This is a genomic window from Bradyrhizobium sp. LHD-71, assembly GCF_031157255.1.
Lineage (GTDB): Bacteria > Pseudomonadota > Alphaproteobacteria > Rhizobiales > Xanthobacteraceae > P52-10.
This window is the reverse complement of sequence record NZ_JAVIFX010000006.1, coordinates 115,344-170,487: the sequence shown is the minus strand read 5'-3', so window position 1 is coordinate 170,487 and position 55,144 is coordinate 115,344. Positions and strand designations below refer to the sequence as shown.

Sequence of the window (55,144 nt, the reverse complement as noted above, 5' to 3'; positions counted from 1 at the left end):
AGCGGCCCGGATACGACCATTTGCCAGCTGATCGCAGCCCATCGTCAGGCCAGACGTCTGTGGAACGATGACGATCGAGACGGGCTGCGCCATGTCAGCCGGCCGCGGCCCGCCGATCCGCAAACGACGCAGTGTCCGGTCAATGCTTTCATCGGCACGGGGAGCACCCGTTGAGCCTATCCGCTCATACTGGTTCACGTCGCCTGCGGCGTCGATCCACAGCCGCACGGCAACCCGATAGCCGCCCGGCCGTGCTTCGCTGTCTGCACACAGTGTCTTCTGCAGACTCGCCTGTATTCGACCGAAGTATTGCGTGACCGTGTACGATTGGACGGCGGCCACAGGAGCTGCCGCAGGCAGCAGCACGAACGAATCGTGCGTCACATGACCCGCGGTCAGTCCGCTTCCCTCCAGCAGGATTGCAAGCGCATCACCGGATGAAAGCTGACCGCTTACCGTCCGCGAGCGACGACCGACAGTGAGGTTGCTGTTGTAGAGAGCGTTACGGCCGGTGACCTCGCCGTACAGTTCCAGCGCATTCGCCAGCGGTTGTGCAGGGATATCGAAGTCGAACCGCCGCTCCTGGGCGAGCGCAACCTGCGCGAGGCAGGCCAACGCAAGTCCGAATGTCAGCGCAAGTCCAACTATCAATGCGCGGCACTGCTGGCCGCAGCGGGCTTGCGCGGCCAACGGCGCATCCCACGTTAACATGCGCATCTCACATTTACAAAACTGTCACGTCCCGGCTGACCGTAGGCGGCATATGTTACACTCGCATGTCAGATGGCTGGCATCGCTGGCGGAAGGCCTATAGAGTCGCGCCGCTTGATTGGATTTGGCGGAAGCGCGGATGCGTCTCAGAATAATCTTGCTTGCGACCGCGAGCCTGGTGATCTCGTTCTTTGGCAGTTTGTGGATCATGGACCGGATCTCGCCGCGCGAAGGCGCAGCGGGCGACGTGCCGAAGCCCCCGCTTGCGCAATTGCCGCCGCTACCGCCTGCTTCGCGCGTTTCGAAGGTGATGGCGCCGGTGGCTATCACGCTGGCCTCGATCCGCGACGCCGCCGATCGCGCCGCGCCCCGCAACTTCAACGGCAAGGCCAACAACCCCGCCCCGCAACTGATTCAGAACGCGGACATCAACTGGACCGCGGCCCGCGGCCCGATTTCGGCGACCGGCGCCAACGACACCATTTCGCTGGCGACCGTGGTAACAGGCACCGTCAACGCCAAGGGGTCACTGTCGCAGCAGGCGGGCGGCGCGATCTCGGGTCTCGTGGGCCAGATGTTCGGCGGCAAGGCCGGCGAGCAGGTCGGCCGGATCGCCATTCGCGAACTGAACGCCAACGCCGACATCCTCGCCAATGTCGCCGTGCAGGCACGACCGCAGCTCAGCCCCAACTGGCGCGTCGATCCGAATCTTGCGGCACAGATCAGCCTCGCCGACACCAACCTCAATGCATCCGGCGTCCGCCTCAACGTCAATGATCAGATCCGTCCGCTTATGGACAAGATGCTGGAGGAGCAGCTTGCGAAATTGCGCGAGCAGGCGCGCAATGATCAGACGCTGGAGCAGACCGCTCGCCGCGAATGGACGAAGATGTGCCGTTCGATTCCGCTACCGGCTGCAGCCCCGGGGCTACCGAGTCTCTATCTCGAGATGAAGCCGACCAAGGCGGTCGCAGCACAGCCGCGCATCGACGCCACCAACGTCAACCTGATGCTCGGCATCGAGGCACAGACCGCCGTCACCACGTCGCAGACGAAACCGGACTGCCCTTTCCCGACCGCACTTCAGATCGTGCCGCCGCTCGACAAGGGTACGGTGAATGTCGGCGTGCCGATCGACATGTCGTTCACGGATGTGAACAAGATCATTAGCGCGCAACTGAAGGACCGCACCTTTCCCGAGGACAATAGCGGGCCTGTGGCCGTCACGGTGAAGTCCGCGACGGTCTCGCCGTCGGGCGAGCGCCTTTTGATTTCGCTGCTGGTCAACGCCAAGGAAAAGACGAGCTGGTTCGGCCTCGGCGCCGACGCTACAGTGCACGTCTGGGGCCGACCCGTGCTCAATTCCGAGCAGCAGACACTCAATCTTGCCGACGTCGAGCTTGCGGTGGAATCCGAAGCTGCGTTCGGGCTGCTCGGCGCCGCGGCGCGTCAGGCGATGCCTTACATGCAGAAGGCGCTCGCCGAGCGTGCGACGATCGACCTGAAGCCATTCCTTGCCGAAGCCCGGGTGAAGATCTCCGAAGCGATGGCTGAGTTGCGCAAGAACGATCAAGGCGTGAAGGTCGACGCCGCGGTCACCGGCGTCCGCCTGGTCGACATCGCCTATGACTCAAAGACGCTGCGTATCGTCGCTGAAGCCGATGGCTCCATCAATGTGGCCGTGACGCAGCTTCCAAATTTCTGATGGGCATAGTCATGCCCGCCCCCCGGGTCCGCGCGAAACGCGGCCCGAGGACAGGCTCCGGCGGGCATCCAGTACGCCGCAGCATCTGGCAAACGCGGCAGTGCCGCGGTCGAATCGTGGCGCCATCGCCTTAATCGCGGACTGAGCTCGCCATAATCGACCGCAAAATTCCGTACATTACGGCGATGAAATGGTCTTTTGAGGCCTATGACCGGTTGACGGTTGAAGCATGCGCGCAGCGCGTTGCATGTTGCGCGCAACCTGATCGCGGGGCTGGCAATCAGGGCAACAAGATCAACGCCGGGGGTCTTCATGAAGGTCGTCCTGATCGCAGCGGTTGCTGCGACCGTATCCATCTCGTCTGCTTCTCCCACATTCGCACAAAGCCCTGCGTCGCAAGCGCGGCCGTATGACTCGCTGATCGCAAGCCACGCGGCGTCCAACGGCGTTCCCGCCGAACTCGTGCATCGCGTGATCGTGCGCGAGAGCCGCTATCGCGCCAACGCGATCGGCCGCGGCGGAGCAACCGGGCTGATGCAGATCAAGCTCGCGACCGCGCGCGGCATGGGTTACACAGGAACGGCTGCGGGCCTGCTCGATCCCGAGACCAATCTGAGATACGGAGTGCGCTATCTCGCCGGCGCCTATCGCGCCGCGAACGGCCATCACGGCCGCTCCGTCGGCTATTATGCAAGCGGTTACTATTACGCCGCGAAGCGACAGCGCATGCAGGCGGCAAGCGCCTATGCGAAAACGCCCGCGGCCTCAGCATTCGCCACGCCTGGATTCGTCTCAGCCGATACCGCCACCGACGCCACGCAGCATGGGGGCCGAGCCCGACGGCAGTAGCAGATCTTAGAGCTGCGGACCGATGCCCGCTTTTCGCGGGCATCACAGCGGAAACACTGTCTTAACGCGTCGCTTAAACTCGTCGGTCTTGGAACTTCGGGCGATTGCCGCACGAAGACCGACCGTTGACGTCCGCCTCTTTAGGCCTATTATAAGTCTCGTTCCGAGGGGGGCTCCGGCAGGAGCTGAGATTCCACATCGGTTCGCCGATCGAGACTTCAGATCGCGATATCACCGTGGTGACCCTTCGAACCTGATCCGGGTTATGCCGGCGAAGGGACGGGAATGTTGCACGACATATCGGCGAAGCGCTATCCGGCGCATATCAGCATCATCGGAGCGGGTGTTGCAGGAACCTGGCAGGCGCTGCTGCTGTCGCGCGCAGGCTTCGACGTCACCCTGTTCGAGCGCGACGATCCAGCGCTGAAAAGCTCGACCGGCCACTGGGCGGGCGGCATGCTTGCGCCTTATTGCGAAGGCGAAGCGACCGAGCCCGCAATCACGCGCCTCGGCCTGCGATCGCTGGATCTCTGGGACCAAGAACTCGCAAGCGGACCGCGCAGTGGCACGCTGGTCGTTGCGCATCGCCGCGACCGCACAGATTTCGACCGCTTCGCACGGCGCACGGCCGGACACGACCTCGTCGACGCCGAACGTCTCGCAATCCTCGAACCTGCGCTTGCAGGCCAGTTCGACCGCGGGCTGTTCTATGCCGATGAGCACCATGTCGAGCCGCGCAAGGTCCTGCCGCATCTGCACGCGCGGCTGAATGACCATGGTGTGGCGATTCACTACGGCGAAGCGCCCGCATCCGCTAAGGGTGGCCTGACGATCGATTGCCGTGGCATCGCTGCGCGCGATCAAGTCGCGGACCTTCGTGCGGTGAAGGGCGAGATGATCGTGGTCGAGACGAAGGACGTTCAGCTCAACCGCCCGGTCCGCCTGATCCATCCGCGCTGGCCGCTCTACATCGTGCCCCGCGCCGATCATCATTTCATGATCGGGGCCACCACGATCGAAACCGACGATGACGGCGTCAGCGTGCGCTCGGCGCTGGAGCTCCTGAGCGCCGCCTACGCTGTGCATCCCGCCTTCGCCGAGGCGCGCATCGTCGAGATCGGCGCGGGCCTTCGCCCGGCCTTCCCTGACAACCTGCCGCGTGTCCGCATCGACGGCGACCGCATCAGCGTCAACGGACTGTACCGGCATGGATTTCTGCTGGCGCCCGCGCTCGCCGAACTGACGGCGACCTATCTGACGCGCGACGCGATCGACAACGAGGTGATGCAATGCGTGTGACGGTCAATGGCGAGCCTAAGGACGTCGCAGCCACGCGCGTCGATACACTGCTTGGCGAGCTCGAGTTCGAGGGCACGCACTTCGCCATCGCGATCAACTACGACGTCGTGCCGCGCGCACGCTGGTCGGAAACGGAGATTGCGGAAGGCGACATGGTCGAGATCCTCACCCCGCGACAGGGAGGCTGACGTCAATGGTCGCTTTTTACAACGAGCAATTCTCCTCGCGGCTCTTGATCGGCACGGCGCTCTACCCCTCGCCGGCGGTCATGCAACAGGCGATCCGCGCGTCGGCCGCCGAGCTCGTCACCGTTTCGGTACGGCGCGAGACCGCCGGCGGCAAGACCGGCGATGCGTTCTGGTCGCTGATCCGTGAACTCGGCGTCGCCGTGCTGCCCAACACCGCGGGCTGCCACAGCGTGCGCGAGGCGGTGACGACGGCAAAGCTTGCGCGCGAGCTCTTTGGAACATCGCGCATCAAGCTGGAAGTGATCGCCGACCAGGAGACGCTGCAGCCCGACGTGATCGGTCTGGTCGAGGCGGCGCAGATCTTGATCAAGGACGGCTTCGACGTCTATCCCTACTGCACCGAAGATCTCGGCGTCGCGCAGCGCCTCGTCGATGCCGGCTGTCGCGTCATCATGCCTTGGGCGGCGCCCATCGGCAGCGCGCGCGGCATCGTCAATCGCGACGCGCTGAAGCTGCTGCGGCAGCGGCTGCCGGACATCACGCTGGTGGTCGATGCCGGCATCGGCGCGCCGAGCCACGCGGCCGAAGCGCTTGAACTCGGCTATGACGCCGTGCTGCTCAACACGGCCGTGGCCAAGGCCGATGATCCGGTGGCAATGGCGAACGCCTTTCGTCTTGCCGTCGACGCCGGACGCGCTGCGTTCGAGGCCGGACTGATGACGCCGCGCGATTTCGCCTCTCCCTCCACTCCAGTGATCGGGACTCCGTTCTGGCATGCAGCATCCTGACCGTTTCTATCCCGTCGTTGACAACGTCGCCTGGGTCAAGCGCCTGACAGCGCTCGGCGTCGGCACCGTGCAACTGCGCGCGAAGGATCTCGATCACGCCGACGCGGTGGCGTTGATGCGCAAGGCGCTTGCCGTCACCGCTGGCACCGGCACGCAGCTCGTCGTCAACGATTACTGGCAGGCGGCAATCGAGGTCGGCGCCAGGCACCTGCATCTCGGTCAGGAAGACCTCGCAGACGCGGACGTCAAAGCGATCCGCCGCGCCAACCTGACGCTCGGCCTGTCGACCCACGACGAGGAAGAGCTCGAAAACGCGCTGAAGCACGCGCCAGACTATGTTGCGCTGGGGCCCATCTTCCCGACCACGCTGAAGGTCATGCGGTTCGGTCCGCAAGGGATTGCGCGCATCACCGAATGGAAGCGCAAGGTGGGGACGATCCCGCTCGTTGCGATCGGCGGCATCAAGTTCGAACAGGCAAAGGAAATCTTCGAGGCCGGGGCGGATTCCATCGCCGTGGTCAGCGATGTGACGCAGGCGAAGGACCCGGAGGCCCGGGTGAATCAGTGGCTGCATGCCTTCAAGCATGCGGCGTGAGGAGAATGATGAGCATCCCTTCGTCATTGCGAGCGTAGCGAAGCAATCCAGTCTGAGCTTGTGGCATATGCCGCGCTGGATTGCTTCGTCGCTTCGCTTCTCGCAATGACGGCGAGACTCGAGCTTCGACGAGACACAAAAAATCAAGGAGAGCGCCATGAACATCCACTCCAAGCCGACCCGCCCTGAGATCACCACCGGGCCGCTGCCCGCCTCGCGCAAGATCTACGTTACGCCGGAGGCTGCGCCCGACCTGCGCGTGCCGCTGCGCGAGGTCATTCTGAGCGAAGGCGCGGGCGAGCCTAACCTGCCGGTCTACGATACGTCGGGTCCCTACACCGACAACGATGTCGCGATCGACGTCAACAAGGGTCTGCCGCGCACACGGCAAGCCTGGGTGCGCGAGCGCGGCGGCGTCGAGGAATATGAGGGCCGCGTCATCAAGGCTGAAGACAATGGCAATGTGGGCACGGCGCACGCCGCTGCAGCCTTCAGCGCCTACCACAAGCCGCTGCGCGGCATCGGCGATGCGCCGATCACCCAGCTCGAGTTCGCCCGCGCCGGCATCATTACCAAGGAGATGATCTACGTCGCCGAGCGCGAGAACCTCGGCCGCAAGAAGATGCTGGAGCGTGCGGAGGCCGCGCTTGCCGATGGCGAAAGCTTCGGCGCCAGCGTGCCGGCCTTCATCACGCCGGAATTCGTGCGTGACGAGATCGCGCGCGGCCGCGCCATCATCCCGAGCAACATTAACCATGCCGAGCTCGAGCCGATGATCATCGGCCGCAACTTCCTGGTGAAGATCAACGCCAACATCGGCAACTCGGCAGTGACGTCATCGGTCGAGGAAGAAGTCGACAAGATGGTGTGGGCGATCCGCTGGGGCGCCGACACGGTGATGGACCTCTCCACGGGGCGCAACATCCACACCACACGCGAATGGATCCTGCGCAACGCGCCGGTGCCGATCGGAACGGTGCCGATCTACCAGGCGCTGGAGAAGTGCAACGGCGATCCGGTGAAGCTGACCTGGGAGCTCTACAAGGACACGCTGATCGAGCAGTGCGAACAGGGTGTCGACTACTTCACCATCCACGCCGGCGTGCGCCTGCCCTACATCCACCTCACGGCCAATCGCGTCACAGGCATCGTCTCGCGCGGCGGCTCGATCATGGCGAAGTGGTGCCTCGCGCATCACAAGGAGAGCTTTCTCTATACCCACTTCGAGGAAATCTGCGACCTGATGCGGAAGTATGACGTGTCGTTCTCGCTCGGCGACGGCCTGCGGCCCGGCTCGATCGCCGACGCCAACGACCGGGCTCAGTTCGCCGAACTCGAAACGCTCGGTGAACTGACGCAGATCGCCTGGAAGAAGGGTTGCCAGGTGATGATCGAGGGCCCCGGCCACGTGCCGATGCACAAGATCAAGATCAACATGGACAAGCAGCTCAAGGAGTGCGGCGAAGCGCCGTTCTACACCCTTGGCCCGCTGACAACGGACATCGCGCCGGGCTATGACCACATCACCAGCGGCATTGGTGCCGCGATGATCGGCTGGTTCGGCTGCGCGATGCTCTGCTACGTGACGCCGAAGGAGCACCTCGGTCTGCCGAACCGCGACGACGTGAAGGTCGGCGTGATCACCTACAAGATCGCCGCGCACGCGGCCGATCTGGCGAAGGGCCATCCGGCGTCGCAGTTGCGCGACGACGCCTTGTCGCGCGCGCGGTTCGAGTTCCGGTGGGCCGACCAGTTCAACCTGTCGCTCGATCCCGATACGGCGCTCGCCTTCCATGACGAGACGCTGCCGAAGGAAGCCCACAAGGTCGCGCACTTCTGCTCGATGTGCGGACCAAAGTTCTGCTCGATGAAGATCACCCAGGACGTGCGCGACTACGCAGCAACGCTGAACGACCCGGAGAAGCGCGCGGTTGCCGGCGTGACGATCAAGGGCCAGATCGAAGACGGCATGGCGCAGATGAGCGCCAAGTTCAAGGAGATGGGCGGAAACGTGTATCTCGATGCGGAAAAAGTGAAGGAGAGCAATCGGGTGCTGTGATTTGTCATTGCGGGCCATAGCCGTTCGAAGAACGGCGTCGCTTCGCTCGCCTATGGCGAAGCAATCCAGCCGCGCGAAGCGCGCAACCAAGACGCAGCATTTGCGTCAAGCTCACACTGGATTGCTTCGTCGCTTTGCTCCTCGCAATGACGAAGACCGCATACTCAATTGCCGAGCGAGATCCCGGCTGACTTCACCACCGGCTCCCATTTTCTGATTTCGGCGCGCATACGCTCTTTCAGCTTTTCCGGCGTGCCGCCGATGGCGTGCAGGGTTTGCGCCTGAAGCGCTTTCTTGGAAGCGTCTTCCTGCAGCCACGCGTTTGCGACCGCGTTGAGCTTCTGCACGATTTCTTGCGGCATGTTGGCCGGACCGAGCAGCGCGACGAACGACGACGCTTCGAAGTTCTTGAACCCCTGCTCCATCACGGTCGGCACGTCAGCAAGCTCGGGCATCCTCTGCGAGGTTGCCACCGCGATAGCGCGCACCGTGCCCGCTTGAATGAACGGCATGTAGCTCGGAACAAGGTCGAATGCGACATCGATGACGCCGGCCACGAGGTCTCGCGTCACGGCCGGCGACCCTTGATAAACAATGCTCGTGAACTTGCGTCCCGCCGTTTCGGCGAACAGCTCACTCGCCATGTGGCCCATGCTACCCGTTCCTGCGTGACCAAAATTCAGCTTGCCCGGATTGGCTTTGTCGTAGTCGAGCAGCTCCTTGAGGTTATGAATCGGAAGCTTGGCATTGACGACGACGAACAGCGGGACCTCCGCGATCAAGGCGATCGGCGCCAGATCGGTCAGAGGATTCGCCTGAAGGGTCTTGAACAGCAGCACGTTCGTGGCGACCGGGCCTGAGGTGGAGAACAGCAGCGTGTGACCATCCGGCGCGGCTTTCGCTGCAGCGACGGCGCCGATGTTTCCAGTCGCTCCCGGCCGATTCTCAATGACGAATGCGCTGTTGAATTCGGCCCGAAATCGCTCCGCCATCAGTCTGGCCACGATGTCCGTGCTGCCGCCGGCGACAAACGGTACGATGATGGTCACCGGGCGCGAGGGCCAGTCCTTCGATTGGGCCGGTGTGGCGCCCACCATGACCAGCGCAACGACGATCAATGCATGCTTGATGCAGAACATCGGGGCTTCCTCCGGATATTTCTTTGGCGCAGGCAGGCGCCGGCGCCTTGTGGCGGCCGAGCTTGAGCCGGCCGCCGGCCGCCAGCCACATTTCGTTTCTGAAATTTCGCCAAATGAAATTTGGTCGTCCGAGGAAAGGGCCCCGCGCGTCAGGTCGAGAGAGGACCAGATCGCGCAATGCGGGCGCCGTTCGACCACCCTCGATCGGCTTCGGATGTGGGCTTCGGGCGGGTCAGCCGCTTCGAGATCTCGAGACCGATCTGCTTCACCTGACCAAGGTGGTTGCCCACCGCTCCTTCCAACGTCAGCGCGGATGAAATGAACGTCAGGCCAACGGTCGCGACCACCCGCGTGTCCTCGAAGACCGGAACGGCTATCGTGTTCGAGACCGGGCGAACCCGCGGATCGCGCGTCGCGTAACCCTGCGCGCGGGTCTCCGCCAGAATCCGGCGGACGGCAACGGGATTTTGCGCAAACGCATCCTCCGGCTCGGAAGAGATATTGACGGCCTTCAGAATGATTTCCCGCTCATCGTCCTCGCAAAATGCCAGGAACGCGCGCCCGAGCGCCCGCGTGACGAAGCTGAGCCGCATATTGATCGATGAATGCAGCAGCGCCAGCGGCGAGCGCGGCACCGTGCTGTAACGGATCACGACGGCGTTGCCGTCCGGGACGGAAACAGCCATCGGCCATTTCACCTGACTGGTCATCGCATCGAGCAGTGGCGCGGCCGCTTCGACGATCTTGGGCACGCTGTGATACCCGACCGACAGCGACTGCACTTGCGACGTCAGGTAGTATGCGCCGTGCTTCGGCGCGTGACACACCAGCCCCTTCGCTACAAAGGTGCGCAACAGCCGCACGATGGAAGGCTTCGGTATCCCGGTCTGTCCATGCAGTTCGTCGATGGTGGAAATCGGCCGCCTGTTCAAGGCCTGGAGGAGATCGATCGCGCGGGTGACTGCACGAATTGGAGATGATCCCATGGGGCCCCGCCAAGAGCGCTGCTTCGATTTTCAGATGGTCTTCCATCGCACTTGATGGAGTGCACGGGCAGGTTAACGCGGCGGGGCGCGCATGACCAGCGCGGGTTACCCGCCGCCGGACCGCCCCGGCGGCAACTTCTCGTCGGCATCTGCGTTCTAGATCCAGGCCGCCGTTCCTTTGGAGGCGCCCCACAGCGATTGTTCAAGGGAGACGATCGATGCGTCGTGTTTCGATTCTTGCTGTTGCCGGTCTCGTGGTGACCGCGGTCGCCGCGGCCAGTCCTGCGCAAGCCAACTACTCGCTGATCCGCTGGGAAGGCACCGGATTCTGCCAGATCTGGGACGACAACATTCCGACCCGTCCGTTCCCGTCCAACTACACGCGGATCGTAGCCTCGCTGCCGACGTTCTTCGACGCGCTCAGCGTCAAAGAAGGCATGATGCGCACCGGCACCTGCAATTTCTGACGCGGGCAGAGAGCGCGCCACCCGGACATCGTTCGTTTTGTCCGGACGATATTCACTGCGACATCTCGACATCCTTTGCCGCGGCGAAGCAAAGGAACGATCGTCCGAACACCCGCGTTGATGGCCGGCTCATCAACACGCGAGGCTTCCAATGAAGACGATTGTTGCAGCGATCGCGATAGGCGTCAGCACCTCAGTCGTTCCGGCGGCGTTCGCCGGCAACACATCGTCAAACTCGAGTTCGAACACCTCATCGGATTCCGGTTCGCATGGCTCGTCCTATCGGCACACCCACAACTGGAGTGTGGACTCCGATGACGGACGCCGCCGGCGCGTGATCCGCGGCTCGACCATTATCGATCGCTACACGCCGAACTATCGCAATGACCGGCCGCGCCGCTTCCGGATCGAGCGCGATGACGACGACTGACGCTGCCAGTTCGCAGAAGTTCGAAAGCGTCTTCCTGCTGCTGACGCCTTTTGACAGCTGGCCGCTACATAAAGGTGACGTCTCCGCCGGCTAGATGGTCCCTTGCTTGACCTCTTGCAGGTTTTATGTTCCCTTTATGTTCTCAATCGTCAGTGCAGGGAGTAGCGCCATGAACACCGCAGACATCGCCAAGGAATTCACTGCCGCGCTCAAGGCCGGCAAGTTCGAGGAAGCTGAGAAATTCTGGTCCGATGACGTCGTCAGCATCGAGGCGATGGAGGGTCCCATGAAGGAGGCCCGCGGCCGGCCCGCCGTCCACGCCAAGGGCGAATGGTGGACGGCCAACCACGACGTCCACAGCTTTGAGGCATCAGGCCCGTATGTGAACGACGACCAGTTCGCGCTGTTCTTCTCGATCGACGTCACGCCAAAGGCGACCGGCCAGCGGACCAAGATGGATGAGGTCGGCCTCTACACCGTGCGCGACGGCAAGATCGTGGAAGAACGATTCCTGTATTGATGGTTCTTACGACCTTGGTCGTTTGAAAAACGCATCGTTTCGCCCGGCCGTGGCGAAGCAATCCAGTTTGCATACGCCGCTCTGGATTGCTTCGCCGCTGAAGCTCTTCGTACGCGCTTCCTAACCCACCAGGTATCGCACAAAGTTCGCCCAGGCTTCCGTTGACGATAGCAACAGCCGCAGCGCCTGCGAAACGATGATTGCGAGGCCGCCCCAGATCCACACCGGATGCACGCGGGCGCGCGCCGCGAGATCATAGAGAATGCCGGCCACGATGAAGGCATCGGCCGCGGCAAAAAAGGCCAACGGGCCCGCATCGAACATGCCTGGCATCCGCGCGGTCGCCGCATCAAGAATGGCGATGGTCGACAGCAACATCAATCGCTTGTGCGCCTGTGCGTTGTTTCGCTGCCAGATGCCGAGGCCGACGAAGCCGGCGAACATGATCACGCCCGCCATCGGCAACACCAGGAATTGTTCGGCCGTCAGCCCGGGAGGTACGGCGCCGCGCTTGATCGTGGCAATGCCGAGCTGCGGCCCCGTCACGACGATTGCGACCGCGACCAAGGCAAACAGCCAGCCGAACGCGCGATGCGCGCTGATCGATCGCGCAGCGATCAATGAGGCTTGCAGCACGCAGCCGAGCATCCAGGCAGTCATCATTGCGGCGTGGACGAGAATAAATGGCGTGAGCGGAGGGCCGTTGAAGCCGGCCTTGCGGAGATAGAAGCTCGGGGCGAACCCCGCGAACACCGTCATGGTCATCGCAACGGTCATGCCGACGTAGAACCAACGATCGCGGTTGATACCGATCGGAGGTGCGGTCATCGTTGTCATGAAGAGTCTCTCGGTTGAAGAAGGAAATGGCTCTCAACCGGCGGCAACGTCACAACGCCTGCCCCATCGCGACTTCAGGTGTTTTGCGCGGGAAGTGCGATAGCTCATGGCTGTCAAATCCGTGCCGTACGGTTGCACCAGTACCGGCGGACTCTGCAGAAGCTTGAGCACGCGATCCGTGACATCTCTCACATTGGCGAGGGCCGCGTTGTCCGTTCACGACGCTTGCGCGCTCGCTACTCGGGTTCGCGAAGCGCCAGAGGACCTTTCGGCCAGGCCGGAACCCAAAAAAAGCGGCCCGGACGATGAGGTCCGGGCCGCTTTAACGTGTGGGATGTCGAAAGGCTTATGCCGCCGCCTTCTTCGCGGCCGTCGGGACTTCCGAGATTGTCTTCAGGATCTGCGAGGCAATCTGGTATGGGTCGCCTTGCGAGTTCGGTCGGCGGTCTTCGAGATAACCCTTGTAGCCGTTGTTGATGAAGCTGTGCGGCACGCGGATCGACGCGCCGCGATCAGCCACGCCGTAGCTGAACGTATCGATCGACGCGGTCTCGTGCTTGCCGGTCAACCGCATGTGGTTGTCGGGACCGTAGACCGCGATGTGATCGGCACGGTTCTTCTCGAACGCCTTCATCAGCGCCTCGAAATACTCCTTGCCGCCGACTTCGCGCATGTACTTGGTCGAGAAGTTCGCGTGCATTCCGGAGCCGTTCCAGTCGGTATCGCCGAGCGGCTTGCAATGAAACTCGATGTCGATGCCGTATTTCTCGGTGAGACGGAGCAGCAGGTAGCGCGCCATCCAGATCTCGTCGGCGGCCTTCCTGGAGCCCTTGCCGAAGATCTGGAATTCCCACTGGCCCTTCGCGACTTCTGCGTTGATGCCTTCGTGGTTGATGCCAGCCGCAAGACACTGGTCGAGATGCTCCTCGACGATCTCGCGGGCGACGTCGCCGACGTTACGGAAGCCGACGCCCGTGTAATACGGCCCCTGCGGCGCAGGATATCCGCTTTCCGGAAAGCCGAGCGGCCGGCCGTTCTTGTAAAAGAAATATTCCTGCTCGAAACCGAACCAGGTGTCAGGATCGTCGAGAATGGTCCCGCGGCTGTTGGACGCGTGCGGCGTGACGCCGTCCGGCATCATCACCTCGCACATGACCAGAGCGCCGTTGGTGCGCGCCGGGTCCGGATAGACCGCGACCGGCTTCAACACGCAATCCGAGCTGCGACCTTCCGCCTGCATGGTCGACGAGCCGTCGAACCCCCACAGCGGAAGCTGCTCGAGGGTCGGGAAGCTCTCGAATTCCTTGATCTGCGTCTTGCCGCGAAGGTTGGGTGTCGGCGTGTACCCGTCGAGCCAGATGTACTCGAGCTTGTACTTGGTCATTATCGGTCTCTCTCACTCCATGAGTTGGTGATGCGAGGGTGAGCAACCCTCTCCGAAGCCTCCTCTGATCACCCGGCATGTCTTGGGTCACCAAAAGCGCCTCTTAATAAGCATTTAACGTGCCAATCGGCGGCTGGCCGGCGGGCTGCCTACGCACACCGGCAGCAAAGCCGGCGACTTGGCCAATCGGGGATGCGGCGGCGGAAAGCTGACCGATTTCATCGCAGCACGACTGGGCCGGAGGCCATGTGCCGTGAAATTCATCAGATGGAAACATGCTCCGCCGACGCGCAGCGCGGGTAAATGCACATAATTTTCGCATTTCCTGCCTTTTGCAGTGCATTTTGCGAACTGGACGTGCATCGCCTGTTACAATCACTATGTGACTCGTCCGTTCGACGGGGCGGACGAAGATTTTCCGCTCACAGACAAGGAGATGGACAATGAGCACCAGCTCTGTCCGAAGTACGGCCCAGATCATCCAGTTTCCGACCGGCGGCCGCAGGGTGCCGGCGCAGGAAAAGCAGGTTACATCCCTGACGGATCTGGAATTGCAGGCGGCAGCGGCGATCGCTGTCGGCGACGCGTGGTATCACGACGCGGCGGTTCAGGACGCTCGACGCATGAGCGAGCGCTGATGCGGTATCGAAACCACGTATCCGGTAAGCGAGAGGGCCGACACGAAAGTGGATCGGCCCTCTCCTTTTTTGAGGCGACGCAACCTGAACCGTGCACAGAGTTGATTGCGGACGTCGCTCTCTTCCTGTCAGCGTTTGCTGGTCATCCGAACCGCGCTCGGCTTCGCTCGCGCGCCTTCTCCGCTTCGACCTCGCGATCGCGTGGCGGCGCGTTGGACTGAAGATCTTCCAACAATCGCCGCGCGACGTCGGACACATCGAGCACCGCGCGATTGAACGCGGCGGCATTGGCCGCCGACGGTCGGTTGAAGCCCGAGAGCTTGCGTACGAATTGCAGCGCCGAGGCGTGAATTTCCTCACGCGTCGCGGGCGGATCGAAATTGAAGAGCGTTTTGATGTTGCGGCACATGACGAACTCCCGGTGGCCACGAACTCCCAATGGCATCCGACTAAGATGGGACAACGAGGCCGGCTATGCCATTAAGATTTTGTTAACCAAACCGGGCCACGCTCCTACTTGGGTAGGGGGCCAATCTCTGTGATTCTGTTCCATGTCGTTTGGGACAGGCGTTGGGGGGTAAACATGGCCCATCAGGTTCTTACGCACGCATCCGACGCGCCGCATTCAAGCGCGCCCGTTCCACTGCCGGTCGGCGCCACCGTCGCCGACGTCGAACGCGAATTGGTGTTACAAACGCTTGCCAGTTGCAACGGCAACCGCACCCATGCCGCGCGCGTACTCGGCGTCTCCGTGCGAACGCTGCGCAACCGCATCAGGCTATATACGGCCCGCGGCATCGAGGTGCCGGCGCACAGCTAGCGTCCACGATTCTAGCGTTCGCATGACGACGATCTCGTCTGCGAACGATAGAATCAGGAGAGACGCTGGCAACTTCATGACATGAGTTCCGCTCCTGGATTTGAGGCGCGTACGCATGTCTCGCGGCAATGGGAGCCGCGAACGTCCATCCAGCGTACTGGCGCCGCCGCGGACCGCATGTCACGGACGATCGCAAACGCCTGCAGTCACCCCACTTTGCGGAAATCCGGCTGACGTTTTTCTGCGAACGCCTTGAATGCCTCCCCTGCCTCCTTCGAAAGCAGCCGCTCCTCGAAGATTCCGCGTTCGCGTTCGGCCGCAGCCTTCACCTGCTCGGGCTCGCGCATCAGCCGCTTGGTCGCGCACAGCGAGCCGAGCGGCTTGTCGGCGAGCTTCTTAGCCAACGCCAGTGCTGTGTCGCGCAAGGCTGCGCGCGGCACACAAACATGCGCGAGGCCCCACTCCACGCAAGTCTTCGCCGGGATCGGCTCGCCAAGCGTGAACATCGCATAGGCGCGCGACCAGCCGATGCGTTTCGGGATGAGGTAGCTGGAGGACGCTTCCGGCACCAGCGCGAGGTTCACGAAAGGCGTGCGCAGGCTTGCCTCTTCAGCCATGCAGATCAGATCGCAATGCATCAACATCGTCGTGCCGATACCGACCGCGGCCCCCTGCACCGCGACGATCACCGGCTTTTCGATGCGGCCGAGGCCGCCGATCCAGCGGGTGGAATTGCGCGGCCCGCGCGGCGCGCCGCCCTTGTTGGCGGCGGCGAAGTCGCCGATGTCGGCGCCGGCGCAAAATACATCACCTTCCGACTGCAAGAGCACGACGCGGACGGCATCATCCTTCTCCGCGCGCTCGATCGCATCGGCAAGCCCGCCGTAGGCCTCGTTCGACAGCGCGTTCTTTCGTTCCGGCCGATTGAGCGTGATCGTCATCACACCCTCGGTCACCTCCACCAGCACCACTTGCGACATGTTCGATTTCCTTCCCTGTTCCCTATGCGCCGTCTTCACGCATACTTCGCGTCGCGCTCGAGCAGCTCGATCGAGATCCCTTGCGGGCTGCGGATGAAGCAAATGCGAAGTCCGGGGCGGGCCGTGACAGGTTCACGCGTGAACTCGACTCCCTTTGCTTTCAGCTCGGCAGCAACCTTGTCGAGGTCGCGCACGCCGAGGCCGAAATGCTCGAAGCCTGCGTAAGGAATGGCCGGCGTCGGGTTGATGCCGTCGCCCTCTTTCACCTGCGTGACGATCACCTTCGTTCCGCCAAGCAACAGGTCGGCACGCGCCTCGCTCACCTTTGTGCCTTCGACGTTGCTCGCGCCGAGCTTGTCCTGGAGCCAGGCGGCCGTGCCGGGAACGTCATAGGTGCGGATGTGGGTATGGTCCCAGGTGTATTCGGGCATGCGTGCCTCCTCGATTGTTCTCGTTGGAGTCCCTCCTGCTTCCAACGTTCGCAAGACGACGTCGTCGCAAAGTCGTGCGAACGTTAGAAGCGGGACAATGGAGGTAACATAACGCGGAATTTCTGCCGCGCGAAGGCGCGCGACAGCGGATCAGTCGTGCTCCATTTCACCCATGTGCTTCTGCGAATAGAGCTCGACGCCAATTCTCTTGACGAGGTCGATCTGGGTCTCGAGGAAGTCGATGTGCTCCTCTTCGTCATGCATCAGCTTCTCGAACAAGTCGCGGGTGACGTAATCCTTGACCGAATGACAGTGCGTCGCCGCCTTCTCATAGAGCGCGCGGGCGGAGTATTCCGCCTTCAGGTCGCAGTCGAGGACTTCCTTGACGTTCTGGCCGATGTGCAGGGGATCGAGCACCTGCATGTTCGGAAAACCGTCGAAAAAAATGATGCGCTCGACCAGTTTGTCGGCGTGCTCCATCTCCTCGATGGACTCCTTGCGCCACTTTTTGGCGAGATCCTTCAGGCCCCAGTTGTCGAGCAGACGGTAATGCAGCCAGTACTGGTTAATGGCGGTGAGTTCGTGCCGCAGCGCCTTGTTGAGGAAATCGATGACTTTGGTATCGCCCTTCATGGCAGCGCTCCTGTTCCGGCTTTGCCCCTGCTCAAGCCAATTTAGAACGCTTCTAAATCAGATTGACGCCACGGGCAAGCACTCTCCAGGAAAGAGCGTGCGCTTATTGATTTTGCAATTAATACAAGGTGTTAGGCTGCGGATATCTGCGTGACCTGCAGACTGACCGAGACTTCGGCCTCAGGGTGGTGCGCTGCGTGGGGGCATCCCGCGGCGCACTCCCGGGCACAGGCGCCCAGCGCGTCCTTGATGATCTTGTTGATGGTCCGGGCACAGCGTCCGCATTCTGCGCTGCAACCGAGGCAGCCATAAACCTGCCGTGCCGTGCGCGGCTGGCCAGCCGCGGCGCTGACTGCGCTGCGGACGTCCTCATCGCTCAAAACATTGCAGGAACAGACGATCAAGGCGGCTTCCAAGGGTGATGCGACTTCTTCGATAGTGAAGCCTCCGACAGTGCGCAAAGCAAAAAGGTTCAGTTTCAAGGTATTCCAAACTGTCGCGAGCCCGTTCGAGAAATCTGGAATGAGTCTAAACAGGCCTTTGGGGCAGACCCGCCCTGGGCCGTCGCCTGCGGGATCGCAGCCGCGGAATGGATTTAGCCACAAGCCTGGACATCACCTCAGCACACTCACCGTCCTGCGTTCGCGCCAGATGTTCGCGCGCGTTCGACAACATCGGCGCGATTGACTGTGACAGTTCGCGACGCCGATCGAGATCATCAGTGTTGTGATGATCATGGACGTCCAGGCATTCGCCGCGGCGACGACTTGCGGCGTTTGTCGCTCGTCACACTCCATCGTTTGCCGTTCTTGCTCATTCACGCGTGTAAGCGTCGGCCACGTTTCGCGAGAAATTTAAGCATAGTCGGCCAGCACGCGACGTGAGCTTGCGCGCAGCGTACGCGAGCCATCGTGACTTAACTGACTGCGCTAATCGTTGATCGGCGTGCAGCGAATCACTACATCTGAGCGTTCGAGAGTCTCAAACCTTGGAGATCAGTACGCAGATGGCGGAGCAGCCGATCCTTGCAGCTGGAGGCATCGTCGTCCGCGGCAACACGCGGCCGACGATCGCCGTAGTGCAGCTGCGCAAGGGTGACTGGGTGCTGCCGAAGGGCAAGCTCAACCGCGGTGAGGACGCGCTCGCCGCTGCTCAACGCGAAGTCCACGAGGAGACCGGCCAAACGGTAACCGTGAAGGAATTCCTCGGCACGCTCTGCTATGAGGTCAACGGCCGTCAGAAGATCGTTCAGTTCTGGCGGATGCATCCGAACGGCGGACCGGCGCGCGAACTGATGCGCGACATCAGGCAGGTCGCCTGGCTGCCGCTCGAGAAAGCGATTCGCAAGCTGGCACGACCGCACGAGAAGGCGTTTCTTGCGAGCGCGGGCCCGGTGGCCATCAAATCGCACCGCGAGACGACGGCGATCCGGATGCTGCCCCCAGCCGCTCCGCCCGAACCCGCGGCAATCGCTGCTGCGGTATCGCTCGCGGCGATTGCCGCCGATCGTACGGTGACCTCACAACGCAACGTTGTCGCCCGTGCGCTGCGCTGGCTTCGGCGGAACAAGGTCTGACGCAGCGCCGATCGCACAAGCCGAATTCTTGCCGGATTTTGCAGGTTTACAATGTGGCGGGAATCCGGCCCGCATATTCATCGTGCGTTAAAACGCCGTGTGCGTATAATGGCGCGACGTTGGCCCTGTAACGCTCATCTCCGGTCGATTTGCAAGGTAAGGGGAAGATCATGACGAAGACAATGTTGGCTCTTGCGACGGCTGCGACGCTCGCCGTCACCGCTGTAGCAGCTCCGGCCCCTGCCGAAGCACGTGGCGGACGTGTTGCTGCCGGCGTGATTGGCGGTCTGGCCGCCGGCGCCCTCATTGGCGGCGCGATCGCTTCAAGCCGGCCCGCCTATGGCTACCCGCCGCCGGCCTACTACGCTCCGGCTCCCGCCTACTACGGACCGTCGTGCTATTGGAGCCGCGAGCGGTTCTGGGACGGCTATGGGTGGCGCATGCGTCGCGTCCGCGTCTGCTGACGGCAAGGCTCGAATGCCGATCTCGAGGAAAGCGCCCTGCGGGGCGCTTTTTTCGTGACGGAAAGCGCCATAACGTTTCGCGTCGCGACCACGTTTCCGCCCGAATACCTGCACCTTGATCCTGTTTGTTGATATCGGAACCGCTATACTGCGGACTTGAAAACTGCCGGGACGCTCCCGTCGCACACCTGAAAGGCGGACTGTATGAAAAAGGTTGTCATCGCCCTTGCCGTAACGCTGCTCGCCGGCGCCGGCACGCTCGCGGCCACCAGCGAGGCATCGGCGCAGTACCGTCACCGGCACCACCATCATCATCATCGCGGCCCGGGCATCGCTCCCCTGATCGGCGGCCTCGCCGCCGGCGCCATCATCGGCGGCGCGATCGCCTCCAGCCGCCCGGCCTACGCCGAGCCGCCGCCGGCCTATTACGCGCCACGTTATGCGCCGGCGCCGGTCGAGTACTACGAAGAGCCCGCGTGCGCGATCGAGTCGCAGCGGTACTGGGACGGCTTCAACTGGCGCGTCCGCAACGTTCGGGTCTGCGACTGATCCCTGACGCGCTGACGGCTGAAGCTCGCGACAGCCCGGCGGACCACCGCCGGGCTTTTGCTTGTCATTCACTGCCCGCCATCCACTGCCCGTCATCGCGCCGTCATGGCGCGCAGGCTTTCGGCGTTCGGCCAGCAGTCAACCTTGAGCCTCGCCTGCTTCTGAAAGGCGCCCAGCGCAGCACGGGTCTGCATGCCGGCCTTGCCATCGATCTTGTCGTTGTAGAGGCCGATGCGCGCGAGATACTTCTGCATCGTCTCGACGTCAGCAGTGCGCATCTGCTGCGTCGCTGACCATGGCGTTACGAATCTGCCGCGACCAGCGATTCGGTCGGCAAGGTGGCCAACGAACAGAACGTAGAGATCTGAGAAATTGTAGTCCTTGATGACGAAGTAATTCTTCGTGGTCAGGAACGCCGGACCGTAGATGCCTTCCGGCTGCAGCAGCGAGGCTGACTGCGCCTGCTCGCTCCCCGTGAGCCGCGCGCCGTCCGCGGGAACAAAGCCGGTGCCAATCCATTCGCCGATCGGACGGCTGACTTCCGGCACGCCCAGTGTGCAGTCGGCGCCCTGCGGGGCGCGCACCTCATAGGCCCAGCGCAACCCCGGCTGCCAGCCCTTGCTCCTGAGCTGCTTCGCGGTGATGGCGAGCGCATCCGGCACGGAGTTGAAGATGTCGATGCGCCCGTCGCCATCGAAGTCGACAGCGTTCTTGTAGAATTCCGACGGGATGAGCTGCGTCAGTCCGATCGCGCCCGCCCATGACGAGCGCATCTGCGGCGAGCCGTAGCCGTCCTGCATCATCTTCAGCGCCAGCACGAACTCATTGCGAAACTGCTCCTTACGCCGGCCGACATAGGCCTGTGTCGCCAACGTGCGGATCGCGTTGTAGGTCGGTTTGAAGCGGCCGTAGTCGGTCTCGCGGGCCCAGATCGCAAGCACGATCGCACCTGGCACGCCGAAGTCGCGCTCGATGCGATCGAGCGTGGCACGATGCTTCTGCCGGACCTCGCGGCCGGCAGCCGCGAGCCGCGCGATGCTCCCCTCGTTCAGGTAATCGGCCGGCACCTGCACGAACTCGGCCTGGGGCGCCAGTTGCGGCTTGCGACCGGGCAGTTCGAGGTCGGGCAGCTTGTCGTCCGGCTCAAGGCCGCGCGTGGCCGCTTCAAACGTCGCACGCGACACGCCGGCGCGTTCCGCATCGCTTCGGAGCGAAGCGATAAACCGGGTGAACGCCGGATCCACGGCATGGGCCGGATGCGCGCGCACGAAAGCGGCAAGCGCAAGGATGGCAAAGGCGCAGGCGCGTAGGCGCCTCAGGGGTGCGCGGGCGCGCGTCAATGCTTGGCAGACTTATGCGCTGCCTGTTCAGCAGCGCTGGAGATACGTTCGACATAGGCGATGCCGATCGCCGATATGATGAAGACCGTATGGATGATGGTCTGCCACATCACGCCGGTTTCGGTGTAGTTCGTCACCCTGCCGCCGCCGCCGCCGAGATTGCCCGCCTCGATGAAGGTGCGCAGCAGATGGATCGACGAGATACCGATAATCGCCATCGCCAGCTTGATCTTCAGCACGCTGGCGTTGACGTGACTGAGCCATTCCGGCTCGTCCGGATGGCCTTCAAGGTTGAGCCGCGAAACGAAGGTCTCGTAGCCGCCGACGATCACCATCACCAGCAGGTTCGAGATCATCACCACGTCGATCAGACCGAGCACGGCGAGCATGACCTGCTGCTCGGTGAAACTGAACGCGTGCGACGACAGGTGCCAGAGTTCCTTCAGGAACAGCACGACATAGACAATCTGCGCGATGATCAGGCCGACATAGAGCGGCAGCTGCAACCAGCGCGAGCCGAAGATCAGCATGGGCAACGGGCGCAGCTGGGTGCCTGGCGGCGGCAGCGGGGTCTCGGGAGCCATGGACATGAACGGATCTCGGATGGTGCTGAGGTGACGCTGGAATCGCGGTGAGGCCCGTTTCTAGCCGATCATTTGTGACGGCGTCGAGGCCGTGGGACAACGCGCGGCAAAAGGCCCACCAGGAAAGGCTTCGCATCGGCGCAATGCGCGCGTGGACGCAGATGCGCTTCCTCGCTAGTGTCCCGAATCCGAAGTTCGCCGTACTTTGCAGCGAGCTCAGAGCGGCCCTCGGATTCGATCAGGACACTAGCAAGTTTATGATTCTAGTGTCGTTTATGGATCAGAAATTCGCAGGTTGGACTCGCGGCAACGATGGCGCGAATTTCTGATCCACGACACTAGCGTAGTGTCCGGCCGACTCGGCGCAAGCGGCGGGAGCCTTCGTCATGATGGTCGCGGTGTTCGCAACGATGTTGCTGGCGCTTCTCGCCGGCCGCTACGGGCCGGGATGGCTCGCCATTCTATCGCTGGTGGCATGCTTCGGTCTGTCGGTCGGGCTGTTCCTTTTCGAAATCTACAGCCCGGACTATGGCTTCCGCATGCCCTGGCTGCAGACCCGGCTCGACAGCAACCTGCCGGGAGCCTGAGATGAGCGCCGCGAGCTTGAGCCGACAGCTGCCGGCGCTGCTGAACGACCTCGCATTGCTGGCGATGATGCTGGTTCTTGCCGCCATCCTGACGGCGGCGATGACGCTGCAGTACGCCTACGGCGAACTGCCGTGCCCGCTGTGCCTGCTGCAGCGGGTGGCGATGTTCGGCGTCTGCTTCGGCATCATGCTGCACTTCCGCCGCGGCTACTCGGTCCGCAACACCGGCGTGAGCCTGCTGTTCGCGCTGTTTCTTCTGATCGTCTCGGTGCGCCAGACGCTGCTCGATATCTATCCGCGCCCCGGTCACAGCTACATTGGCAGCACGGTGCTCGGCCTGCACATGCCGGTCTGGTCGATCCTCATTGCGCTGGCGATCCTGCTCGCCTTCGCGATCAAGCTCATCGTGCTTGGCGGCGGCGAGCATCTGCGCGACGCGCGGCCGTTGCCCGTGTTCCACGCGCTTGCTGGATTGCTGAGCCTTTACGTGATCGCGCTTTGCGCTATCAATTTCGTTTCAGTCATCCTGCAGTGCGGATTGGGCGAATGCCACACGTTCGGCTACAGGCTGCTGTGAAGGCACTCACCTCGTCAGCTTCTTGTACTTCACCCGGTGCGGGATGATGCTGTCCTGACCGAGCCGTCGCATCTTGTCCTTCTCGTAATCCTGGAAGTTGCCTTCGAACCATTCGACATGGCTGTCGTCCTCGAAGGCGAGGATGTGGGTGGCGATGCGATCGAGGAACCAGCGATCGTGGCTGATGATGACGGCGCAGCCGGCAAAATCCTCGAGCGCCTCTTCAAGCGCCCGCAAGGTATCGACGTCGAGATCGTTGGTCGGCTCGTCGAGCAGAAGCACGTTGGCGCCGGACCTCAGCATCTTGGCCAGATGCACGCGGTTGCGCTCGCCGCCCGAAAGCTGGCCGACTTTCTTCTGCTGATCCGCGCCCTTGAAGTTGAATGCCGAACAGTAGCCGCGCGAATTCACCTCGCGCTTGCCGAGCAGGATCTGGTCGTTACCGCCGGAGATCTCCTCCCACACCGTCTTCTTGCCGTCGAGTGCGTCGCGTGACTGGTCGACATAGCCAAGATGCACGCTCTCGCCGACCGTGATCGTGCCCTGGTCCGGCTGCTCCTGCTTGGTGATCATTCGGAACAGCGTGGTCTTGCCGGCGCCGTTCGGACCGATCACGCCGACGATGCCGCCCGGCGGCAGCTTGAAGGTGAGATTGTCGATCAACAGACGATCGCCAAACCCCTTCGACAGCCCTTCGAAGTCGACGACGTTGTTGCCGAGCCGCTCGGCCACCGGAATGACGATCTGCGCGGTCTGAGTCTGCTTCTCGTTCGCCTGCTTGATCAGATCCTCATAGCGCTGGTAGCGCGCCTTGGACTTCGCCTGCCGCGCGCGCGGCGAGGACGCGATCCACTCCTGCTCGCGGGCCAGCGTGCGCTGATGCGCCGCCTCCTCGCGGCCCTCCTGCTCCAGCCGCTTCTGCTTCTGCACCAGCCACGAGGAGTAGTTGCCCTCGTAAGGGATGCCGCGACCGCGATCGAGTTCGAGGATCCAGCCCGTGACGTTGTCGAGGAAGTAGCGGTCGTGGGTGACGATCAGGATCGCGCCGGGATAGTTGCGCAGATGCCCCTCGAGCCATGACACGGATTCGGCATCGAGATGGTTGGTCGGCTCGTCGAGCAGGAGCAGTTCCGGCTGATTCAGCAGCAGCCGGCACAGCGCGACGCGGCGACGCTCGCCGCCCGAGAGCTTGGACACATCGGCGTCGTCCGGCGGACAGCGCAGCGCATCCATCGCCTGGTCGACCTTGCTGTCGAGATCCCACAGGCCCTGGGCCTCGATCTCGTCTTGCAACTTCGTCATCTCGTCGGCGGTCTCGTCGGAATAGTTCGAGGCCAGCTCGTTGTAGCGGTCGAGGATCGCCTTCTGCTTGGCAACGCCTTCCATGACGTTTTCGCGAACCGACTTCGACGGGTCGAGTTGCGGCTCCTGCTCGAGGTACCCGACGCGCGCACCTTCGGCGACCCAGGCCTCGCCGTTATATTCCTTGTCGATGCCGGCCATGATCCGCAGCAGCGTGGACTTGCCCGAGCCGTTGACGCCGAGCACGCCGATCTTCGCGTCCGGATAGAAGGAGAGATGGATGTTATCGAGAACTTTGCGGTTGCCCGGATAGGTCTTCGAAAGCCCCTGCATGAAGTAAATGAACTGCCGCGCCATTCCCGGTTCCCGCTTGTTCGCGCATGGTCCGCCAAATGCGTAAGAGGTTTGGCGACTGGCTCATGCGCAGCTTTAAGGGTTTAGGGCGCGATCGGAGGCAAAGCCGGCGGGCCTGTTGCTGGTCGCGCTCTGTGTTCTGTAAATGTGCCGCTGATTTAGCGGCGCGATGCCCAAAGAGCAAGGTGTGGAACCGAATCCTGCAGCTTTTTGGCGACAACGGTAACAATTCATCAACCTTACCCACCGAAGTTCGCGCCTTTCATCAAATCTGTAACGCATTTTAATCATTTCCGACCGACGTTGACCGCTTAAACGCCAGAACGGCGGAGCGGATCATGGCAGTCGCCCACACATCGCTGAAGCAGGCCTCGCTGGCAAAGCCGGCGCGGCGCAACGCGAGCTGGCTCCGCGGCGTCGCCGAGTTCTTCGCCGATTTCCAGCGCACCGTCCTCGACACCTACCATCCCGAGCGGCACTACATGCGCGGCCCTGGGCCGGCCTGCGCGGCAAAACAGCTCGCGCTTGGCGAGCATGATCGAACCGCCGCTGAGATGCCGGCCCTCGTCAATCACATCAAGCGGCGCCGGCAAGTCTGTCGATAAGTCGATCGATGATTTGACGGCTTGCTCCCGACCGTAATGCAAGCCACGATGATCTCGTGAAAGAAGACGGCGCGGAAATGCCGCGAACGGGAGAAGATCAATGACGCTGCGCTGCGCGATCCTCGACGATTATCAGAACGTCGCCCTCAAGATGGCCGACTGGTCGCCCCTCAAGGGCAAGGTCGACATCACCGTCTTCAACGACCATCTCGGCGATGCGTCGAACGTGATCAAGGCGCTGCAGGATTTCGACGTCATCTGCGCGATGCGCGAGCGCACGCCGTTTCGTCGCGAGACGGTGGAGGCGCTGCCCAAGCTCAAGCTGCTCCTGACCTCGGGCGCGCGCAACGCCTCGTTCGACATGGACGCACTGAAGGAGCGCGGCGTGACCGTCTGCGGAACGGGCGGTTTCGGCAATCCGACCGCGGCGATTGCGATCGGGCTGATGCTGGAACTGACACGAAAGATCGGCTTCGAAAACGCGCGGATGAAGGCCGGCGAAAAGTGGCAGGTGACGCTCGGGCAGGATGTGGAGGGACGGACGATGGGTATCGTCGGCCTCGGCAAGCTCGGCTCGCGCGTCGCCGCGATCGCCAAGGCACTCGGCATGAAGGTCAATGCCTGGAGCCAGAACCTGACAAAAGAGAAATGTGAGGAAGTTGGCGTCGGCTACCTTCCCAAGGAACAGCTGATGGCGACCTCGGACGTCATCAGCATCCACGTCATCCTGAGCAAGCGCACCCGTGGTCTGATCACACGCGACGATCTCGCGCGGATGAAGCCGTCGAGCTATCTGATCAACACCGCACGCGGACCGATCGTCGACGAAGACGCCCTGCTCGACATGCTGCGCGAGAAGAAGATCGCGGGCGCGGGCCTCGACACCTATTCTGTCGAACCGCTGCCGGTCGATCATCCATTTCGCAAGCTCGACAACGTCATCATCACGCCGCATCTCGGCTACGTGACCGAGGAAGGCTATCGCAAGTACTACAGCGGCATGGTCGAGGACATTCTTGCCTGGATGGACGGCAAGCCAGTCCGCGTGATCGGATAAGCCCGGTGCCCAGTGTCCCGTGCTTTTCTTTGAAAGGCCGCAGGAGAGCAGGCGGTGAGGCTGCGCGTCCCCCGCTTTCGCGGGGGCACGCATGTCGTGCTGAAAACTACCGGATCGTCAGCGGCGGCGGCAGCGGCTGGACCGTTGTCGCGTCCGAGCGCGCGTCGCCGCGATAGACTTGCGGCTGGCCGGAAGCGGGCTGCGCGCCTGCAGGCGGCACGTAGCTGGTCGGCGGATAGCTCTGCTGGCCGCCCGGAGGGGCAAGGTTGGTCGGAACCTGGGCGGCGGCAACCGGTGTCGACTTGTTACCCGGCAGCACCACGACGCGGGTTCCCACCTTCACGCGATCGAACAGATCGGTGACATCCTCATTGAGCATGCCGACACAGCCGGACGAGACGAACTGGCCGATGGTCGAGGGCTGATTGGTGCCGTGAATGCGGTAGACCGTGTTGCCGAGGTACATGGCGCGCGCGCCGAGCGGGTTGCCGTCGCCGCCAGCCATGAAGCGCGGCAGATACGGCTGCCGTTCGATCATCTCCGTCGGCGGATGCCAATCCGGCCACTCGGCCTTGCGGGTGATCTTCTGCACGCCCTCCCAGGTGAAGCCGTCGCGACCCACGCGCACGCCGTAGCGAATGGCGCGGTTGCCGCCGAGCACGAGATAGAGATGCGTGTTCGCGGTATCGACAACGATCGTGCCGGCCGGTTCCTTGGTCGCGTAGTATACTTCCTGCCGCTTCAGATGCGGGGGAAGCTCCTTCGGTGCGCCGACCTCCGGCTGATCTTCCGGAGGCAGCGCTGCAAGCGTCGTCGCCGGGCGCGACGGATCGCGCGCGGCGCCGGGAGCCGCGCCCTGCCCGCTGACACCTGCGGGCGGCCGCATCGCATCCTGAACGGCAGATCCGGCCGGCGGACCGCGGTCGGAATAGAGCGGCGGCGGACCGGACGGCCGGTCCGAGTAGATCACGGGCGGCGGGCCCATCGGGCGGCCGTAGCGGGGATCATTAGGCGATAGCACGGGACCAGGCGCCGGCGTCGCAATGGAACCGATATCGTCATCGTCTTCGTCACCGAACGCATCGAAGTTCGGCGGCGGCGCGCTCTGCCCGCGATAAGGTTCGGTGGCAGAATAGTGCTGCGGCGGTGCGTAGACCTGGGCGTGCGATACGGAACTCGCCGTCATACCTGCGGCGGCAAGAACCGCCAGAACCACAAACTTACGCTGAGCCATCGTCGTCCCTTCGATGAAACGTCAGATATAGCTGCACATGGCAACTAAGCGGTTAACGGGCCAATCGCCCATGATCGCGGCGCATTCAAGACGTCGGGCAGGAAAAAGCCCTTCGTGACCGCATGAACTTGGCGTGCGTGGCCCAAATACCGCACGTTTGCGGCCAAAAGCCGCCAAGTCCTTTGGCGAACACAACTTTTTTGCGGCGTTTTCGACAGCTTGCGCTATCGTGATCACATCTGATTCGCGTGCGCCTCGCGCCACCGTCAGGGCGGTACAGAAGCGGTTGCGTTGCGTATCAGCAAAGAGCCGCGCCGGATCTGCGGCGCCTCCTGAAACGTGGCTGCCGGAGCGGCCTCACCAACGATCAAGGGCAAGAGCGACGGCATGCTTCCCGGATTCCGCATCCTGTTTGCCATTACATGTCTTTCGGTGTCGGTCCTGATCTTCGGTCTCGGCGCGGCCGCCTTCCTCCGTTCAGCGCACGAAAACATCGCCAGCGCGCGCTGGCAGCCGATCGAAACATCGGAGCGAGTCGATCTCGCGCCGCCGACGCTCGCCATGCTGCGCGTGGAGCCTGAGCCCACTTTTCCTGCGCCCGCGCCGATCGAGCTGCCCGCAGCGGCCGCCGTACCCCTCGGCGACGAAGCCGCCGCAGAAAGGCCAGCCGCCCAACCCGCCGCTTCCTCGCCGGCGCACACAGGGCAGGCCGAACAGCCTGCGCCGGCGGAGCCGGTCGCCACGTCAGCAACGCCTGCGCCGCAGCCTGCCGACGAGCCGCCGATCGCAGCACCGCCGCTTCCGCAGGAAGCCGCACAAGATGCGTCCGTTGTGCCGGCAGCCGCCGAGCCAAAGATGGCGGCGCCGACAACCGAGGATACGGCAGCCGTTGAAAAGAACGAGCCGCCGTCAGCAGCACCGACCGTGGCGGCGCTGAGTGAAAACCAGGCCGTACCTCTAGAGAATCCCGACGCCGCTGCAGCCACGCCGGTCGTACCGACCCGGGATGCGACGGCGGAAACATCGGCAAGCGCGGCGAGTGCAAGGCCGGCGGTCGCCGGCGCCGACACATTGAAAGATGACGACAAGGCAATCGAAGCCGCACCACCGGCAAAGATCGCAGCGTTGGCCGAACCAGCCCTCGCCAACGTCGCGCCATTGCCGCAGAAGGAGGTAAGGATCCCCGTTCCCCGCATCGATCCGGCTGAGATTGAAGCGCAACGGCAGCGCGCACTTGCGCAACAGCGCTCTCGCACCCGGGCCCTGCAGGCCAGACGCATCGCCGCCGCGCGCGCCCGCGCTGCAGCGCAGGCGGCCACCGCGGCAAACTATCCGTTTGGCATGCCGGCCACGACAAGCGCGAGTTCGCGCTGAAGGCAGGCGCTGCACATTGAGGGACGTCAGGGACGCGCAGGTCCAGTCGAGACCTCCGGCCCGTCCGGCAATCCCCACTCCGACCAGGAGCCGTCGTAGAGCGCCGGATTTTCGATCCCGAGGCGATAGAGCGCAAGTGTGAGGACTGCGGCCGACACGCCCGAACCGCAACTCGTCGCGATCGGCTTTCGCAGATCGATGCCGATTTCGGAGAACGCCGCGCGCAGTTCATCGAGCGGCTTCATTGTGCCTGTCGTCGCATCGAAGAGAATGTTGTACGGCAGGTTGCGGCTGCCGGGAATGTGCCCTGGACGCAAGCCCGGGCGCGGCTCCTGAACGCTGCCCTCATAGCGTTCGCGCGACCGCGCATCGATGACCTGCTCGGCCTTGCTGGCAAGATTTGCGATCATCTGCTCGATGCTGCGGACGCGCCGCGCATCAAACGTCGCCTTGAAGGTCGCCGGCTTGATCATGACGTTGCCGCCTTGCACCGGATGGCCCTCGGCGATCCACTTCTTCAGTCCGCCGTCCAGCACACGTACCTTCTTCTCGTGGCCGAAGGTGACGAACATCCACCACGCGCGCGGCGCGGCGACCCAGCCGCCGGAGTCGTAGAGCACCACCGTGTCGGCGTTGCCGATGCCGAGCGTGCCGATGTCGCGGCCGAATTGCTCGGCGTCGGGAAACATGTGCGGCAGCGAGTTCGCATGATCGGAGATCGCATCGACGTCGAAGAACACCGCGTGCGGAATGTGCGCGCGCTCGTAGTCCTCTTTCGGCAGCGGTGTCACGCCCGGCATCTTGAACGACGCATCGAGAACCTTGAGGTTCTTGTCGTGCAGATGATCAGCAAGCCATTTCGTGGAGACGAGAGGATCAGTGGTCATGGACGCGCTCCGGTAGCGTCGTGGTTCAGAAATTCGCTCCATCGCTCGCCGCGACTCCGAGGAGCGAATTTGTGAACCCATAAACGACACTACAATTATGATCTTGCTAGTGTCCTTGTCGAATCCGAAGTTCGCTCTGAGGGTGCCGCGAAGTGTTGCGAACTTCGGATTCGGGACACTAGCCTCAGCGCGATGACGTCAAACTACTTCTTCGTCTCCGGCGACTTATCGCCGGCCGCCTTCTTCGGCTCGACTTTCTCGACCGCACCGCCCGCCTCGCGCCATGCCGTGAAGCCACCGCCAAGGTGCGCGACCGGATTCAGGCCCATTTCCTGGGCGACCTTTGCGGCAAGTGCCGAGCGCCAGCCGCTCGCACAGTGGAAGACGAACTTCTTGTCTTCCTGAAAGATCGGCTTCGCGTAGGGACTAGCCGGATCGATCCAGAATTCCAGCATGCCGCGCGGACATGAAAACGCGCCGGGAATACGTCCCTCGCGTTCGATCTCGCGCGGATCACGCAGGTCGATGATCACGGTGTCCTTCAGATTTGAACCGCCTTGCGGAAATTGCTTGACCGCATCGGCAGCCGGGATCGTCTCGACGACGGCGTTCGCCTCATCGAGCATGGCCTTGTATCCACGCTTGATGGTTTGCGGCATGGCGACTTCTCCCTCACGGCATTTGGGTCCCCGCTTTCGCGAGGGACGACGACAACTACCGCACCAGCTCGCGCATTGCGGCGTCGAGACCTTCGATCGTCAGCGGGAACATGCGATCGTTCATCGCTTTCTTGATCACGCTGATCGATTCCGAATAGCTCCAGTGCTTCTGCGCCACCGGGTTGAGCCAGACCACGTGCGGATAGAGCCGCGTGATACGCTCGAGCCAGACGGAGCCGGCCTCCTCATTCACGTGTTCGACCGAGCCGCCCGGCATGACGATCTCGTACGGCGACATCGACGCATCGCCGACGAAGATGATTTTGTAATCGTGCGCGTATTTGTGCATCACGTTCCACGTCGGCGTGCGATCGGTGAAGCGTCGCCGATTATCCTTCCACACGCTCTCGTAGAGGCAATTGTGGAAGTAGAAATACTCCATGTGCTTGAACTCGGTCTTTGCCGCCGAGAACAACTCCTCGCAGGTGGCGATGTGCGAATCCATCGAGCCGCCGATGTCGAAGAAGATCAGCACCTTCACGGCATTGCGCCGCTCGGGGCGCATGTGCAGGTCGAGATAGCCCTGGTTGGCGGTCTTCTTGATCGTGGTGTCCAGATCCAGCTCATCCGGCGCGCCGGTGCGCGCGAATTTTCGCAAACGACGCAGTGCGATCTTGATGTTGCGGATGCCGAGCTCGATGTTGCCGTCGAGGTCCTTGAACTCGCGCTTGTCCCAGACCTTCACGGCCGAGAAGTTGCGGTTCTTCTTCTGGCCGATGCGGACGCCGGCCGGGTTGTAGCCCTCGGCGCCGAACGGCGAGGTGCCGGCTGTGCCGATCCACTTGTTGCCGCCCTGATGGCGACCCTTCTGCTCCTCGAGGCGCTTGCGCAGCGTTTCCATGAGCTTATCCCAGCCCATGGCCTCGATCTGCTTCTTCTCTTCCTCGGTGAGATACTTGTCGACCAGCTTTTTCAGCCACTCTTCCGGGATGTCGGCCTTGTCGAGTGCGTCGAGCAGGCTTTCCAGCCCTTTGAAGGTCACTCCGAACACGCGGTCGAATTTGTCGAGGTTGCGCTCGTCCTTCACCAGCGCCGAGCGCGACAGATAGTAGAAGTTCTCGACCGACTGCTCGGCGAGATCCTTGTCGAGCGCCTCCATCAGCGTGAGATACTCACGCAGGGTGACGGGAATCTGCGCCTCGCGCAGCGAAGAGAAGAATTGCAGGAACATGGCTGCAGAGTGTGACGGGACCGTGCGCCCGTCAAGTCAGCCAAGCTCCTGCGCCACCGCCCGTCACCCCCGCGCCACGCAAACCCTTACGCGGCGGAAGCAGAGCTTGTGGCGGGCGTGTGCTGGACCGGGCCGCCAATTCCTCTACACTGACGGTTCCGGCGGCCGGAATGCGAGGCTCCCCGGACATTGAAAGCGGCCAAGACCACCTGGTCGTGGCTCGTTCATTAGAGTTCGGGGAGTTTGATGGTTGAATCTGTAGTTGCCTGGCTGATCGTCGGAGCGATTGCGGGCTGGCTTGCCGGCCTGATCGTCCAGGGCGGCGGGTTCGGCCTGATCGGCAATATCGTCGTCGGTATCGTCGGCGCGGTGGTAGCCGGCTGGCTGCTGCCGCAACTCGGCCTCAACCTCGGCACGGGCATTGTGCGAGCGATCATCAACGCTGCGATCGGCGCCATCATCGTGCTCGTCATCATCTCCCTCATCAGACGGGCATGAAGAAGGAATTGTAAAACGCTGATCGGCTGCCCGATCGCCCCGAGGGACGCTCAGGCAGCCGATCGCATGTCAGGCAGGCAACGTCAGGCGCGACCGCCAAAAACAAACAGGGCGGCGGCCGAAACCGAAGGAAGAAGCAAGGCACTCCAATGAAATTTACCGGAACCAAGAATTACGTCGCGACCGATGATCTGAAGATCGCCGTTAACGCGTCCATCGTGCTGGAGCGACCCTTGCTCATCAAAGGCGAACCGGGCACCGGCAAGACCGTGCTCGCCGAGGAAGTCGCCAAGGCGCTCGATGCGCCGCTGATCACCTGGCACATCAAGTCGACCACGAAGGCACAGCAGGGCCTTTATGAGTACGACGCGGTCTCGCGCCTGCGCGACAGCCAGCTCGGTGACAAGCGCGTCTCGGACATTTCCAACTACATCAAGCGCGGCAAGCTGTGGGAGGCCTTTACTTCGGAGAAGCGGCCGGTGCTGCTGATCGACGAGGTGGACAAGGCGGATATCGAGTTTCCGAACGATCTCCTGCTCGAGCTCGATCGCATGGAATTCTTCGTCTACGAGACCGGCGAGAACATCAAGGCGGCGAAGCGACCGATCGTGATGATCACGTCAAACAACGAGAAGGAGCTGCCGGACGCCTTTCTGCGTCGCTGTTTCTTCCATTACATCAAATTCCCCGACTCCGAGACGATGAGCCAGATCGTCGAAGTGCACTTCCCGGGGATCAAGCAGCGACTGGTCGAAGAGGCGCTGCGCATCTTCTTCGAAGTGCGCGAGGTGCCGGGGCTGAAGAAGAAGCCTTCCACATCCGAATTGCTCGACTGGCTGAAGCTTCTGCTCAACGAGGACATGACACCGGAAATGCTGCGCGAGCGCGACCCGCGCAAGCTGATCCCGCCGCTGCACGGCGCGCTGCTGAAGAACGAGCAGGATGTCCACTTGTTCGAGCGGCTGGCGTTCCTGAGCCGCCGCGAAGTCTAACGGCCTTTACGCCGTCACTGACCTGATGCGATCGCCGGGCATGCCCGGCGATTTCGTTTGCGGGCTGGGTGCCGACCGGTCCGAGCGATCACCGGGGCATCCGGCCCTCGCGTCCGCGCTCCAGCTGATAGGTCAGATGCGTCTTCACCGTCGGCCATTCCGACGCGATGATCGAGAACACCACCGTATCGCGCAAGGTGCCGTTCGGCGCCACCTGGTGGTTGCGCAGGATGCCGTCCTGCTTCGCTCCCAGCCGCGCAATCGCGGCGCGGCTCTGCTGGTTGAAGAAGTGGGTCCGGAATTCCACCGCGATGCAATTCAGCTTCTCGAAGGCATGTTGCAGCAGCAGCAGCTTGCACTGGGTGTTCAGCGGTGTGCGCTGAACCGCCTTGCGATACCAGGTCGAGCCGATTTCGACGCGCTTGTGGGCGGCATCGACGTTCATATACGTCGTCATGCCGGCGATGGCACCGTCCGGCTGTTTGACCGTGAATGGCAGCATCGAGCCTGCGGCCTGCAAGCCGAGGCGACGGTCGATCTCGGCCGTCATTTTCTCCGGCTCCGGCACGGAAGTGTACCAAAGGTCCCAAAGATCGCCGTCCTTCACCGCCTCGACGAGACCGTCATAATGGGTATGGGCCAGCGGCTCGAGCCGCCCGTGGGGGCCTTCAAGAGTGACGGGTTCGAGCCAGACCATGCTTTCAGTCCCTGTTTGCTGCTACACTCGACGCTCAGGCCTCCAGCCATAGTCAGGAGCCGCCATGACCGCAAGACTCATTCCCGAGCTCGAGGTCGAGAACCTCGACAAGTCTCTTGCATTCTACACCGCCATCATCGGCTGCAGCGTGCTTTACGAGCGGCCTGAGGAGCGTTTCGCGTTTCTCGAACTCGAAGGCGCAAACCTGATGCTTGAAGAAGCCGCAGGTCCGGGTCGGCGGTTCACCACCGCGCCCCTCGAACATCCTTTTGGTCGCGGCGTCAATTTTCAGATCCGGATCGGCGACGTCGACGAGCTCTATGCGCGTGTGCTCGGCGCAGCGGCGCACGTGATCGTTCCGATCGAGGAAAAGTGGTATCGCCGCCACGACGACGAGGTCCGCAATCGTCAGTTTGTGGTCGCGGACCCCGATGGTTATCTGTTGCGCTTCGTCACCAACGTTGCACGCCGGCCGACATGATCCGCGCTAGAGCATTTTCCGGAAAAGTGGACACCGGTTTTCCGCAGAAAATGCGACCAACAAACGAATCTGGAGCGCTTTCCGATTCAAACTAATCGGAAAGCGCTCCAGTGTCGTCGATCAGAAATTCGCACCATCCTTGCCGCGAGTCCATCGTGCGAATTTCTGATCCATAAACGACACTAGAATCATAAGCTTGCTAGTGTCCTGATCGTATCCGAAGTTCGCTCTGAGCTCGCTGCAAAGTATAGCGAACTTCGGATTCGGGACACTAGGTGTTGAGGAAGTTCAACGGCAGTCCGGGTCGCGGCCAGTCCATCGCCACGAGCTGCCCCTTGCCGGACAGTGTGATGTAGGCCGTCTTCAATTCAGGCCCTCCGAAGCAGATGTTGGTGGTCGCCACGTCACCGGTCGGGATCTGTTCGACTAGCTTGCCGTCCGGCGCGATTACCGAGATGCAGCCCGAGGCGAGCGTCGCCACACAGATGTTGCCGTTGGCCTCCAGGGCGAGTGAATCGAACATCTGATAGCCGCCGAGACCGGCGAGCGGCTTGCCTTTTTCGCCACGATAGATCACGTCCACTGGCGCGATCTGGCCGGGTCCCGCGATCGCAAACGACCAGACCCGAGCGGTCGGTGTCTCGGCGACGTAGACCGTCTTTTCGTCGGGCGACAGACCGATGCCGTTCGCGGGCAAAAGCGGCGAGACGACCTCGACGATCTCCTTTAATCCGGGCTTCACATAGTAGACCGCGCCGAGATCCATCTCGCGCGGTCGGCGCTTGCCGAGATCGGAAAACCAGAGACCGCCCCCCTTGTCGAACACGAGGTCGTTCGGGCCGTTCAATCTGAACTCACCGCACTTGTCGAAAAGAGTTTCGATCTTGCCGCTCTGCAGGTCGACGCGCTGCAGCGAACCGCCCTTGTAATCCGAAGCAGGGCCACCGGAGACGTTGCGGCCGTTGACCTGCGCCCACGAGAAGCCGCCGTTGTTGCAGATATACATCTTGCCGTCGGGGCCGAGCGCAGCGCCGTTGGGTCCGCCCGGGATCTGGGCCACGGTTTCCTTCCGCCCGTCGGGATGAACCCGTGTCAGCCGCTGGCCGCGGATTTCGACCAGGATGACCGAGCCGTCAGGCATCGCCACCGGCCCCTCGGGAAATTCCAGATCTGATGCAAGCACGCGCATGTTCGGCATTGTCGCCTCCCCGTTTCCGTTGTCGTAGCCACTATAGGCGATGCCCCGGCTGTTGCCAGCACGCGACCACCGCCGCAGAAATCCAGTGTCCCTGACGTTCGTACCAAAGATGCGCGGCAACGCTGGTACGAACGCCAAACCCCGTGCGCTCGAGCATTTTCCGGAAAAGTGGACACCGGTTTTCCGCAGAAAATGCGACCAAACAACGAATCTAGATTGTCACCACCACTTTGCCGAGCGCTTCGCGCGCGGCAAGAGCGGCGATCGCATCGCCGCCTTTCTCCAGCGGATAGGTCTTCGATACCAGCGGCCGGATAACGCCCTTTTTGTAAAGCTCGATAATCGCCTTGGTGTTCTCCCGGCTCTTCTGCGGATGCTCCTTCTTGAAGCCGCCGGAATAGACTCCGACGATCTGGCAGGTCTTCAGGAGCGGCAGGTTGAGCGGAATCTTCGGGATACCCGCCGGAAAACCGACGACGAGAAAGCGCCCGCCCCACGCCATCGACCGCAGGGCCGCTTCGGCGTAATCACCGCCGACGGGATCGTAGACGACGTCAAAGCCCTTCTCACCGGCGACGCTCTTGAACAAATCCGCGAGGGCCTTTTGGCCCGCGCGATCGAACGGGCCGCGCGGATAGACAACTCCCTCGTCGGCGCCGGCCTTCTTTGCGGCATCGACCTTCTGCTGCGACGACGCCGCAGCAATCACATGCGCGCCGAACGCCTTGCCAAGCTCGACCGCGGCGATGCCGACGCCGCCGGCCGCGCCGAGCACGAGCAGCCGCTCGCCCGGCTTGATCTCGGCGCGATCCTTCAGCGCCATGTATGACGTGTTGTACATGGACGAGAACGCCGAGGCATCCTCGAACGACATCCCATCAGGGATCGGCGACAGCCGATCGGCCGGCACGGCGACCTTCTCGGCCATGCCGCCGTGACCGATCGAGCCGAACACCTTGTCGCCGACCTTGAACGCCGCGACGCCGGCGCCGGTCTTTTCGACGACGCCGGCAATTTCCGTCCCCGGTGCAAACGGACGCGGCGGCTTCGTCTGATAAAGGTCCTGGATCGTCAGCACGTCGGGATAGTTGACGCCGCACGCCTTGGTGGCGACGAGCACTTCGCCCGCCTTGGGTTCAGGATCGGGAATGGATTCCAGCACCAGCGTTTCCGGCCCGCCGGGATTGTGGCTGATCAGTGCCTTCATCGTGTCTCGCTCCCGCCAACATTGATTGGCGCGCAAACTGGAACACCACGCACGCCGGTACAAGCAGCATGCGAGCGCGCCCCACATTCCCAACACGCAAGTCTTGAGCGGACAGCAGCTCCGGTATCTACTCGTCAGGCGGAGGAGCGACGTAGCCGCGTCCACCTCCTCGCCATGAAGGTTGGGAGGCCGCTATGCCGAGTTGGACGTTCACGAAGGGGCTGCACGACCTCGGCAACGGCTGCTTTGCATATCTGCAGCCAACTGGAGGCTGGGGCTGGAGCAACGCCGGACTGATCGCCGATAGCGGCCAGACGCTGCTTGTCGACACACTCTACGATCTGAAGCTCACAGGCGAAATGCTGGAGCGGATGCGCGCGGCCGTCCCTTCCGCCTCGCACATCGGCACATTGGTGAACACCCATTCCAACGCCGACCATACCTTCGGCAACCAACTCGTCGGCGGTGCGCAGATCATCGCCTCGCAGAAATGCTACGACGAGATGAAGGAGCTCGACGTCGAGGCACGGCGGCAGGAACTGAAGAACTGGCAGGCCCTGGGCGACGCCGGGCTATTCCAGCACGAAAATCTCGACGGCAACTTCGATTTCGAAGGCATCGTGTTGACGATGCCGACGAAGACCTTCGACCGCGAGCTCGACCTGCAGGTGGGCGATAAGCTGGTGAAGCTGATCGAAGTCGGCCCGGCCCACACACGCGGCGACGTCCTCATTCATGTACCGCAGGACAAAACTGTGTTCACCGGCGATATCGTGTTTTCGAACGGCCATCCGCCCGCCTGGGCAGGGCCGATCTCGAACTGGATCAAGGCGTGCGACCTCATCATGAGCTGGGACGTCGAGACGATCGTGCCCGGTCATGGACCAATCGTGCAGAAGCACGCGCTGAAAGATTTCAAAGCCTACTTCGAGTATCTCACACGCGAGGTGCGAAAGCGTTACGACGCCGGCATGAGTGTCTCGGACGCGGCGTACGACATCGACCTCTCGCCGTTCAAGGGCTGGCTTGACCCCGAACGCATCATCGTCAACGTCAACACGCTCTACCAGGATTTCGGCGCAAGCGGTGGGCTCTCACAATTCGAGTTGCGCACCTGGATGGGGCGCTATCGTCGCGAGCAGCGGCAGAAGGCGCACGATCAGGCCCATGCCGGACACGGCTATCCGCATAGCCATTGACGCGGTTCCTTAAGGTGCCGCCGCCGTGAACAGCTCAGCGGCGGAATGCCGCTGGAACGAGGGGGGCGACATCCCATATATCACCGGCACCCACTGGAAGCCGATGGGCCATCGCAGGAGATGTTTTGAGCAACGCCGCCGCGAAAGCTGAACTCGACCGCTATTTCGAATGGATTGAGCAACATCTGCCTGACTGGCTCGGGCGTTTTCTGCACTGGCTTCGGCAACCGCCGATGCTGATCGCACGCGTTTTCGTGTGTACCCTGCTGATCGTCGGTGGGCTGCTCTCGTTTCTGCCGATCCTCGGCTTCTGGATGCTGCCGCTTGGACTGATGATCATCGCCCAAGATCTGCCCTTCCTGCAGCCGCCGCTCGTGCGCGTCTTCCAGTGGATCGAGCGACGATGGGGAACCTGGCGCAAGCGCTCCTGATCCGGCTGTACAGCGCTCCTTTGACGCAAAACACCTGAAACAACACACCTAAAAAAGGCAGAGCGGCGGCTGGCGCTGGCGAGCTGCAGACGTGCGTGCAATAATAATCCCTGCATCAGGGCCGACGGCCCCAAGAAGCTCTCGAAGAACGGTGGCCGCCAGTGCCTAAAGTGTCAGGGAGGACGATCGATGCACCACGCCTCAAGAAAACTTGCCTTAAGAACGCTCGCTTCAAGAACGCTTGTTTCAAGAACACTGAAGGCGCTCGCGGCGACCGCATTGCTCCTCACGCTGGGAAGCGAAGTGGCGACGGCGCAGAAGAAGAATGACACTGGCGCGACCGATACCGAGATCAAGATCGGCAACATCGCGCCCTATAGCGGACCAGCATCGGCCTATGCAACGATCGCCAAGACCCAGGCCGCCTACTTCAAGATGGTCAATGAGGCCGGAGGCATCAACGGCCGCAAGATCAACTTCATTTCCTATGACGACGGCTACAGCCCGCCAAAGACCGTCGAACAGGTGCGCAAACTGGTCGAAAGCGACGAGGTTTTCGCGATCTACCAGGTGATCGGAACGCCCGGAAACTCGGCAATCCAAAAATATCTGAACCAAAAGAAAGTGCCACATACGTTCATCGGCAGCGGCGCGACCAAATGGGCGGACCCGAAGAACTTTCCCTGGAGCATGGGCTGGCAGCCAAACTACCAGAGCGAGGCCCGAATCTACGCCCGCTACATCCAGAAGAACTATCCGGGCAAGACTGTCGGCGTTCTCTACCAGAACGATGATTTCGGAAAGGACTACTTGACCGGCCTTCACGAAGCGTTTGGCAAGGACAAAGCCCAGATCATCGTCGCCGAAGTGCCCTATGAAGTCAGCTCGCCGAGCGTCGATTCACAAGTCGTCCAGATCAGGTCAGCCAATCCTGACATCTTCATAAATATCGCCACGCCGAAGTTTGCCGCACAGGCGATCAAGAAGGTCGCCGAAATGAAATGGACGCCGGTCCAGTTTGTCACCAACGTCTCGGTCTCGGTATCGGCTGTCATGAAACCGGCCGGCATCGAAGCTTCACAGAACGTCATCAGTGCGGCCTATCTGAAAGATCCGAACGATCCGCAATGGAAGAACGATCCCGGCATGAACGAGTGGCGCGCTTTCATGAGCAAGTGGTATCCGGAAGGCGATCAGGCCGACGCTTCCACTGTCTTCGGCTATGGTGTCGCCCAAGGCCTGGTTCAGGCACTCAAGCAGTGCGGTGACGAGATGACCCGCGCGAACCTGATGAAGCAGCTTGCCTCGATGGACACCGAGATCGGCATCTATCTGCCCGGCATTCGCATCAAAACATCGCCGACAGACTTTGCGCCGATGGAGCAACTGCGACTCATGCAATTCAAAGGCGAAGGCTGGGAGCTGTTTGGTCCGCTGATGGACGGCGGCGGGCTGCCACCAAGCTAACGACAGCTCCAGCGGCTTGAAACGATCGGCGCGGCCCGAAAGGGGCGCGCCGATCCGCTTTGAAGCGTCACAGCGCGGACAATTCGCGTTGCGGAGCGACCGCAAGCGACTCAAATCACAGCGAAAATGACCGCCGCACGGCCCGCGCCGCAGTTTGTCTTGCGCAATCGTTTGGGGAAAAGATCATGCGGCGAATTGACTCGCTTAAGCCGAGCATGCGGCAGATTTGCAACGTTTATGAAGCAACCTGCGGTTCCAATAGATATTTTTGCTTTCGCGAATCAATATTTTGATTCAGCGTCGCGAGGCATACAACTGGAGGCTACACCCGTGAATGTAATCGTCTTTGCGTCGCGCAAGGGCGGCTCTGGGAAAAGCACCCTCGCCGCTCATCTTGCTGCCCATGCGCATAAAACTCTGAAATCATGTTTGTTGGTCGACGCCGATCCACAGGGCTCATTGAGCCTCTGGCAGAGGCTGCGCGGTACGGGCGAACCGCCGATCAAGACCGCCGTACGCTCGGTCAGTGAAATCGTCGCGTCTGCAAAGCGTGACGGTTATGAATGGGTTTTCATCGACACGCCGCCGAACATCTCCGCTGTGGTCGATGATGCGATCCGCAACGCGACGCTCGTCGTCATTCCAGCGCGGCCGGGTGTTTTCGACATCGACGCGGTGGTGGAGACGATCCAGTCCTGCCGCTCACAGCGACGGCCCTACGCAGTGGTGATGAACGGCTCACCGGCACGCCGCGACGACGTCGAAAGCCCTCTGGTGGCGATCGCCCGCGAAAGCCTTGCCAAGATGAAGGCGCCGGTCTGGGGCGGACAGATCACCAATCGTGCAAACTACGTGCTCGCGCTCAGCCACGGCGAAGGCGCCCGCGAATACGATCCGGAAAGCCGCGCGGCCAGCGAGATCGGCAGGCTGTGGGCGGCGATCGAACGTTCGGTGAGAGCGATCGGCGGCGCAGCGTCCTCGAACGGCACCATGCACAAGCGGGCGGCCTAGCTTCCCGCGAGGCCGTCAAAGGAAAACGGCCCGCCGAGACGCGGGCCGTTTTCCTTTGAGCCTTCCTTTATTCTATTTTGTGCTCTCGGCAGCGGCAGCTCAGTGGCCATGCGCCTGGAGTTGTCTGACGCAGGCGGGCCGCAGCCGGGCGCGGTTTTGCTTCAAGCAGCCCAGGATCGCCGTGTCGCCGTCGTCAATGACTTTCTTGCAGAAGCGGCTGGCGTCGCGCCCGCAGGCGGCTTCACTTCTGACACGATCCTGTGCCAATGCCGCACTTGCGGCAAAAACGGTCATCGCGATGATCAATATACGGGCCATAAACATCGTTTTTTCCTGAATTTTCTAAGGGTTCCAGGGGCGCTTGCGGCCCAGGCCGCAGCGGTTTATTTCCCAGCGGGACTGTGACATACGTCACTCGCATCCGCGCCGCCAAACAGCTAAAACTCGGCGCTTTCGCGGTGGTTCCACCGCCACACCACCAACACCCGACGGGCCAAGACCTTCATGAAGGCTGCGCGCGAACATCGATCCGGCAAGGGTCACAAGGACGAGAACTTTCCGGTCGCGTCCTTCGTGATCGAGGCCCGCCATCGGGGGCTCATTCTGGCGTTCTACGAGTTCGTCCGCATCGCCGACGACATCGCCGACCACGCGACTCTGTCGCAGGACGAAAAGCTTGCGCAGCTCGACCGGCTGGAGGCGGAATTACTCGGCAGCGGCGAAGGCCAGCCCGAAGCTCTGCATCTGCGCAAAGCGCTCGCTGAGCGCGGCATGTCCGCTCAACATCCCTGCGACGTGCTCACGGCGTTCCGAATGGACGTGACGAAACTCCGTTACGCCGATTGGAACGAGCTCATTCATTACTGCACATACTCGGCGATGCCCGTCGGTCGCTTCGTCCTCGACGTGCACGAAGAAAGCAAATCGACGTGGACGGCATCCGACGCCCTGTGTGCAGCGTTGCAGATCATCAACCACATCCAGGATTGCGGCAAGGACTACCGCAATCTCGGCCGCGTCTACATTCCTTCAGACGCAATGACTGCTGCCGGGATGACTATCGAGATGCTCGGTGCCGATCGCGCGTCACCGCAGATGGCAGCAGCCTTGCGCGGACTGACAACCGGCGCAGAGCGGCTTCTGAACGAGAGCCTTGCGCTTGCGCCGGAGGTGGCCAACACGCGTCTGGCGCTGGAGATCGGCGTGATCCAGGCCTATGCCGCGAAAATCGTCGACCTGCTGAAGACACGCGATCCGCTCGCCCAGCGCGTCCACCTGACCAAATGGGAAATCATGACTTCCGGGCTGATGAGCCTCACCCGCGGCCTCTGTCGCCGCGCGACCCGCAAGCTTTCCATGTCGGAAGTCTCGCGAGCCTGAATTGACATGACGTCCACAACAGAAACCAGCCAGGCCCAGACGAACCAGGCCTCTGCGTCGCCCTCCTCGTTCTATGCAGCGATGCGCATTCTGCCGTCGGCGCAGCGCGACGCGATGTTCCTGATCTACAGCTTCTGCCGACAGGTCGACGACATCGCCGACTCCGCGCTGCCGCCGGAGCGCAAGCGCCAGGAGCTTCAACAGTGGCGCAAGGACATCGACGCGGTCTATACGGGCAAGCCGCCGTCCCGGCTTGCCGAGTATCCCGTCACTATCAAGCGCTTTGATCTGCAGCGCGAGGACTTCCTCGCGATCATTGACGGCATGGAGATGGATGCGGCCGAAGACATTCGCGGGCCGGACTGGGCGACGCTCGATCTCTACTGCGACCGCGTCGCCAGCGCAGTCGGCCGCCTGTCCGTCAACGTGTTCGGCCTCGCGCGCAAGGACGGCGTCGCGCTGGCGCACCATCTCGGGCGCGCGCTGCAGCTCACCAACATTTTGCGCGACATCGACGAGGATGCCTCCATCGGCCGGCTCTATCTGCCGCGCGAGGCGCTGAGCTTCGGAGGCATTTCCACCACCGATCCCAGCGCGGTGGTTGAGGCCGACTTGACGAAAGCCTGTGAGCCGGTGATCGCGCGCGCCAGACAACACTACCAGGAGGCGCAGCAAATCATGTCGCGCAGTTCCCGCAAGCTCGTGCGCGCCCCGCGCATCATGGGCAAGTATTATGGCCGCATCCTCGATCTGCTGATCGCACGCGGCTTCGCCATGCCGCGCGCACCCGTGCGGCTCGGCAAGCTCGCACGACTGTCGATCCTTTTGCGATACGCGTTCGTCTGATGAAAGCCAACGTCCACATCATCGGCGCCGGCGTCTCCGGCCTTGCCGCCGCCGTCCGGCTGTCGAACGCCGGTTACGGTGTCCACCTGCACGAGGCGACGCCGCAGGCCGGCGGCCGCTGCCGCTCGTTCTACGATGCCGCGACCGATCTGACGATCGACAACGGCAATCACCTCGTTCTGTCGGGCAACAGCAGCGTGCTCAACTATGCGCGCTCGATCGGCACCGAAGCCGGGCTCGAGGGTCCGCAGCATGCTGAGTTCTCGTTCGTGGATCTTAAGGCCGGAAAGCGCTGGCTGCTGCAGATGAACGACGGGCGGATCCCGTTCTGGATCTTCCAGGACGGCAAGCGCGTGCCGGACACGAAGCCCTCTGACTATGCCGCGATGATGCCGCTGCTTTGGGCGGGCAACAACGATCTCGTCGGCGACAGGATCACGTGTGACGGTCCGCTCTATCGGCGCCTTGTGCAACCGCTGCTGCTCGCCGCGCTGAATATCGATCCGCCGCTCGGCTCCGCCGGACTTGCCGGCGCGATCGTCCGTCAGACGTTGCTTGCAGGAGGCCGGGCCTGTCGGCCGTTGATCGCCCGAGAAGGCTTGAGCAACGTCCTGGTCGAGCCGGCGGTAAAGATGCTGCGCGAACGCGGCGCGAAGGTCAGGTTCGATCATGAACTGCACAAGGTGGAAATGTCCGGCGATCGCATCGCGTCGCTGACCTTTGGCGACGGCACGGTCGCGCTTGCCCCGGATGACAAGGTCGTGCTCGCCGTTCCCGCGAAGCAGGCGGCCACCATACTGCCGGGGCTCAAGACGCCCACACAGTTCGTCTCGATCCTGAATGCGCATTTTCGCTGCGAACCGCCGCCCGGCACGCCGCCGATCCTTGGTGTCGTCAACGGCGTGGTCGAATGGATTTTTCCGTTCAAAGAGCGGCTGTCGATCACCATCAGTGCCGCCGACCGGCTGATGAACGCACCACGCGAGCAGCTCGCGCAGGACATCTGGAACGACATCTGCGCCGCGACCGGCGCGAAAGGCGACTTGCCGCGTTGGCAGATCGTGCGCGAACGTCGCGCCACTTTCGCGGCAACGCCCGAACAGGACGCGCTGCGGCCGGGTGCCATCACGCAATGGAAGAACCTGTTCCTCGCTGGCGACTGGACCGCCACCGGGTTGCCTTCGACGATCGAAGGATCCATCCGCTCTGGCGACAAGGCCGCCGACCACATCATTAGAGCCGCCTGATGTTAGACACGACGACCGTTACACAGACGACGCCCGATCCCAAGGCCGTGCAGACCAGCATCGCCGACGCGACGCGCGCATTGCACGGCCACCAACAGGGCGACGGCCACTGGATTTTCGAACTCGAGGCTGACGCGACCATCCCCTCCGAGTACGTGCTGTTCCGCCATTACCTCGCCGAGCCGGTCGACAGCGACCTGGAACGCAAGATCGCCAACTACCTGCTGCGCATTCAGGGCACACATGGCGGCTGGCCGCTGTTTCACGAGGGCGCGTTCGACATGAGCGCAAGCGTGAAGGCCTATTTCGCGCTGAAGATGATCGGCCACGATATCGATGCGCCCCACATGAAGCGCGCGCGCGAGGCGATCCTGACGCGTGGCGGCGCGGCCAAGGTAAACGTGTTCACCCGTTTCCTGCTGGCGTTTTTCGGGCAACTCACCTGGCGCGCCGTGCCGGTGCTGCCAATCGAGATCATGCTGCTGCCGCGCTGGTCGCCGTTTCACCTGACCAAAGTGTCGTACTGGGCGCGCACTACGATGGTGCCGCTGATGGTGCTCGCTGCGCTGAAGCCACGCGCTCGAAATCCAAAGGGTGTTCGGATCGACGAATTGTTCCACGAGGACCCGGCGACGGTCGGCACCCCTGGGCGCGCACCGCATCAGAGCAAGGCGTGGTTCGCCCTGTTCAGCGGCATCGATGCAATCCTGCGCGTGATCGAACCGTTCTTCCCGAAGCGTCTGCGGCAGCGCGCGATCGACAGTGCGCTCAGCTTCACCGCCGAGCGGCTGAACGGCGAGGACGGCATGGGCGCGATCTTCCCGCCGATGGCAAACGCTGTAATGATGTACGACGCCCTCGGCTATGGCGAGGATTACGAGCCTCGCGCGACCACCCGGCGCGGAATCGACAAGCTGCTCGTCTTCAACGGCGACGAGGCCTATTGCCAACCCTGCGTCTCGCCGGTGTGGGACACGGCCCTGACGTGTCACGCGCTGCTGGAGGCAGGCGATGAGGCCTCGATCAAGAAGGCCGGAGAGGCGCTCGACTGGCTGAAGCCGCGACAGGTCCTCGACGTGAAAGGCGACTGGGCGGCGAAGCGACCGGACGTGCGGCCGGGGGGTTGGGCGTTCCAGTACAACAACGCCCATTATCCCGATCTCGACGATACCGCCGTCGTCGTCATGGCGATGGACCGCACCCGCCGCGCGGGCCAGACCAAGACGTTCGACGCAGCGATCGACCGCGCCGTCGAATGGATCGAGGGCCTGCAAAGCAAGGACGGTGGTTTTGCCGCGTTCGATGCTGACAATCTCGAATACTATCTGAACAACATCCCCTTCTCCGATCACGCCGCACTGCTCGATCCACCGACAGAAGACGTGACGGCACGATGCGTGTCGATGCTGGCGCAACTTGGCAAGACCGCGCAGACCAGCCCGGCGCTGGCCCGCGGCCTCGACTATCTGAGGCGGACCCAGATGCCGGAAGGCTCCTGGTATGGCCGCTGGGGCATGAACTACATCTACGGCACGTGGTCGGTGCTCTGCGCCCTCAACGCCGCAGGCGTTGACCACGCCGATCCCGTGTTCCGCAAGGCGGCCGACTGGCTTGTGCGCATCCAGAACGCCGACGGCGGCTGGGGCGAGGACGGCGAGAGCTACAAGCTCGACTACAAGGGATACGCGCAGGCTCCGAGCACGGCATCACAGACGGCATGGAGCTTGCTTGCGTTGATGGCAGCGGGCCAGGTCGATCATCCGGCGGTCGCCCGCGGGGTTGCATATCTGATGAAAACGCAGAATAAGGCCGGCGAATGGGACGAGGCACGCTATACTGCGACGGGCTTCCCGCGCGTGTTCTATTTGCGCTATCACGGATATCCGAAGTTTTTCCCGTTATGGGCGCTGGCGCGCTACAGGAACCTGCGGAACACGAACTCGAGGACGGTCGGAGTCGGAATGTGAGTGTGGGGGCTAGCCGAGATGCCGCCGGGGGGCGACCTCTCCTGATCGTCACGGGTCTCTACAGCGAGGCACGGATTGCGGCAGGCCAGGGCCTGACTGTCATCTGCAGCTCAAGCGATCCCGGCCAATTGCGCGCCCAGCTCGGCACGTTCGATCACGCCAGCGTGCGCGGCATCATCTCTTTCGGCATCGCCGGCGGACTGGATCCGTCGCTGAAAGCCGGCGATCTTGTCGTGGCGAGTGAGATCATGACCGGAGAAGGACGCTGGGCGACCGCGCCCGCGTTGAGCGAAGCCCTGATCGAAGGCACGAACATCGGCCGGCGCAAGATCGTCGGCGGCTCCATCGTCGGCGCCGAGGAGGTCATTCTCGACCCGCGCGACAAGATCAGCCTGCACGAGCAGACCGGCGCGACTGCGGTGGACATGGAAAGCCACATCGCTGCAGCCTATGCGGCTTCGGTCGGCCTGCCGTTTGCGGCGTTGCGCGTGATCAACGACCCCGCGTCACGCGCCCTGCCCGCACTGGCCCTGAATGCGCTGAAGCCGAACGGCGACATCTGCCCACGCAAGGTGTTGCGCGGCGTCGCGCGCAAACCCTCCGTAATTCCGTCGCTGATGCGGACCGCCCACGATTTCAACCGGGCGATCGCAACATTACGCCGCTGTCGAAGTCTTCTTCTGGACAGCCGCAGCGCCTTCGTCACGGCGAATCTCTGACAGCTTCTTCTGCACCTGCTCGGCGAAGATGTACTGAGCGGGACGCTGCTTCGTCAGGTCGATCTCCGGTGCCATCGGCCCCGTCGTACGCACGCCCATCAGGGCGACCTTCATTGCCTTGAGCGGATTCTTGACGGCATCGAGCGCGGCCGTCGGCTCGTAGCCGCAATGCGCCATGCAGTCCGCGCACTTTTCGTACTTGCCGGTGCCATATGAATCCCAGTCGGTGGTGTCCATCAGCTCCTTGAAGGTCTTGGCATAGCCTTCACCGAGCAGGTAGCACGGCTTCTGCCACCCGAAGATGTTGCGCGCAGGCATGCCCCACGGTGTGCACTCATAGTCCTGGTTGCCCGCGAGAAAGTCGAGGAACAGACTGGAGTGCATGAAATTCCACTTCTTGCCCTTGCCGAGGGCGAACACATCCCGAAACAGGTTCTTGGTCTTCTGCCTGTTGAGGAAATGCTCCTGATCGGGGGCGCGCTCGTAGGCGTAGCCTGGCGATAGCGACACGCCGACGCCAATCTCGTTGCAGAAATCTAGAAACTTGGCGATCTGATCGGCCGGATGATTGTCGAATATCGTCGCATTGACGTTGACGGAGAAACCCTTGGCCTTTGCGGCCTTGATTGCCGACACCGCGCGATCGAACACGCCCGTCTGGCACACCGACTTGTCGTGATGTTCGCGCAAGCCGTCGAGATGCACGGAGAAGAACAGATAGGGCGACGGCTCGAACAGGTTCAACTTCTTCTCGAGCAGCAGCGCATTGGTGCAGAGCGAAACGAACTTCTTGCGGGCGACGAGGCCGCGCACGATCTCGCCAATTTCCTTGTGGATGAGCGGCTCACCGCCCGGAATGGCGACCATCGGCGCGCCGCATTCCTCGGCGGCGTCCCAGCACTCCTGCGCTGTCATACGACGGTTCAGGATCGCATCGGGATAGTCGATTTTGCCGCAACCGGCGCAGGCAAGATTGCAGCGGAACAGCGGTTCCAGCATCAGCACGAGAGGGAAACGCTTCCGACCGAGCAGCTTCTGCTTCAGCAGATAAGAGCCGATCTTGATCTCTTTGAAGAACGGTATGGCCATAAACGCACTCTTTCCGGACGTCCGTTGAGCTGAGCGAAACCTACCCAAACCTTGTCGAGCGAGGTGCCGGGAATGCATTTTCCCAACATCACGCCCGAAAGAGCTCGACGGGCAGCCGATACTCAACAACTTCTTGCTGGCCCGGCAGGACGGTCACGTCAACCGGGCCGACTCGTTTCAAAAACCTCGATCACATCCTTGACGAGAACGCCCCGGACGCGGTTGCGTCTTCGGCAATTCCCAGAAGCTTTAGCGCCTTCAACCCGCTTTTGGTTCAATTCGCTTTCGTTTGCGATGAGAAGCTCCGAACTCCCACCCTTGCTCCGATTTCGCGGAGCCGACTGGAATTGTTGGCCGCCCCGACGACCAACGGCGTAAGCTTCGGATGCTTCTTACCGCAGACTGGCGATTCTGTGTCGCATAGCAGATATCCCGAGGCTCCAGGCCTAGAATGTTAGTAAATTTGCGGCGATGAGGGCGTGTTTGGCGCTCGCCGCGCCGTTTCGGCCACATCGACCCCCAAATAATCCACCTTTAGTTGTAGATGATCGACCGTCCGAATGGGAAAAACGATCTTCGCTCTTTCTTGGTAGACGGCTGGGCTGCGATGCAATCTGCCGCGGCGACCTGCCGCAATATGGTCACATTTTGCGGACGAACACTGCGCCCTGCGCGCCACTCGGAAAACAAACACAGACATCTTGCAACTGCCGCAAATCCATCCGCGTTCACCAAATACGCGACCGTGAACCTCCGGAACTTGATTTTGCGCGCAATCGCAAGCACTACGGGCGGCAGCCGCAGAGGCGAATTTCTGTGCCATCACTAATGGCATGTCTTGAGCTTAGGACCGATTTGCACTGAGCCGTGTGATCCCGCCACATAGCTGCAAGTCACTCCAGACACCGGTCCGCCGGCAAACAGGACAAGGTAAAAGCAAGTGCTGAAAAACGTTGTTGTTCAGATAGTTACGGTTTGCACGCACTATGCGAAGACCGTAGTGCTGCTGACCGTCGCACTGGCGGGGCTGTCGATCTGGTACACAGCGGAGAATTTTGCGCTCAACACCGACATCAGCAAGCTCATCTCGCCCGCACTGGATTGGCGCCAGCGCGAAATCGCCTATGAGAAGGCGTTCCCAGGCGGCCATGAATCGATCATCGCGGTGATCGAGGCGCCCACGGCCGAATTGACGACGCTTGCGACGCGCGAGCTCCAGGCCAAGCTGGAAGGCCGCACCGACCAGTTCCGCTTGGTTGAAAACATCGCAGGAAGCCCGTTCTTTCAGCACAACGGTCTGCTTTTTCTTCCGACTGCCGAGGTCAAGGAGACCACTGAAAAGCTCGCGTCCGGCGAACCCTTGATCGGCAGCCTCGCCACTGATCCGAGCCTGCGCGGCCTGACCGAGGCGCTGACCACGGTGCTCGCCGGACTGAAGCGCGGCGAAATCAAGATCGATGACGTCGCCAAGCCGTTCAACAAGTTCTCCGACACGATCGACAGTGTTCTTTCCAAAGGTACCGCTACCTTCTCCTGGCGCGAGCTGGCAAACGGCGGTCCGCTGCCGACATCCGACCTGCGGGGCTTTCTGCGGGTGCGACCGGTGCTCGACTTTAACGCCCTGGAGCCGGGCCGCGCTGCCGAGAACACCATACGGGAGAGCGTCAGCGAACTCGGACTGGCCGAGAAGTATCAGGCCCGCGTCCGGCTTACCGGTCCGGTGGCCATCGCCAACGACGAGTTCGGCAGCACGCAGGAAGGCATCGTCCTCAACTCGATCATCACTTGCGTGATCGTGCTGTTCATTCTCTGGATGGCATTGCATTCGCCGAAGATCATCGCCGCGGTGTCGATTGCGCTGATGCTCGGACTAGCCATCACGACCGCCGTCGGGCTGCTGCTGGCGGGTGCCTTCAACCCGATTTCGGTTGCGTTCGCGGTGCTGTTCGTCGGCCTCGGCGTCGACTTCGGAATCCAGTTCAGCATCCGCTACCGGACCGAACGCTACGAAGTCGACGACCTCTACCACGCGCTGGCGAAAGCCGCCGAGAACAGCGCTGTGCCGCTGTCGCTCGCCGCAGTCGCGACCGCTCTGGGTTTTCTGTCGTTTCTGCCGACCGCGTATCAGGGCGTTTCCGAACTCGGCAAGATCGCCGGCGCCGGCATGCTGATTGCGTTCTTAGGCAGCATCACTGTGCTGCCTGCACTGCTCGTGCTCTTCAATCCGCCCGGCGAGAAGGACGAGCTCGGCTACGCATTCATGGCGCCCGTCGATGCATTCATGGAGCGTTATCGCATCGCCATCGTCGCGCTGACGCTCGGCGTCGCGATCGCCGGCTTGCCACTGCTGTACTACCTGCAGTTCGACTTCAACCCGATGAACTTGCGCAGCGCAAAAGTTGAGTCGGTTGCGACATATCTCGACATTCGCCGCGACCCGCAGTCGGGCGCGAGCGCAATCGATGTGATCGCCCCCTCGCGCCAGGCCGCAGTGCAGGTGGAGGAGCGTTTGCGAAAAGTGCCTGAGGCCGATCAAGTGACGTCGATCGACTTCTTCGTGCCCAAGGATCAGCCCGCCAAGCTCGCCGCCATCAAGAAGGCCGCCGAGGTCCTCGGACCGACATTCAAGGAGGCCAAGCTCGAACGGCCGACTGACGCTGAAAACGTCGAGGCGCTCAAGGATGCGGGCACCGGCCTGAAGCAGGCGGCAGCCGGCAAGACCGGATCTGGCGCCGATGCAATGAACCGTCTCGCCGGAACCGTCACCAAGCTCGCGCAGAGCAGCGAAGCCCAGCGCAACGAGGCGCAGAACGTCTTCATCGTGCCGCTCCGCGTTGCCCTCGAAGGGATCTCGAATTCGCTGCTTGCAAAGCCGATCACGTTCGAGACCCTGCCGAAGGAGATCGTATCCGACTGGATGACGAGCGATGGCCGTACTCGTGTTCAGGTCACGCCGAAGGGCGATCCGAACGATAACGAGACGCTGCGCCAATTCGCCCGCGCAGTGCTGGCCGTCGAGCCGACCGCGATCGGCGGACCGATCTCGATTCTGGAAGCAGGCAACACCATTTCACACGCCTTCATTCAGGCTGGGCTTTGGGCGCTGTGCTCGATCGCGCTGCTATTGTGGGTCGTGCTCCGCCGCATCGGCGACGTGCTGCTGACGCTGGTGCCGCTGATTCTCGCCGGCGCGCTCACACTCGAGATCTGCGTGCTGCTTGGAATAGCGATGAACTTCGCCAACATCGTCGCGCTGCCGCTGCTGCTTGGCGTCGGCGTCGCGTTCAAGATCTACTACGTGGTCGCCTGGCGCGCCGGCAGCACCAATCTTCTGCAGTCGAGCCTGACGCGCGCGATCTTCTGGAGTGCGCTGACGACAGCAACGGCGTTCGGGAGCCTGTGGTTCTCAAGCCATCCGGGCACGGCAAGCATGGGCAAGCTGCTGGCTCTGTCGCTCGCCACGACGCTGCTTGCCGCTGTGCTGTTCCAGCCGGCCCTGATGGGCAAGCCGCGCGAAGTGTCAGGTGCGAGGAACGAGACTGCTAACGTTTGAGCAGATCGGATCGGCCGCCGCCGCCGGCGCAGAGGAAGCGCCCTTCGACATCGCCGCCCCCTTGGTCTGCTGGGACTGCGCCATCGCACCACTTTTAGCCTGCGGAGCAGCAGGCGTGGCCGCTGTGGTCGGAACTGGCGGCGTCTTCGGATCGGTGATGCGCCTCCAGTCCTGGCCGCCGCAGAAGATGCTGGCGACGCAACCGCGGACCTCGAGCATGTCCTTGCGGTTGAGGCTGATCTTGGCGTCGTAAATGCTGCCGCCGCGCGCGTCGTAGATTTTGCCGTTCCAAAGATTGGATTCGGATTGCCGCATATTGATCAGGATCGGCACGCCAAGCATCGGCCGGTTCCGCATCGAAGGGTCAGGGTTCGCTGTGTCACGACCAGGGCTTGTTTCTGCCCAGATAACGCCCCACAACGTCGGCGGCTGATTTGGTCCCTGGGGACAGCTGACGACCTTGATCCGCGCCGAGCCGTCCTCCACGAGCCATTCGCCGACAGGATCGGCGGTCTGCGCAGCGGCGGACGCCGTTGCGGCAAGCAGAATCGTTCCTGACAAGACCAACGTTCGCATGATCTCAGGTGCCCTATTTACTTAACCTGGTTTCTCAATAATCGTTCGAACCAATGGCGCAAGATAGTCGTACTCGACGCTACCTGGCCAGATGCTATTTACCTCTGTGACGTCACAACAAAGCAAAAGTGTGAGCAATGACGGGTGGAAAACTGGACCTGCCTCGGATGTTCGAACAGCGCGAATCCGAGCGTGGGGCGCTCCACACGCGCCACTTGAACGAACAACTCGTCCGTGTGCTGAAGACGATCGGCTTCGATGTCGGCTTCAAGCGGGGGCAGGGTCAGTATCTGTATGACCGCAAAGATCAGCGCTATCTCGACCTGCTCTCCGGATTTGGCGTGTTCGCTATCGGACGCAACCATCCGGTGTTGCGCGACACGCTGAAAAGCGTACTGGACAGCGATCTTCCGAACCTCGTCCAGATGGACATCTCGACGCTCGCCGGAATTCTCGCCGAGCGGCTGCTCGCCTATACGCCGTACCTCGACAAGGCGTTCTTCGCGAACTCGGGCACGGAATGCGTCGAGGCTGCCATCAAGTTCGCGCGCGGCGCGACCGGCCGGCCTGGCATTCTCTACATGGGGCACGCGTACCACGGCCTGTCCTACGGTTCACTGTCGCTGACCGACGACAAGAATTTCCGCACCGGGTTCGAGCCGTTGCTGCCGGGCTGCACGGCGGTTCCGTTCAATGATCTCGCCGCCCTGGAGAAGGCACTGGCGAATCGCCAGGTCGCCGCGTTCGTGTTCGAGCCGATCCAGGGAAAAGGCGTAAACATCCCTAACGACGACTTTTTTCCCCAAGCTGCGGCGCTATGTCGCAAATACGGCACGCTGCTGGTCGCGGACGAAATTCAGAGCGGGATGGGACGCACCGGCAAGTTCCTCGCGATCGAGCACTGGAATGTCGAACCCGACATGGTGCTGCTGTCGAAATCGCTGTCGGGCGGGCATGTGCCGGTCGGCGCGCTGCTCACGCGCAAGGCGATCTTCGACAAGATCTTCGACCGCATGGACCGCGCGGTGGTTCATGGCTCCACATTTTCCAAGAACGACATGGCGATGGCCGCAGGCATCGCTACGCTCGAGGTGATCGAGTCAGAGAAGCTGATCGAGAACGCCGCGCTGCGCGGGGCACGTATCCAGCGTGCGTTCAGCGACATGGTCACGCGCTACGAGCTTGTGAAAGAGGTCCGCGGCAAGGGACTGATGATCGGCATCGAATTCGGCCCGCCCAAGTCGTTTGCGCTGAAGGCCTCGTGGAACGTGCTGGAGACGGCAAGCGCCGGGCTGTTCTGCCAGCTCATCACCATTCCGCTGTTCAAGGATCACAAGGTGCTGACGCAGGTTTCCGGCCATGGCAGCCACACGATCAAGATTCTTCCGTCGCTGACGATCACCGACGAGGACTGCGAATGGATCGAGAGCTCGTTCGATTCGGTGATCGCCGGCGCGCATCGTGTGCCGGGTGCGGTCTGGTCGCTCGGCAAAACGCTGGTGGACAACGCCATCCGCGTCCGGGAGTCGGCTTGAGCTGAAGCGCGTCACTTCCTTCCCGGATAGCTCACCGCCATGCCGGCGCGCACGTCCTGCTGGACGCCGTATTGCGGGAAAGGATAGCGGAATCCATTCTTCGACAGCGCTTTCATGCCGGTGATCGCGCTCGCGAGATGCTCCGGCGGCGTCGCCATCAGCATCTCTTCGTCGAGCACGCCGCCGTAGCGACGCTCGGCGAAGCAGGGAATCGACAGGCTGGGTTGCCGGGTCGTCAGCGCCCTGCCCCATGAGTCCGCGCAAGCGGATTCGCCGACGACGCTCCAGTCGAACCGTTTGTAGCCCGACCACTGCAAACCATTGATGAAGTAGATCATCGCGCCCGGCGTCGCATAGAACAGCGCGATGTCGGGGGGATCGAGCTTGCCGCTCGACAGAGGCCCAACCGCCAGCGCGTCGTATTTTCCGTCCGGTACGCAATGCATCGCGCTCTGGTGCGCGGTTGCGTCCTCAAGCGTGGAGAACCAGACGCCCTTCATGTGTTGCCCGGATTGCCAGGCCTCGGTCTTGGCGTTCCCGAGTCCGACCACTGCGCGGCACTGCGCGCCCACCAGATCGTCCGCGGTGATTCCGACTGTCCAGCCGAGCCGCGATGCCTGGCCGACGATCTGATCGAGCGTATGGATCGATTGCGGACGGCGGATGCGCTCGATTGCCTCCATGTCCTCGCGCCGCTCGAACATCTTCATGCCGAACGGGATGGTGCGCAGTTTCAAGAGCGAAGACAATTCGTCGACGAGCGAGGGCCAATCGTAAGTCATCGGGAGTTTCCTCTGGTTTTCCCGAAAACCTATCCCAAAGTGCCGAACGGCGCCATGGCGTTAAACATGTTGGCGCAGCCATTGCGCGCGGGCGATCGTCAGCCGCCACCCGCGAGCTGAGAAAACCCGCTGATAATCGAGGCCAATGCAACGACGACCGCCGCAACGATCAACACGAAGTCGAACGCGGACAGGAAACGTATTGCCAGGAAGTTGCGAATTTTCCTAATCATTTGCCCGCATTTACGTGGGACATTTGAATCAATTCTGAATCCGATTAACGAAAGACGGCCCTATCTGGAAACGCAGGCGACGAACTGAAACCTCGCCTTTCAACTCGCCGTGAGGAAGGCCGCGACTCTGCAATCGCGGCAAGCTTCAGTTTACGATTTTGTCCGCCCTGCGATCATGCGCAGCTCGACAGAAGCTG

Annotated in this window: 59 protein-coding genes and 1 riboswitch (2 of these 60 only partly in view); of the genes, 34 read left to right on the top strand and 25 right to left on the bottom strand. The window is 62.3% G+C overall.

Annotated features, from left to right (window positions below; translation table 11 throughout):
• Window positions 1–711 carry the 5' portion of a TonB C-terminal domain-containing protein gene (locus tag RCO31_RS08745; protein WP_308967920.1) on the bottom strand. It extends 9 nt beyond the left edge of the window, so only the first 711 of its 720 coding nucleotides appear in the window; its start codon is at window positions 709–711; its stop codon lies off the left edge, out of view.
• 139 nt (window positions 712–850) lie between these two features.
• On the opposite strand from RCO31_RS08745, the gene RCO31_RS08740 reads away from it, so the two are divergent.
• The 7 genes from RCO31_RS08740 (at window position 851) to thiC (ending at window position 8,194) form a co-directional block, all read left to right on the top strand.
• Window positions 851–2,416, top strand: coding sequence for a DUF4403 family protein (locus RCO31_RS08740; protein ID WP_308967919.1), 1,566 nt, complete (start codon window positions 851–853; stop codon window positions 2,414–2,416).
• 312 nt (window positions 2,417–2,728) lie between these two features.
• Window positions 2,729–3,265, top strand: a complete 537-nt coding sequence (locus RCO31_RS08735; RefSeq protein WP_308967918.1) for a transglycosylase SLT domain-containing protein — start codon at window positions 2,729–2,731, stop codon at window positions 3,263–3,265.
• Between the two features lie 156 nt (window positions 3,266–3,421).
• A riboswitch (TPP riboswitch) is annotated at window positions 3,422–3,562 on the top strand.
• Window positions 3,551–4,564 (top strand): FAD-dependent oxidoreductase, encoded by a 1,014-nt coding sequence (locus RCO31_RS08730; RefSeq protein ID WP_308967917.1) that lies wholly within the window; start codon window positions 3,551–3,553, stop codon window positions 4,562–4,564. (Overlaps the previous riboswitch by 12 nt.)
• Entirely contained in the window at window positions 4,555–4,752 is a 198-nt protein-coding gene (gene thiS, locus RCO31_RS08725; RefSeq protein ID WP_308967916.1) for a sulfur carrier protein ThiS, read from the top strand. Before RCO31_RS08730 ends, thiS begins: the two co-directional genes overlap by 10 nt.
• A 5-nt stretch (window positions 4,753–4,757) precedes the next feature.
• Window positions 4,758–5,540, top strand: coding sequence for a thiazole synthase (locus RCO31_RS08720; RefSeq protein ID WP_308967915.1), 783 nt, complete (start codon window positions 4,758–4,760; stop codon window positions 5,538–5,540).
• Window positions 5,527–6,135, top strand: coding sequence for a thiamine phosphate synthase (locus RCO31_RS08715; protein ID WP_308967914.1), 609 nt, complete (start codon window positions 5,527–5,529; stop codon window positions 6,133–6,135). Before RCO31_RS08720 ends, RCO31_RS08715 begins: the two co-directional genes overlap by 14 nt.
• A gap of 157 nt (window positions 6,136–6,292) precedes the next feature.
• Entirely contained in the window at window positions 6,293–8,194 is a 1,902-nt protein-coding gene (gene thiC, locus RCO31_RS08710; protein WP_308967913.1) for a phosphomethylpyrimidine synthase ThiC, read from the top strand.
• 164 nt (window positions 8,195–8,358) lie between these two features.
• On the opposite strand, the gene RCO31_RS08705 is transcribed toward thiC, so the two are convergent.
• Together RCO31_RS08705 and RCO31_RS08700 are read right to left on the bottom strand one after the other, a co-directional pair.
• Window positions 8,359–9,333 (bottom strand): tripartite tricarboxylate transporter substrate binding protein, encoded by a 975-nt coding sequence (locus tag RCO31_RS08705; protein WP_308967912.1) that lies wholly within the window; start codon window positions 9,331–9,333, stop codon window positions 8,359–8,361.
• A 149-nt stretch (window positions 9,334–9,482) separates the two neighbouring features.
• Window positions 9,483–10,319 carry a DNA-binding transcriptional regulator gene (locus RCO31_RS08700; RefSeq protein ID WP_308967911.1) on the bottom strand — a complete coding sequence of 279 codons (837 nt, stop codon included), beginning with the start codon at window positions 10,317–10,319 and terminating at the stop codon, window positions 9,483–9,485.
• Between the two features lie 218 nt (window positions 10,320–10,537).
• Between RCO31_RS08700 and RCO31_RS08695 the strand changes: the two genes are divergently transcribed.
• The 3 genes from RCO31_RS08695 (at window position 10,538) to RCO31_RS08685 (ending at window position 11,736) form a co-directional block, all read left to right on the top strand.
• A complete protein-coding gene (locus tag RCO31_RS08695) occupies window positions 10,538–10,786 on the top strand; it encodes a hypothetical protein (protein ID WP_308967910.1) in 249 nt (82 codons plus the stop codon).
• Window positions 10,787–10,937: 151 nt separating this feature from the next.
• Window positions 10,938–11,216 (top strand): hypothetical protein, encoded by a 279-nt coding sequence (locus RCO31_RS08690; protein ID WP_308967909.1) that lies wholly within the window; start codon window positions 10,938–10,940, stop codon window positions 11,214–11,216.
• A gap of 169 nt (window positions 11,217–11,385) precedes the next feature.
• Window positions 11,386–11,736: a nuclear transport factor 2 family protein gene (locus RCO31_RS08685; RefSeq protein WP_308967908.1), complete on the top strand. Its 351-nt coding sequence runs from the start codon at window positions 11,386–11,388 to the stop codon at window positions 11,734–11,736.
• Window positions 11,737–11,856: 120 nt separating this feature from the next.
• Here the strand turns inward: RCO31_RS08685 and RCO31_RS08680 are convergent, their stop codons facing one another.
• Together RCO31_RS08680 and RCO31_RS08675 are read right to left on the bottom strand one after the other, a co-directional pair.
• Window positions 11,857–12,573: a hypothetical protein gene (locus RCO31_RS08680; protein WP_308967907.1), complete on the bottom strand. Its 717-nt coding sequence runs from the start codon at window positions 12,571–12,573 to the stop codon at window positions 11,857–11,859.
• 346 nt (window positions 12,574–12,919) lie between these two features.
• Window positions 12,920–13,957 (bottom strand): glutamine synthetase beta-grasp domain-containing protein, encoded by a 1,038-nt coding sequence (locus RCO31_RS08675; RefSeq protein ID WP_308967906.1) that lies wholly within the window; start codon window positions 13,955–13,957, stop codon window positions 12,920–12,922.
• 443 nt (window positions 13,958–14,400) lie between these two features.
• On the opposite strand from RCO31_RS08675, the gene RCO31_RS08670 reads away from it, so the two are divergent.
• Window positions 14,401–14,595, top strand: a complete 195-nt coding sequence (locus RCO31_RS08670; RefSeq protein ID WP_308967905.1) for a DUF2735 domain-containing protein — start codon at window positions 14,401–14,403, stop codon at window positions 14,593–14,595.
• Window positions 14,596–14,737: 142 nt separating this feature from the next.
• Here RCO31_RS08670 and RCO31_RS08665 read toward each other — a convergent pair whose 3' ends face one another.
• Window positions 14,738–15,004: a DUF2277 domain-containing protein gene (locus tag RCO31_RS08665; protein WP_308967904.1), complete on the bottom strand. Its 267-nt coding sequence runs from the start codon at window positions 15,002–15,004 to the stop codon at window positions 14,738–14,740.
• 174 nt (window positions 15,005–15,178) lie between these two features.
• Here RCO31_RS08665 and RCO31_RS08660 point away from each other — a divergent pair, with 174 nt between their 5' ends.
• Complete coding sequence (locus RCO31_RS08660) at window positions 15,179–15,415, top strand: helix-turn-helix domain-containing protein (protein WP_308967903.1); 237 nt, start codon at window positions 15,179–15,181, stop codon at window positions 15,413–15,415.
• A 206-nt stretch (window positions 15,416–15,621) separates the two neighbouring features.
• On the opposite strand, the gene RCO31_RS08655 is transcribed toward RCO31_RS08660, so the two are convergent.
• From RCO31_RS08655 to RCO31_RS08640, 4 genes are all read right to left on the bottom strand, one after another.
• On the bottom strand, window positions 15,622–16,395 hold the full coding sequence (locus RCO31_RS08655; RefSeq protein WP_308967902.1) for an enoyl-CoA hydratase: 774 nt from the start codon (window positions 16,393–16,395) through the stop codon (window positions 15,622–15,624).
• A gap of 35 nt (window positions 16,396–16,430) precedes the next feature.
• Window positions 16,431–16,826 (bottom strand): VOC family protein, encoded by a 396-nt coding sequence (locus RCO31_RS08650; RefSeq protein WP_308967901.1) that lies wholly within the window; start codon window positions 16,824–16,826, stop codon window positions 16,431–16,433.
• Window positions 16,827–16,976: 150 nt separating this feature from the next.
• Entirely contained in the window at window positions 16,977–17,459 is a 483-nt protein-coding gene (gene bfr, locus RCO31_RS08645; RefSeq protein WP_308967900.1) for a bacterioferritin, read from the bottom strand.
• 131 nt (window positions 17,460–17,590) lie between these two features.
• A complete protein-coding gene (locus RCO31_RS08640; RefSeq protein WP_308968038.1) occupies window positions 17,591–17,863 on the bottom strand; it encodes a (2Fe-2S)-binding protein in 273 nt (90 codons plus the stop codon).
• 602 nt (window positions 17,864–18,465) lie between these two features.
• On the opposite strand from RCO31_RS08640, the gene RCO31_RS08635 reads away from it, so the two are divergent.
• From RCO31_RS08635 to RCO31_RS08625, 3 genes are all read left to right on the top strand, one after another.
• A complete protein-coding gene (locus RCO31_RS08635; RefSeq protein ID WP_308967899.1) occupies window positions 18,466–19,035 on the top strand; it encodes an NUDIX domain-containing protein in 570 nt (189 codons plus the stop codon).
• Between the two features lie 170 nt (window positions 19,036–19,205).
• Entirely contained in the window at window positions 19,206–19,499 is a 294-nt protein-coding gene (locus RCO31_RS08630; RefSeq protein WP_308967898.1) for a hypothetical protein, read from the top strand.
• A gap of 204 nt (window positions 19,500–19,703) precedes the next feature.
• Complete coding sequence (locus tag RCO31_RS08625; protein ID WP_308967897.1) at window positions 19,704–20,048, top strand: hypothetical protein; 345 nt, start codon at window positions 19,704–19,706, stop codon at window positions 20,046–20,048.
• 92 nt (window positions 20,049–20,140) lie between these two features.
• On the opposite strand, the gene RCO31_RS08620 is transcribed toward RCO31_RS08625, so the two are convergent.
• Window positions 20,141–21,367 carry a lytic murein transglycosylase gene (locus RCO31_RS08620; RefSeq protein WP_374991456.1) on the bottom strand — a complete coding sequence of 409 codons (1,227 nt, stop codon included), beginning with the start codon at window positions 21,365–21,367 and terminating at the stop codon, window positions 20,141–20,143.
• Window positions 21,368–21,384: 17 nt separating this feature from the next.
• Window positions 21,385–21,978, bottom strand: coding sequence for a TIGR00645 family protein (locus tag RCO31_RS08615; protein ID WP_308967896.1), 594 nt, complete (start codon window positions 21,976–21,978; stop codon window positions 21,385–21,387).
• Window positions 21,979–22,358: 380 nt separating this feature from the next.
• On the opposite strand from RCO31_RS08615, the gene RCO31_RS08610 reads away from it, so the two are divergent.
• Window positions 22,359–22,559: a hypothetical protein gene (locus RCO31_RS08610; RefSeq protein ID WP_308967895.1), complete on the top strand. Its 201-nt coding sequence runs from the start codon at window positions 22,359–22,361 to the stop codon at window positions 22,557–22,559.
• Window position 22,560: 1 nt separating this feature from the next.
• Window positions 22,561–23,136 (top strand): disulfide bond formation protein B, encoded by a 576-nt coding sequence (locus RCO31_RS08605; RefSeq protein WP_308967894.1) that lies wholly within the window; start codon window positions 22,561–22,563, stop codon window positions 23,134–23,136.
• 6 nt (window positions 23,137–23,142) lie between these two features.
• Here the strand turns inward: RCO31_RS08605 and ettA are convergent, their stop codons facing one another.
• On the bottom strand, window positions 23,143–24,795 hold the full coding sequence (gene ettA, locus RCO31_RS08600; RefSeq protein WP_308967893.1) for an energy-dependent translational throttle protein EttA: 1,653 nt from the start codon (window positions 24,793–24,795) through the stop codon (window positions 23,143–23,145).
• Window positions 24,796–25,130: 335 nt separating this feature from the next.
• On the opposite strand from ettA, the gene RCO31_RS08595 reads away from it, so the two are divergent.
• Together RCO31_RS08595 and RCO31_RS08590 are read left to right on the top strand one after the other, a co-directional pair.
• On the top strand, window positions 25,131–25,397 hold the full coding sequence (locus RCO31_RS08595; protein ID WP_308967892.1) for a hypothetical protein: 267 nt from the start codon (window positions 25,131–25,133) through the stop codon (window positions 25,395–25,397).
• Window positions 25,398–25,497: 100 nt separating this feature from the next.
• Complete coding sequence (locus tag RCO31_RS08590) at window positions 25,498–26,454, top strand: D-2-hydroxyacid dehydrogenase family protein (protein WP_308967891.1); 957 nt, start codon at window positions 25,498–25,500, stop codon at window positions 26,452–26,454.
• Window positions 26,455–26,560: 106 nt separating this feature from the next.
• Here RCO31_RS08590 and RCO31_RS08585 read toward each other — a convergent pair whose 3' ends face one another.
• Window positions 26,561–27,688 carry a L,D-transpeptidase family protein gene (locus tag RCO31_RS08585; RefSeq protein WP_308967890.1) on the bottom strand — a complete coding sequence of 376 codons (1,128 nt, stop codon included), beginning with the start codon at window positions 27,686–27,688 and terminating at the stop codon, window positions 26,561–26,563.
• Between the two features lie 387 nt (window positions 27,689–28,075).
• Here RCO31_RS08585 and RCO31_RS08580 point away from each other — a divergent pair, with 387 nt between their 5' ends.
• A complete protein-coding gene (locus RCO31_RS08580) occupies window positions 28,076–29,062 on the top strand; it encodes a hypothetical protein (RefSeq protein ID WP_308967889.1) in 987 nt (328 codons plus the stop codon).
• Window positions 29,063–29,088: 26 nt separating this feature from the next.
• Here the strand turns inward: RCO31_RS08580 and sseA are convergent, their stop codons facing one another.
• From sseA to RCO31_RS08565, 3 genes are all read right to left on the bottom strand, one after another.
• Window positions 29,089–29,949, bottom strand: a complete 861-nt coding sequence (gene sseA / locus RCO31_RS08575; RefSeq protein ID WP_308967888.1) for a 3-mercaptopyruvate sulfurtransferase — start codon at window positions 29,947–29,949, stop codon at window positions 29,089–29,091.
• 203 nt (window positions 29,950–30,152) lie between these two features.
• Window positions 30,153–30,608: a rhodanese-like domain-containing protein gene (locus tag RCO31_RS08570; RefSeq protein WP_308967887.1), complete on the bottom strand. Its 456-nt coding sequence runs from the start codon at window positions 30,606–30,608 to the stop codon at window positions 30,153–30,155.
• Window positions 30,609–30,663: 55 nt separating this feature from the next.
• Window positions 30,664–31,839 carry a VWA domain-containing protein gene (locus RCO31_RS08565; RefSeq protein WP_308967886.1) on the bottom strand — a complete coding sequence of 392 codons (1,176 nt, stop codon included), beginning with the start codon at window positions 31,837–31,839 and terminating at the stop codon, window positions 30,664–30,666.
• A 246-nt stretch (window positions 31,840–32,085) separates the two neighbouring features.
• On the opposite strand from RCO31_RS08565, the gene RCO31_RS08560 reads away from it, so the two are divergent.
• Together RCO31_RS08560 and RCO31_RS08555 are read left to right on the top strand one after the other, a co-directional pair.
• Window positions 32,086–32,337 carry a GlsB/YeaQ/YmgE family stress response membrane protein gene (locus RCO31_RS08560; protein WP_374991451.1) on the top strand — a complete coding sequence of 84 codons (252 nt, stop codon included), beginning with the start codon at window positions 32,086–32,088 and terminating at the stop codon, window positions 32,335–32,337.
• A 149-nt stretch (window positions 32,338–32,486) separates the two neighbouring features.
• Window positions 32,487–33,329 (top strand): MoxR family ATPase, encoded by an 843-nt coding sequence (locus RCO31_RS08555; protein WP_308967884.1) that lies wholly within the window; start codon window positions 32,487–32,489, stop codon window positions 33,327–33,329.
• An 88-nt stretch (window positions 33,330–33,417) separates the two neighbouring features.
• Here RCO31_RS08555 and RCO31_RS08550 read toward each other — a convergent pair whose 3' ends face one another.
• Window positions 33,418–34,026, bottom strand: coding sequence for a GNAT family protein (locus RCO31_RS08550; RefSeq protein WP_308967883.1), 609 nt, complete (start codon window positions 34,024–34,026; stop codon window positions 33,418–33,420).
• A 64-nt stretch (window positions 34,027–34,090) separates the two neighbouring features.
• On the opposite strand from RCO31_RS08550, the gene RCO31_RS08545 reads away from it, so the two are divergent.
• Window positions 34,091–34,507: a VOC family protein gene (locus RCO31_RS08545; protein WP_308967882.1), complete on the top strand. Its 417-nt coding sequence runs from the start codon at window positions 34,091–34,093 to the stop codon at window positions 34,505–34,507.
• A gap of 271 nt (window positions 34,508–34,778) precedes the next feature.
• Here RCO31_RS08545 and RCO31_RS08540 read toward each other — a convergent pair whose 3' ends face one another.
• Together RCO31_RS08540 and RCO31_RS08535 are read right to left on the bottom strand one after the other, a co-directional pair.
• Window positions 34,779–35,705, bottom strand: a complete 927-nt coding sequence (locus tag RCO31_RS08540) for an SMP-30/gluconolactonase/LRE family protein (protein WP_308967881.1) — start codon at window positions 35,703–35,705, stop codon at window positions 34,779–34,781.
• Between the two features lie 211 nt (window positions 35,706–35,916).
• The gene (locus RCO31_RS08535) at window positions 35,917–36,912 is read right to left on the bottom strand and encodes an NADPH:quinone oxidoreductase family protein (protein ID WP_308967880.1); all 996 of its coding nucleotides are present in this window, start codon (window positions 36,910–36,912) and stop codon (window positions 35,917–35,919) included.
• 194 nt (window positions 36,913–37,106) lie between these two features.
• Here RCO31_RS08535 and RCO31_RS08530 point away from each other — a divergent pair, with 194 nt between their 5' ends.
• From RCO31_RS08530 to RCO31_RS08515, 4 genes are all read left to right on the top strand, one after another.
• Entirely contained in the window at window positions 37,107–38,111 is a 1,005-nt protein-coding gene (locus RCO31_RS08530; RefSeq protein WP_308967879.1) for an MBL fold metallo-hydrolase, read from the top strand.
• Window positions 38,112–38,236: 125 nt separating this feature from the next.
• Window positions 38,237–38,542 carry a hypothetical protein gene (locus RCO31_RS08525; protein ID WP_308967878.1) on the top strand — a complete coding sequence of 102 codons (306 nt, stop codon included), beginning with the start codon at window positions 38,237–38,239 and terminating at the stop codon, window positions 38,540–38,542.
• 279 nt (window positions 38,543–38,821) lie between these two features.
• Window positions 38,822–40,009 (top strand): ABC transporter substrate-binding protein, encoded by a 1,188-nt coding sequence (locus RCO31_RS08520; RefSeq protein ID WP_308967877.1) that lies wholly within the window; start codon window positions 38,822–38,824, stop codon window positions 40,007–40,009.
• Between the two features lie 330 nt (window positions 40,010–40,339).
• On the top strand, window positions 40,340–41,020 hold the full coding sequence (locus tag RCO31_RS08515) for a ParA family protein (protein WP_308968036.1): 681 nt from the start codon (window positions 40,340–40,342) through the stop codon (window positions 41,018–41,020).
• 99 nt (window positions 41,021–41,119) lie between these two features.
• Here RCO31_RS08515 and RCO31_RS08510 read toward each other — a convergent pair whose 3' ends face one another.
• Window positions 41,120–41,314, bottom strand: a complete 195-nt coding sequence (locus RCO31_RS08510; RefSeq protein WP_308967876.1) for a hypothetical protein — start codon at window positions 41,312–41,314, stop codon at window positions 41,120–41,122.
• 210 nt (window positions 41,315–41,524) lie between these two features.
• Here RCO31_RS08510 and hpnC point away from each other — a divergent pair, with 210 nt between their 5' ends.
• From hpnC to RCO31_RS08485, 5 genes are read left to right on the top strand one after another with little or no spacing between them, the layout of a single operon-like run.
• Complete coding sequence (hpnC, locus tag RCO31_RS08505) at window positions 41,525–42,400, top strand: squalene synthase HpnC (protein WP_308967875.1); 876 nt, start codon at window positions 41,525–41,527, stop codon at window positions 42,398–42,400.
• Between the two features lie 6 nt (window positions 42,401–42,406).
• Window positions 42,407–43,246 (top strand): presqualene diphosphate synthase HpnD, encoded by an 840-nt coding sequence (gene hpnD / locus RCO31_RS08500; protein WP_308967874.1) that lies wholly within the window; start codon window positions 42,407–42,409, stop codon window positions 43,244–43,246.
• Window positions 43,246–44,493, top strand: coding sequence for a hydroxysqualene dehydroxylase HpnE (gene hpnE / locus RCO31_RS08495; protein ID WP_308967873.1), 1,248 nt, complete (start codon window positions 43,246–43,248; stop codon window positions 44,491–44,493). The genes hpnD and hpnE overlap by 1 nt, the downstream gene beginning before the upstream one ends.
• The gene (shc, locus tag RCO31_RS08490; protein WP_308967872.1) at window positions 44,493–46,460 is read left to right on the top strand and encodes a squalene--hopene cyclase; all 1,968 of its coding nucleotides are present in this window, start codon (window positions 44,493–44,495) and stop codon (window positions 46,458–46,460) included. The genes hpnE and shc overlap by 1 nt, the downstream gene beginning before the upstream one ends.
• Entirely contained in the window at window positions 46,457–47,179 is a 723-nt protein-coding gene (locus RCO31_RS08485; protein WP_308967871.1) for a phosphorylase, read from the top strand. The genes shc and RCO31_RS08485 overlap by 4 nt, the downstream gene beginning before the upstream one ends.
• On the opposite strand, the gene hpnH is transcribed toward RCO31_RS08485, so the two are convergent.
• Window positions 47,117–48,268 (bottom strand): adenosyl-hopene transferase HpnH, encoded by a 1,152-nt coding sequence (hpnH, locus tag RCO31_RS08480; RefSeq protein WP_308967870.1) that lies wholly within the window; start codon window positions 48,266–48,268, stop codon window positions 47,117–47,119. The two genes, RCO31_RS08485 and hpnH, sit on opposite strands and share 63 nt — an antisense overlap.
• A gap of 940 nt (window positions 48,269–49,208) precedes the next feature.
• Here hpnH and RCO31_RS08475 point away from each other — a divergent pair.
• On the top strand, window positions 49,209–51,821 hold the full coding sequence (locus RCO31_RS08475) for an MMPL family transporter (protein WP_308967869.1): 2,613 nt from the start codon (window positions 49,209–49,211) through the stop codon (window positions 51,819–51,821).
• On the opposite strand, the gene RCO31_RS08470 is transcribed toward RCO31_RS08475, so the two are convergent.
• Window positions 51,789–52,382 carry a DUF2147 domain-containing protein gene (locus tag RCO31_RS08470; RefSeq protein ID WP_308967868.1) on the bottom strand — a complete coding sequence of 198 codons (594 nt, stop codon included), beginning with the start codon at window positions 52,380–52,382 and terminating at the stop codon, window positions 51,789–51,791. The genes RCO31_RS08475 and RCO31_RS08470 overlap by 33 nt on opposite strands.
• Window positions 52,383–52,564: 182 nt before the next feature.
• Here RCO31_RS08470 and RCO31_RS08465 point away from each other — a divergent pair, with 182 nt between their 5' ends.
• On the top strand, window positions 52,565–53,932 hold the full coding sequence (locus RCO31_RS08465) for an aspartate aminotransferase family protein (RefSeq protein WP_374991450.1): 1,368 nt from the start codon (window positions 52,565–52,567) through the stop codon (window positions 53,930–53,932).
• 11 nt (window positions 53,933–53,943) lie between these two features.
• Here RCO31_RS08465 and RCO31_RS08460 read toward each other — a convergent pair whose 3' ends face one another.
• On the bottom strand, window positions 53,944–54,714 hold the full coding sequence (locus RCO31_RS08460) for a DUF169 domain-containing protein (RefSeq protein ID WP_308967866.1): 771 nt from the start codon (window positions 54,712–54,714) through the stop codon (window positions 53,944–53,946).
• Between the two features lie 383 nt (window positions 54,715–55,097).
• Window positions 55,098–55,144 carry the end of a molybdopterin guanine dinucleotide-containing S/N-oxide reductase gene (locus tag RCO31_RS08455; protein ID WP_308967865.1) on the bottom strand. 2,317 nt of this gene lie beyond the right edge of the window, so the window shows 47 of its 2,364 coding nt (coding positions 2,318–2,364); its start codon lies off the right edge, out of view; its stop codon occupies window positions 55,098–55,100.

Bases quoted from the DNA above. Each gene is read 5' to 3' on its own strand.
- RCO31_RS08740 (WP_308967919.1), top strand. From the start codon at position 851: ATGCGTCTCAGAATAATCTTGCTTGCGACCGCGAGCCTGGTGATCTCG.
- RCO31_RS08735 (WP_308967918.1), top strand. From the start codon at position 2,729: ATGAAGGTCGTCCTGATCGCAGCGGTTGCTGCGACCGTATCCATCTCG.
- RCO31_RS08730 (WP_308967917.1), top strand. From the start codon at position 3,551: ATGTTGCACGACATATCGGCGAAGCGCTATCCGGCGCATATCAGCATC.
- thiS (WP_308967916.1), top strand. From the start codon at position 4,555: ATGCGTGTGACGGTCAATGGCGAGCCTAAGGACGTCGCAGCCACGCGC.
- RCO31_RS08720 (WP_308967915.1), top strand. From the start codon at position 4,758: ATGGTCGCTTTTTACAACGAGCAATTCTCCTCGCGGCTCTTGATCGGC.
- RCO31_RS08715 (WP_308967914.1), top strand. From the start codon at position 5,527: ATGCAGCATCCTGACCGTTTCTATCCCGTCGTTGACAACGTCGCCTGG.
- thiC (WP_308967913.1), top strand. From the start codon at position 6,293: ATGAACATCCACTCCAAGCCGACCCGCCCTGAGATCACCACCGGGCCG.
- RCO31_RS08705 (WP_308967912.1), bottom strand. From the start codon at position 9,333: ATGTTCTGCATCAAGCATGCATTGATCGTCGTTGCGCTGGTCATGGTG.
- RCO31_RS08700 (WP_308967911.1), bottom strand. From the start codon at position 10,319: ATGGGATCATCTCCAATTCGTGCAGTCACCCGCGCGATCGATCTCCTC.
- RCO31_RS08695 (WP_308967910.1), top strand. From the start codon at position 10,538: ATGCGTCGTGTTTCGATTCTTGCTGTTGCCGGTCTCGTGGTGACCGCG.
- RCO31_RS08690 (WP_308967909.1), top strand. From the start codon at position 10,938: ATGAAGACGATTGTTGCAGCGATCGCGATAGGCGTCAGCACCTCAGTC.
- RCO31_RS08685 (WP_308967908.1), top strand. From the start codon at position 11,386: ATGAACACCGCAGACATCGCCAAGGAATTCACTGCCGCGCTCAAGGCC.
- RCO31_RS08680 (WP_308967907.1), bottom strand. From the start codon at position 12,573: ATGACAACGATGACCGCACCTCCGATCGGTATCAACCGCGATCGTTGG.
- RCO31_RS08675 (WP_308967906.1), bottom strand. From the start codon at position 13,957: ATGACCAAGTACAAGCTCGAGTACATCTGGCTCGACGGGTACACGCCG.
- RCO31_RS08670 (WP_308967905.1), top strand. From the start codon at position 14,401: ATGAGCACCAGCTCTGTCCGAAGTACGGCCCAGATCATCCAGTTTCCG.
- RCO31_RS08665 (WP_308967904.1), bottom strand. From the start codon at position 15,004: ATGTGCCGCAACATCAAAACGCTCTTCAATTTCGATCCGCCCGCGACG.
- RCO31_RS08660 (WP_308967903.1), top strand. From the start codon at position 15,179: ATGGCCCATCAGGTTCTTACGCACGCATCCGACGCGCCGCATTCAAGC.
- RCO31_RS08655 (WP_308967902.1), bottom strand. From the start codon at position 16,395: ATGTCGCAAGTGGTGCTGGTGGAGGTGACCGAGGGTGTGATGACGATC.
- RCO31_RS08650 (WP_308967901.1), bottom strand. From the start codon at position 16,826: ATGCCCGAATACACCTGGGACCATACCCACATCCGCACCTATGACGTT.
- bfr (WP_308967900.1), bottom strand. From the start codon at position 17,459: ATGAAGGGCGATACCAAAGTCATCGATTTCCTCAACAAGGCGCTGCGG.
- RCO31_RS08635 (WP_308967899.1), top strand. From the start codon at position 18,466: ATGGCGGAGCAGCCGATCCTTGCAGCTGGAGGCATCGTCGTCCGCGGC.
- RCO31_RS08630 (WP_308967898.1), top strand. From the start codon at position 19,206: ATGACGAAGACAATGTTGGCTCTTGCGACGGCTGCGACGCTCGCCGTC.
- RCO31_RS08625 (WP_308967897.1), top strand. From the start codon at position 19,704: ATGAAAAAGGTTGTCATCGCCCTTGCCGTAACGCTGCTCGCCGGCGCC.
- RCO31_RS08615 (WP_308967896.1), bottom strand. From the start codon at position 21,978: ATGTCCATGGCTCCCGAGACCCCGCTGCCGCCGCCAGGCACCCAGCTG.
- RCO31_RS08610 (WP_308967895.1), top strand. From the start codon at position 22,359: ATGATGGTCGCGGTGTTCGCAACGATGTTGCTGGCGCTTCTCGCCGGC.
- RCO31_RS08605 (WP_308967894.1), top strand. From the start codon at position 22,561: ATGAGCGCCGCGAGCTTGAGCCGACAGCTGCCGGCGCTGCTGAACGAC.
- ettA (WP_308967893.1), bottom strand. From the start codon at position 24,795: ATGGCGCGGCAGTTCATTTACTTCATGCAGGGGCTTTCGAAGACCTAT.
- RCO31_RS08595 (WP_308967892.1), top strand. From the start codon at position 25,131: ATGGCAGTCGCCCACACATCGCTGAAGCAGGCCTCGCTGGCAAAGCCG.
- RCO31_RS08590 (WP_308967891.1), top strand. From the start codon at position 25,498: ATGACGCTGCGCTGCGCGATCCTCGACGATTATCAGAACGTCGCCCTC.
- RCO31_RS08585 (WP_308967890.1), bottom strand. From the start codon at position 27,688: ATGGCTCAGCGTAAGTTTGTGGTTCTGGCGGTTCTTGCCGCCGCAGGT.
- RCO31_RS08580 (WP_308967889.1), top strand. From the start codon at position 28,076: ATGCTTCCCGGATTCCGCATCCTGTTTGCCATTACATGTCTTTCGGTG.
- sseA (WP_308967888.1), bottom strand. From the start codon at position 29,949: ATGACCACTGATCCTCTCGTCTCCACGAAATGGCTTGCTGATCATCTG.
- RCO31_RS08570 (WP_308967887.1), bottom strand. From the start codon at position 30,608: ATGCCGCAAACCATCAAGCGTGGATACAAGGCCATGCTCGATGAGGCG.
- RCO31_RS08565 (WP_308967886.1), bottom strand. From the start codon at position 31,839: ATGTTCCTGCAATTCTTCTCTTCGCTGCGCGAGGCGCAGATTCCCGTC.
- RCO31_RS08560 (WP_374991451.1), top strand. From the start codon at position 32,086: ATGGTTGAATCTGTAGTTGCCTGGCTGATCGTCGGAGCGATTGCGGGC.
- RCO31_RS08555 (WP_308967884.1), top strand. From the start codon at position 32,487: ATGAAATTTACCGGAACCAAGAATTACGTCGCGACCGATGATCTGAAG.
- RCO31_RS08550 (WP_308967883.1), bottom strand. From the start codon at position 34,026: ATGGTCTGGCTCGAACCCGTCACTCTTGAAGGCCCCCACGGGCGGCTC.
- RCO31_RS08545 (WP_308967882.1), top strand. From the start codon at position 34,091: ATGACCGCAAGACTCATTCCCGAGCTCGAGGTCGAGAACCTCGACAAG.
- RCO31_RS08540 (WP_308967881.1), bottom strand. From the start codon at position 35,705: ATGCCGAACATGCGCGTGCTTGCATCAGATCTGGAATTTCCCGAGGGG.
- RCO31_RS08535 (WP_308967880.1), bottom strand. From the start codon at position 36,912: ATGAAGGCACTGATCAGCCACAATCCCGGCGGGCCGGAAACGCTGGTG.
- RCO31_RS08530 (WP_308967879.1), top strand. From the start codon at position 37,107: ATGCCGAGTTGGACGTTCACGAAGGGGCTGCACGACCTCGGCAACGGC.
- RCO31_RS08510 (WP_308967876.1), bottom strand. From the start codon at position 41,314: ATGACCGTTTTTGCCGCAAGTGCGGCATTGGCACAGGATCGTGTCAGA.
- hpnC (WP_308967875.1), top strand. From the start codon at position 41,525: ATGAAGGCTGCGCGCGAACATCGATCCGGCAAGGGTCACAAGGACGAG.
- hpnD (WP_308967874.1), top strand. From the start codon at position 42,407: ATGACGTCCACAACAGAAACCAGCCAGGCCCAGACGAACCAGGCCTCT.
- hpnE (WP_308967873.1), top strand. From the start codon at position 43,246: ATGAAAGCCAACGTCCACATCATCGGCGCCGGCGTCTCCGGCCTTGCC.
- shc (WP_308967872.1), top strand. From the start codon at position 44,493: ATGTTAGACACGACGACCGTTACACAGACGACGCCCGATCCCAAGGCC.
- hpnH (WP_308967870.1), bottom strand. From the start codon at position 48,268: ATGGCCATACCGTTCTTCAAAGAGATCAAGATCGGCTCTTATCTGCTG.
- RCO31_RS08465 (WP_374991450.1), top strand. From the start codon at position 52,565: ATGTTCGAACAGCGCGAATCCGAGCGTGGGGCGCTCCACACGCGCCAC.
- RCO31_RS08460 (WP_308967866.1), bottom strand. From the start codon at position 54,714: ATGACTTACGATTGGCCCTCGCTCGTCGACGAATTGTCTTCGCTCTTG.